At 72.1% G+C, this 54,865-nt stretch carries 47 protein-coding genes, 1 pseudogene and 1 riboswitch (1 of these 49 running past the window's edge); of the genes and pseudogenes, 28 read left to right on the top strand and 20 right to left on the bottom strand.

The features are described 5' to 3' along the window. Window positions 1-804, top strand: a pseudogene (locus tag BC793_RS41155) (glycogen debranching enzyme); the annotation flags it as partial. Window position 805: 1 nt separating this feature from the next. Here the strand turns inward: BC793_RS41155 and BC793_RS41150 are convergent. Further along, window positions 806-1,147 carry a VOC family protein gene (locus BC793_RS41150; protein WP_109602041.1) on the bottom strand — a complete coding sequence of 114 codons (342 nt, stop codon included), beginning with the start codon at window positions 1,145-1,147 and terminating at the stop codon, window positions 806-808. Beyond that, entirely contained in the window at window positions 1,144-1,503 is a 360-nt protein-coding gene (locus BC793_RS41145) for a MerR family transcriptional regulator (RefSeq protein WP_109602040.1), read from the bottom strand. Before BC793_RS41145 ends, BC793_RS41150 begins: the two co-directional genes overlap by 4 nt. A gap of 61 nt (window positions 1,504-1,564) precedes the next feature. Between BC793_RS41145 and BC793_RS41140 the strand changes: the two genes are divergently transcribed. From BC793_RS41140 to BC793_RS41100, 9 genes are all read left to right on the top strand, one after another. Further along, window positions 1,565-2,647 carry a glycoside hydrolase family 32 protein gene (locus tag BC793_RS41140; RefSeq protein ID WP_109602039.1) on the top strand — a complete coding sequence of 361 codons (1,083 nt, stop codon included), beginning with the start codon at window positions 1,565-1,567 and terminating at the stop codon, window positions 2,645-2,647. 82 nt (window positions 2,648-2,729) lie between these two features. Continuing rightward, window positions 2,730-2,933 carry a hypothetical protein gene (locus tag BC793_RS41135; protein ID WP_109602038.1) on the top strand — a complete coding sequence of 68 codons (204 nt, stop codon included), beginning with the start codon at window positions 2,730-2,732 and terminating at the stop codon, window positions 2,931-2,933. A gap of 96 nt (window positions 2,934-3,029) precedes the next feature. Beyond that, entirely contained in the window at window positions 3,030-4,949 is a 1,920-nt protein-coding gene (locus tag BC793_RS41130) for a fibronectin type III domain-containing protein (protein WP_109602037.1), read from the top strand. 3 nt (window positions 4,950-4,952) lie between these two features. After that, complete coding sequence (locus BC793_RS41125) at window positions 4,953-7,079, top strand: calcium-binding protein (protein ID WP_109602036.1); 2,127 nt, start codon at window positions 4,953-4,955, stop codon at window positions 7,077-7,079. Next, on the top strand, window positions 7,076-9,400 hold the full coding sequence (locus BC793_RS41120) for a calcium-binding protein (RefSeq protein ID WP_109602035.1): 2,325 nt from the start codon (window positions 7,076-7,078) through the stop codon (window positions 9,398-9,400). The genes BC793_RS41125 and BC793_RS41120 overlap by 4 nt, the downstream gene beginning before the upstream one ends. Window positions 9,401-9,454: 54 nt before the next feature. Next, window positions 9,455-9,850: a ChaB family protein gene (locus BC793_RS41115; RefSeq protein ID WP_109602034.1), complete on the top strand. Its 396-nt coding sequence runs from the start codon at window positions 9,455-9,457 to the stop codon at window positions 9,848-9,850. Further along, on the top strand, window positions 9,843-10,259 hold the full coding sequence (locus BC793_RS41110; protein WP_109602033.1) for a DUF1810 domain-containing protein: 417 nt from the start codon (window positions 9,843-9,845) through the stop codon (window positions 10,257-10,259). Before BC793_RS41115 ends, BC793_RS41110 begins: the two co-directional genes overlap by 8 nt. Before the next feature lie 467 nt (window positions 10,260-10,726). After that, on the top strand, window positions 10,727-12,286 hold the full coding sequence (dacB, locus tag BC793_RS41105) for a D-alanyl-D-alanine carboxypeptidase/D-alanyl-D-alanine endopeptidase (protein WP_109602032.1): 1,560 nt from the start codon (window positions 10,727-10,729) through the stop codon (window positions 12,284-12,286). A gap of 459 nt (window positions 12,287-12,745) precedes the next feature. Then, window positions 12,746-12,862, top strand: a riboswitch (SAM riboswitch). A gap of 14 nt (window positions 12,863-12,876) precedes the next feature. Continuing rightward, entirely contained in the window at window positions 12,877-13,473 is a 597-nt protein-coding gene (locus BC793_RS41100) for a GNAT family N-acetyltransferase (RefSeq protein WP_109602031.1), read from the top strand. A gap of 323 nt (window positions 13,474-13,796) precedes the next feature. On the opposite strand, the gene BC793_RS41095 is transcribed toward BC793_RS41100, so the two are convergent. The 4 genes from BC793_RS41095 to BC793_RS41080 all read right to left on the bottom strand — a co-directional run bounded on the left by BC793_RS41095 (window position 13,797) and on the right by BC793_RS41080 (window position 18,000). After that, entirely contained in the window at window positions 13,797-14,411 is a 615-nt protein-coding gene (locus BC793_RS41095; protein ID WP_239170584.1) for an HNH endonuclease family protein, read from the bottom strand. Between the two features lie 462 nt (window positions 14,412-14,873). Continuing rightward, on the bottom strand, window positions 14,874-16,115 hold the full coding sequence (locus tag BC793_RS41090; RefSeq protein ID WP_109602030.1) for a vanadium-dependent haloperoxidase: 1,242 nt from the start codon (window positions 16,113-16,115) through the stop codon (window positions 14,874-14,876). Next, complete coding sequence (locus BC793_RS41085; RefSeq protein ID WP_109602029.1) at window positions 16,112-16,471, bottom strand: hypothetical protein; 360 nt, start codon at window positions 16,469-16,471, stop codon at window positions 16,112-16,114. The genes BC793_RS41090 and BC793_RS41085 overlap by 4 nt, the downstream gene beginning before the upstream one ends. A gap of 26 nt (window positions 16,472-16,497) precedes the next feature. Continuing rightward, window positions 16,498-18,000: a GGDEF domain-containing protein gene (locus BC793_RS41080; RefSeq protein ID WP_109602028.1), complete on the bottom strand. Its 1,503-nt coding sequence runs from the start codon at window positions 17,998-18,000 to the stop codon at window positions 16,498-16,500. Between the two features lie 105 nt (window positions 18,001-18,105). Here BC793_RS41080 and BC793_RS41075 point away from each other — a divergent pair, with 105 nt between their 5' ends. After that, on the top strand, window positions 18,106-19,287 hold the full coding sequence (locus BC793_RS41075; protein WP_109602027.1) for an acyl-CoA dehydrogenase family protein: 1,182 nt from the start codon (window positions 18,106-18,108) through the stop codon (window positions 19,285-19,287). A gap of 288 nt (window positions 19,288-19,575) precedes the next feature. On the opposite strand, the gene BC793_RS41070 is transcribed toward BC793_RS41075, so the two are convergent. From BC793_RS41070 to BC793_RS41055, 4 genes are all read right to left on the bottom strand, one after another. Beyond that, window positions 19,576-20,241 carry a GNAT family N-acetyltransferase gene (locus tag BC793_RS41070; RefSeq protein ID WP_109602026.1) on the bottom strand — a complete coding sequence of 222 codons (666 nt, stop codon included), beginning with the start codon at window positions 20,239-20,241 and terminating at the stop codon, window positions 19,576-19,578. 81 nt (window positions 20,242-20,322) lie between these two features. Next, window positions 20,323-23,385, bottom strand: coding sequence for a putative bifunctional diguanylate cyclase/phosphodiesterase (locus tag BC793_RS41065; RefSeq protein ID WP_109602025.1), 3,063 nt, complete (start codon window positions 23,383-23,385; stop codon window positions 20,323-20,325). A gap of 103 nt (window positions 23,386-23,488) precedes the next feature. Beyond that, on the bottom strand, window positions 23,489-24,397 hold the full coding sequence (locus BC793_RS41060) for a 5'-3' exonuclease (protein WP_109602024.1): 909 nt from the start codon (window positions 24,395-24,397) through the stop codon (window positions 23,489-23,491). Between the two features lie 20 nt (window positions 24,398-24,417). Next, entirely contained in the window at window positions 24,418-27,528 is a 3,111-nt protein-coding gene (locus BC793_RS41055) for an AfsR/SARP family transcriptional regulator (protein WP_109602023.1), read from the bottom strand. A gap of 83 nt (window positions 27,529-27,611) precedes the next feature. Here BC793_RS41055 and BC793_RS41050 point away from each other — a divergent pair, with 83 nt between their 5' ends. After that, complete coding sequence (locus BC793_RS41050; protein ID WP_109602022.1) at window positions 27,612-27,935, top strand: hypothetical protein; 324 nt, start codon at window positions 27,612-27,614, stop codon at window positions 27,933-27,935. Window positions 27,936-28,192: 257 nt separating this feature from the next. Here the strand turns inward: BC793_RS41050 and BC793_RS41045 are convergent, their stop codons facing one another. Together BC793_RS41045 and BC793_RS41040 are read right to left on the bottom strand one after the other, a co-directional pair. Then, window positions 28,193-30,523: an ABC transporter permease gene (locus tag BC793_RS41045; protein WP_239170581.1), complete on the bottom strand. Its 2,331-nt coding sequence runs from the start codon at window positions 30,521-30,523 to the stop codon at window positions 28,193-28,195. After that, the gene (locus tag BC793_RS41040) at window positions 30,520-31,209 is read right to left on the bottom strand and encodes an ABC transporter ATP-binding protein (RefSeq protein WP_109602021.1); all 690 of its coding nucleotides are present in this window, start codon (window positions 31,207-31,209) and stop codon (window positions 30,520-30,522) included. The genes BC793_RS41045 and BC793_RS41040 overlap by 4 nt, the downstream gene beginning before the upstream one ends. A gap of 152 nt (window positions 31,210-31,361) precedes the next feature. Between BC793_RS41040 and BC793_RS41035 the strand changes: the two genes are divergently transcribed. The 5 genes from BC793_RS41035 to BC793_RS41015 all read left to right on the top strand — a co-directional run bounded on the left by BC793_RS41035 (window position 31,362) and on the right by BC793_RS41015 (window position 35,655). Further along, window positions 31,362-32,174: a sensor histidine kinase gene (locus tag BC793_RS41035; RefSeq protein ID WP_109602052.1), complete on the top strand. Its 813-nt coding sequence runs from the start codon at window positions 31,362-31,364 to the stop codon at window positions 32,172-32,174. Window positions 32,175-32,293: 119 nt separating this feature from the next. Further along, window positions 32,294-32,935 carry a response regulator gene (locus BC793_RS41030; RefSeq protein ID WP_239170580.1) on the top strand — a complete coding sequence of 214 codons (642 nt, stop codon included), beginning with the start codon at window positions 32,294-32,296 and terminating at the stop codon, window positions 32,933-32,935. A gap of 19 nt (window positions 32,936-32,954) precedes the next feature. After that, window positions 32,955-34,097: an acyl-CoA dehydrogenase family protein gene (locus BC793_RS41025; RefSeq protein WP_109602019.1), complete on the top strand. Its 1,143-nt coding sequence runs from the start codon at window positions 32,955-32,957 to the stop codon at window positions 34,095-34,097. A gap of 122 nt (window positions 34,098-34,219) precedes the next feature. Beyond that, the gene (locus BC793_RS41020) at window positions 34,220-34,666 is read left to right on the top strand and encodes an Lrp/AsnC family transcriptional regulator (RefSeq protein ID WP_109602018.1); all 447 of its coding nucleotides are present in this window, start codon (window positions 34,220-34,222) and stop codon (window positions 34,664-34,666) included. Then, the gene (locus BC793_RS41015; RefSeq protein ID WP_109602017.1) at window positions 34,666-35,655 is read left to right on the top strand and encodes a phosphotransferase family protein; all 990 of its coding nucleotides are present in this window, start codon (window positions 34,666-34,668) and stop codon (window positions 35,653-35,655) included. The genes BC793_RS41020 and BC793_RS41015 overlap by 1 nt, the downstream gene beginning before the upstream one ends. A gap of 277 nt (window positions 35,656-35,932) precedes the next feature. Here the strand turns inward: BC793_RS41015 and BC793_RS41010 are convergent, their stop codons facing one another. Then, window positions 35,933-37,396: a hypothetical protein gene (locus BC793_RS41010; protein ID WP_146246695.1), complete on the bottom strand. Its 1,464-nt coding sequence runs from the start codon at window positions 37,394-37,396 to the stop codon at window positions 35,933-35,935. 213 nt (window positions 37,397-37,609) lie between these two features. Next, window positions 37,610-38,887, bottom strand: a complete 1,278-nt coding sequence (locus BC793_RS41000) for a TolB family protein (RefSeq protein WP_146246694.1) — start codon at window positions 38,885-38,887, stop codon at window positions 37,610-37,612. Window positions 38,888-39,075: 188 nt separating this feature from the next. On the opposite strand from BC793_RS41000, the gene BC793_RS50425 reads away from it, so the two are divergent. Continuing rightward, the gene (locus BC793_RS50425) at window positions 39,076-39,246 is read left to right on the top strand and encodes a hypothetical protein (protein WP_170167345.1); all 171 of its coding nucleotides are present in this window, start codon (window positions 39,076-39,078) and stop codon (window positions 39,244-39,246) included. Window positions 39,247-39,261: 15 nt separating this feature from the next. Here the strand turns inward: BC793_RS50425 and BC793_RS40990 are convergent, their stop codons facing one another. Both BC793_RS40990 and BC793_RS40985 read right to left on the bottom strand, forming a co-directional pair. Continuing rightward, window positions 39,262-40,467, bottom strand: a complete 1,206-nt coding sequence (locus tag BC793_RS40990; RefSeq protein WP_109602012.1) for a pyridoxal phosphate-dependent aminotransferase — start codon at window positions 40,465-40,467, stop codon at window positions 39,262-39,264. A gap of 83 nt (window positions 40,468-40,550) precedes the next feature. Further along, on the bottom strand, window positions 40,551-41,114 hold the full coding sequence (locus BC793_RS40985) for a TetR/AcrR family transcriptional regulator (protein WP_109602051.1): 564 nt from the start codon (window positions 41,112-41,114) through the stop codon (window positions 40,551-40,553). A 28-nt stretch (window positions 41,115-41,142) separates the two neighbouring features. On the opposite strand from BC793_RS40985, the gene BC793_RS40980 reads away from it, so the two are divergent. Then, window positions 41,143-41,757, top strand: coding sequence for a maleylpyruvate isomerase N-terminal domain-containing protein (locus BC793_RS40980; RefSeq protein WP_109602011.1), 615 nt, complete (start codon window positions 41,143-41,145; stop codon window positions 41,755-41,757). A 129-nt stretch (window positions 41,758-41,886) separates the two neighbouring features. Here the strand turns inward: BC793_RS40980 and BC793_RS40975 are convergent, their stop codons facing one another. The 3 genes from BC793_RS40975 to BC793_RS40965 form a co-directional block, all read right to left on the bottom strand. Further along, the gene (locus tag BC793_RS40975; RefSeq protein ID WP_109602010.1) at window positions 41,887-42,777 is read right to left on the bottom strand and encodes an NAD(P)/FAD-dependent oxidoreductase; all 891 of its coding nucleotides are present in this window, start codon (window positions 42,775-42,777) and stop codon (window positions 41,887-41,889) included. Window positions 42,778-43,270: 493 nt separating this feature from the next. Beyond that, window positions 43,271-43,564, bottom strand: a complete 294-nt coding sequence (locus BC793_RS40970) for a hypothetical protein (RefSeq protein WP_109602009.1) — start codon at window positions 43,562-43,564, stop codon at window positions 43,271-43,273. A gap of 17 nt (window positions 43,565-43,581) precedes the next feature. Further along, window positions 43,582-44,484, bottom strand: a complete 903-nt coding sequence (locus tag BC793_RS40965) for an aldo/keto reductase family oxidoreductase (RefSeq protein WP_109602008.1) — start codon at window positions 44,482-44,484, stop codon at window positions 43,582-43,584. 136 nt (window positions 44,485-44,620) lie between these two features. Here BC793_RS40965 and BC793_RS40960 point away from each other — a divergent pair, with 136 nt between their 5' ends. Continuing rightward, entirely contained in the window at window positions 44,621-44,983 is a 363-nt protein-coding gene (locus BC793_RS40960) for a winged helix-turn-helix transcriptional regulator (protein ID WP_373871303.1), read from the top strand. Between the two features lie 100 nt (window positions 44,984-45,083). After that, window positions 45,084-45,275, top strand: a complete 192-nt coding sequence (locus BC793_RS40955; protein ID WP_109602006.1) for a CsbD family protein — start codon at window positions 45,084-45,086, stop codon at window positions 45,273-45,275. Window positions 45,276-45,323: 48 nt separating this feature from the next. On the opposite strand, the gene BC793_RS40950 is transcribed toward BC793_RS40955, so the two are convergent. Beyond that, window positions 45,324-46,682, bottom strand: a complete 1,359-nt coding sequence (locus BC793_RS40950; protein WP_239170579.1) for a KamA family radical SAM protein — start codon at window positions 46,680-46,682, stop codon at window positions 45,324-45,326. A 132-nt stretch (window positions 46,683-46,814) separates the two neighbouring features. Here BC793_RS40950 and kdd point away from each other — a divergent pair, with 132 nt between their 5' ends. The 7 genes from kdd to lnt form a co-directional block, all read left to right on the top strand. Continuing rightward, the gene (gene kdd / locus BC793_RS40945) at window positions 46,815-47,855 is read left to right on the top strand and encodes an L-erythro-3,5-diaminohexanoate dehydrogenase (RefSeq protein WP_109602050.1); all 1,041 of its coding nucleotides are present in this window, start codon (window positions 46,815-46,817) and stop codon (window positions 47,853-47,855) included. 5 nt (window positions 47,856-47,860) lie between these two features. Continuing rightward, window positions 47,861-49,399 carry an amidohydrolase gene (locus tag BC793_RS40940; RefSeq protein ID WP_109602004.1) on the top strand — a complete coding sequence of 513 codons (1,539 nt, stop codon included), beginning with the start codon at window positions 47,861-47,863 and terminating at the stop codon, window positions 49,397-49,399. 14 nt (window positions 49,400-49,413) lie between these two features. Next, entirely contained in the window at window positions 49,414-50,952 is a 1,539-nt protein-coding gene (gene kamD, locus BC793_RS40935) for a lysine 5,6-aminomutase subunit alpha (RefSeq protein ID WP_109602003.1), read from the top strand. After that, a complete protein-coding gene (gene kamE / locus BC793_RS40930; protein ID WP_109602002.1) occupies window positions 50,949-51,683 on the top strand; it encodes a lysine 5,6-aminomutase subunit beta in 735 nt (244 codons plus the stop codon). Before kamD ends, kamE begins: the two co-directional genes overlap by 4 nt. Further along, entirely contained in the window at window positions 51,680-52,045 is a 366-nt protein-coding gene (gene kal / locus BC793_RS40925) for a 3-aminobutyryl-CoA ammonia lyase (protein ID WP_109602001.1), read from the top strand. The genes kamE and kal overlap by 4 nt, the downstream gene beginning before the upstream one ends. Beyond that, complete coding sequence (locus BC793_RS40920; RefSeq protein ID WP_109602000.1) at window positions 52,042-53,250, top strand: glutamate mutase L; 1,209 nt, start codon at window positions 52,042-52,044, stop codon at window positions 53,248-53,250. Before kal ends, BC793_RS40920 begins: the two co-directional genes overlap by 4 nt. Window positions 53,251-53,698: 448 nt before the next feature. After that, window positions 53,699-54,865 carry the 5' portion of an apolipoprotein N-acyltransferase gene (gene lnt, locus BC793_RS40915; protein WP_109601999.1) on the top strand. It continues 441 nt past the right edge of the window, so the window shows 1,167 of its 1,608 coding nt (coding positions 1-1,167); it begins with the start codon at window positions 53,699-53,701; its stop codon lies off the right edge, out of view.

Raw genomic sequence — 54,865 nt, 5'->3', positions numbered from 1 at the left:
GACGGGCGGCGTCCGATCGCGTCGATCAATTTCGTGACCGCGCATGACGGGTTCACTCTGCACGATCTGGTGTCGTACAACGAGAAGCACAATGACGCCAACGGGGAGGGCAACCGCGACGGGGAGAGTCACAACCGGTCGTGGAACTGCGGTGTGGAGGGGGAGACCGAGGACGCCGATGTGATCGTGTTGCGGGAGCGGCAGAAACGCAACTTCCTGGCCACCCTGCTGCTGAGTCAGGGCGTGCCGATGATCGCGCACGGTGACGAGCTGGGCCGGACCCAGCGCGGCAACAACAACGTCTACTGCCAGGACAGCGAGATCTCCTGGGTCGACTGGGAGGACGCCCGGCACGAGGACGTGCTCACCGGATTCGTGCGGCGGCTGCTCAAACTCCGGGCCGACCACCCGATCTTCCGGCGGCGGAGGTTCTTCACCGGGCAGCCCGCCGGCGACTCCGCGCTGCCGGACATCGCCTGGCTGCGCCGCGACGGCCAGACGATGACCGAGGCCGACTGGAACGCCCACACCGGCATGACCATGACCGTGTTCCTCAACGGCCACGGCATCCCCGAACGCGACGCCCTCGGCGAAGAGATCAAGGACGACTCGTTCCTGGTGCTGTTCAACCCGCTGGACGACGACGTCGCCTTCACCCTGCCGGGACGCGACTACGGGCGAACCTGGGAGGTCGCCGCCAACACCGCCGACCCGCTGCTGGCCGCCAAGCGCAAGACCGCGCGGGCCGGCACCCAGTTCACCGTGCAGCGGCACACCCTCGTACTGCTGAGGTGCCGTTACTGAGTCACTGCTCGACGCAGAAGACGTTGCCCTCGGGGTCCTCCATGACGGTCAGTTCGCCCGGCGCCACCACGGTGGCGCCGAGCGCCGTCAACCGGGCGACCTCGGCGGGCACGTCGCCGTCCGGCGCGCGCAGGTCGAAGTGCAGCCGGTTCTTCGCCGTCTTCGGCTCGGGCACCCGCTGGAACCACAGGTTCGGCCCGCCCCAGCCGGGCGCCTCCACGAACGCCTTGTCGGCGGTGGCGCCGTCGTCCAGCTCACCCCCCAGCGCGGCCGCCCAGAACCGGGCCACCACTAGGGCGTCGGCGCAGTCGAACGTCAGGCTCTTCACCCACGCGACGGTCATGCCGACACCGACCGGTACCAGGCGATCTTCTCGCGGACCCGCTTCTGCTCCAACCGCAGCCGCTCCACTTTCGTGTCGATCTCGCGATCGTGCTCCTCCAGCAGCGCGGTGCGCTGCTCGGCGCCCTCGTCGCCGAGCTGCAACAGCTCGGCGAAGCGGCGCAGCCGCGCGATCGGCATGCCGGAGTCGCGCAGGCACCGCAGCAACCCCAGCCGGGACAGGTCGTCGTCGGAGAAGATCCGCCGGCCGGCCGAGTTGCGCCGGATCCCGTGCAGCAGACCGATCTTCTCGTAGTAGCGAATGGTGTCGATGCTGACGCCGAGCCGCTCCGCCGTTTCCCCCGGTGTGTAAGGCACCCGATCAGACTAACCATCGGCCCCCACTGGTGCGGGATGGGCGTCGATGCCACGCTGAGGCATGGAACGAGTGCCACGGCCCCGGCTGCACTTCACCCCGCGGGCCGGCCGCGTCGGCGACCTCTTCGGCGTGCTCACCGCCGCCGGGAGCTACCAGGTCTTCTACCAGCACCTGTCCGACGGTGTGCCGGCCTGGGGCCGGGCCACCTCCGACGACCTGATCATCTGGACCGAGCAGGAGGTCAGCCCACCGGCCGGCGACGGGTCGGCCCGCTGCGGCACCGTGGTCGTCGGCCCGGACGGCCCGGTCCTCTTCCACGTCCTCTCCGGCGGCCGGGTCGCCCGCGCGGCCGCGGACCCCGGCCACACCGGATGGCGCAGCGATCCCTCCGGCCCGCTGCTCGGCGGGCCACCGTCCGGCGTCACCGGGATGAGTGATCCGTACGTCTGGTGGGCCGGCGGCAACTGGCGGATGCTGCTGTCCGCCACCCTCCGCGGTGGTACCGCCGGGGTTCTCCAGTACCACTCGGCCGACCTGCTGAACTGGTCCTACGACGGCGTCATCGTCTTCCGTGACCGCACGTCGTGGGGCTGCCCGCGCCTGTTCCCGCTGGACGGCTCGTGGGTGCTGGTGCTCACCTCCGGCGACGAGATCGTCTACGGCATCGGCAACTACGACGGCATGCACTTCACCGCCCGCGCCTGGGGCACGTTCGGGCGCGGCGGCATCGGCGCGATCGTCACCTTCGTCGACGCCGCCGGACGGCGCTGTGCGGTGGCCCGCCTCGGCGCCGAGTGGGGCACGCTCAGCCTTCCGTGGGTGCTCTCGGTCCGCGACGACCGGCTGATCGCCACCCCGCACCCCAACCTCGACCCCTACCTGATCAACGGCGCGGCCGGTCTGACCGCGGCCGGAGGAGAGGTACGCGACCACGGCGACCTGATCCTCACGATGCCCGCCGGCGGCGAGACCACCCTGTTCGCCGACGCCGACATCGTCGAGGTCACCGTCGAGGGCGTGAGCGGCCTCGGTGCCGCCCGCCGGACCGGCCCGACGTCCCCCGGTGTGCGGTTCGCCCGGTTCGGCGCGGCTCCGGAGGGCCACTTTGATCTAGGGCGGCAGGAAAGGCCCGACCTTAGCTAAGCGGGCGCAATGTGCTGCCGAACACATTCTCTGTCGTCATCGGCAGACGTGCGGAGCCGCCGACCCGGGTCTGACCCTGACCGTGCGGACCGTCTCCGACGGCTTCGGCGACTGGGTCGACTGGTCGCCGGCCGGGCTGGACGGCGTACCGGCCGCCGTCCGCAACGGCACGGTGCGGCTGACCATCAACACGGGCGGTTTCGTGCCCCGCTACACCGACTCGACCGGGCAGCTCACCGGCACGTCCGCCATTCCGAAGTTCACGCTCCGCACGCCGTCGGTCTGACCGCCGGGGAAAGTTGACGACGGAAACACGCTCAGTTGAGGGTTTGTGGTGCCGATCACGTTCTTGTCGTCAGTGCAGACGTGAACGGAGACCTCGATGCCCAGCCGAACCGCCGCGCTCGCCCTGATGGCGGCGTTGCCGCTGGGCCTCGCCCCGGCGCAGACCCCCGACGACCTGCCGGCCGAGTGGGCGACCACCTGCGCCACCGCGGAATCGGTCTACTGCATCGCCTCGGCCACCATCACCCCGTCCGGCGGGTCACCGCAGACCCTGGACTCGGCCGGCCTGACCGTCTCCGCGGCCACCCTCTCCGACGACTACGGCGACTGGGTGCGCTGGTCGGTCGGCGACTGGGCGGGCAGACCCTCGCCCATCACCGGGGGCACCGTGGAGCTGGTCCTGCGGACCGGGACGTTCGTGCCGCGATTCACCAACGCCACCGCGGCCGGGCTGCGGGTCAGCCGCACCGTCACCGACGGGAGGTATGAGCTCACCATCAGCGGACGGGCCACCCTGACGGCCTGGCGGTCCGACACCGACTGCACGGCCGGCTACTCCTGCGGCGACAGCGACACCACCGCCGACCCGACCACGTACCGGTTCGAGGGCCGTACCCAGGACCTGGAGGGCTCCGCCGGCGTCTACACCACCGGACTCGACGGGGCGTACCTCGCCACCGACGCCCAGGCCCGCGCGGACCTGCTCACCTACGAACCCGGTGGCTCGCCGCCGGTCAGCCTCGGCGTGCTCGGCAACCCGCAGCTCGACGCCACCGGCGAGGCGGTCCGCAACTTCGTCACCCTCTTCCTGCCCGGCCCCTGGCTCGAGGCGGCCGGCATCACCGCCCAGACCGCCGTGGCGACCGGATTCGACCTGGTCACCAGCAGCGACGCGACCGTGCATCAGAGGGTCACCGCTACGGCGACGGACGGAGGGGTACGCCTGGAGGCGCCCGACATCGGACTCGGCGCCGACCTCGCCGCCGCCGCGTTCCACCGCCGTGCCTCGCAGGCGACGAACGCCACCGCCCCCGGCGCCCCGCTCGCCGTGTCCGCCGTCGGAGGGACCGGCACCGCCATGGTGTTCTGGCAGCCGCCGTCGTCCGGCGGCGGGTCGCCCGTCAGCCGCTACCGGGCCCGCGCCTACCCGACGTCCGGCGGTGGGACCGTGGCCGCCTCCTGCGAGACCGCCGACAGCTGGTGCACGATCGACGGACTGGATGCGGGCGGCACCTACCACGTGGCGGTCAGCGCGGTGAACGCCCTCGGCGAAGGTGACCCCGCGGCCCGGGTGCCGGTGCTGGCCACGGCCGTACCCGTGCCTGATCCCGCGCCGTCGGAGTCGCCGTCCCCCTCGCCCTCGCCCTCACCCGCTCCCGCGGACCCGGCGGAACCCTCGCCGTCGACCTCTCCCTCACCGGAACCGACGAGCGACGTGCACGTGCCGTACGCGCCGCAGGATGTCGAACTCACCCCGGGCGCCCGGCGGATCACCGTCGCCTGGGTCGTGCCGGACTCCGACGGCGGCTCGGCGATCACCGCGTACACCGCGCGGGCCTTCCGCACCGCGACCGGCGGCACCCCGGTCGCCTCCTGCCAGGTCCCCGGCAACCGGTACACCTGCGCGATCACCGGCCTGACCGGCGGCCAGAAACACTTCGTCGAGGTCACCGCCACGAACGTGGCCGGAACCGGCCCGGCACCGGCCCGCGCGGCGGCCACCCCGTGGACCGTGCCCGGCGCACCCCGCTCGGTCACCGCCAAGTCGTCGGACCGCAAGGTGACCGCCGGCTGGAAGGCCCCGGCGGGCAACGGCGGCTCGGCGATCACCGGATACCGGGCCGAGCTGAGCGGCAGGTCCGGTGTCGTGGCCCGCTGCACCGCCCCGGCCACGTCGCGTACCTGCACGGTCAAGAAGCTGAAGAAGGGAACCAGCCTGACCCTGCGGGTGCTGGCGGTCAACGCGGCCGGAGTCTCGGCGCCGTCGAAGGCCGTCAAGATCAAGGTGAAGGACTGAGCGATGAGGTCCGCCGGCATCGCCGCCGCCCTGGTGGTGGCCCTCACCGTGAGCCCGGCCCGGGCGGAGGCATCGGACAGACCGGTGTCCGCCACCGGCAAGGCCTGCACCGTCGTCGGGACCGTCGGCAACGACCGGCTCTTCGGCACGCACGGCTACGACGTGATCTGCGGTCTCGGCGGCAACGATGTGATCAAGGGCGGCGGCGGCAGGGACGTCGTCGACGGCGGCCCTGGTGACGACGACCTCGACGGCGAGGACGGGGCCGACACGGTCGTCGGTGGTCCGGGCGACGACACGGTCAAGGGCGGCGCCGGCAACGACCAGGTCAAGGGCGGCGACGACACCGATGTGGTGGACGGCGGCCCGGGGACCGACCTGGCCGACGGCGGCGCCGGTGACGACACCGTCGGCGGCGGCGTGACCGAGCCCGATCCGGTCGCCGGTGGGGACCGGGTGATCGGTGGGGAGGGCGACGACACGCTGACCGGCGGCCCCGGAGCCGACACGCTCAAGGGCGGGACCGGCGACGACGTCGTCAACGGCGGTGACGGCAACGACGTGGCCGGTGGCGACGCCGGCGGCGACACACTCAACGGTGACGAGGGCAGCGACCGGCTCGACGGCGGCGAGGGCGCCGACCAGCTGGCGGGCGGCGGCGGCAGCGACGGTGTCAACGGCGGTGCCGGCAACGACACCGTCGGCGGCGGCGCCGGCGACGACACGGTCCGCGGCGGCGCCGGCGCGGACACCGCGACCGGCGGCGACGGCGACGACCGGATGGACGGCGGGACCGGCGACGACCGGATGGACGGCGGCGGTGGAGACGACGTCGTCGAGGGCGGACCCGGCATGAACGTCTGCGTCAACGACCTCGACGACGAGGCCGGCGACCGGTGCACCGACCGGCGGGCGCCCCGCCTCGACATCGGCTCCCTGCGCTGGGTCACCGACTCGGCCGTCGACAACCGCGCCGACCGGCCGTTGCGGCTACGCGCGCACGTCACCGACGACCGCAGCGGCATGATGTACGTCTCCGTCAAGTTCACCGCCCCCGACCCGGAGACCCCGTCTCTGACCGTCGGCTTCCACGGCGCCGAACTGATCTCCGGGCAGCCCCACGACGGCGAGTTCGCGATGAACGGCGAACTGCCCGCCGACTCGGTCACCGGGGACTGGACGCTGTCCGAGGTCTACCTCCAGGACCAGGTCTTCCGGTACAGCCGGTACACCGTCCAGCCGGACGGGTCGTACACCCTCGCCGACACCGTCGACGGATGGGAACTCGAATCCGGTGTCATCACGCTGCCGCCGATGCGAGTCGGCGGGGTCAGCGACAGCACGGCCCCGGACATCGACGGCACCCGGACTGCCTGGACCACCCCCACCGACCTGGAGAGCGGCGAGGACCGTACGGTCACGCTCAGCGTCCCGGTCACCGACGACCTGAGCGGCGCCACCCGGGTCACCGCGACGGTCGAGGGCGCCGGACTCGACGCGCCGGCCGTCACCCTCGTCGACGGCCGCCTCACCGCCGGCACCGCCACCGACGGCACCTGGGAGATCACCGGCACCGTGCCCGCGCACCTGCCGGCCGGCACCTGGCGGGTCGCCGCGATCACCGTCACCGACCGGACCGGCCGCACCCGTACGGTCACCGGCGACCGCCTGGCCGGCATCCCCGCGCTGACCGTCACCGGTGTCTCCGACCTGGAGCGGCCGACCGTCGACATGAGCTGGGGCGAATACGTCGGCGCCACCTCGGCCGACAACGGCGCGGACCGTACCGTGCGGCTGCGGATCCGCGCCGGTGACGACGTCAGCGGCATCCGCAGCATCTTCGCCGACTTCCGTACCGAAGGCGCGCAGAGCCGGCTCGACCCGATCGCCCCCGCCGGCGAGGACGGGATCTGGGAGCTCTCCGGCCGCCTGCCGCAGGGCACCACCCCGGGCGAGTGGCGGGTCGTCGGCATCTACCTCACCGACAGGATCGGCCGGGACCGCGTCTACTGGGTCCAGGCGGACGGCTCCTGGACCACCCGCGACGGCCTGCTCAGCGGCCAGTCCCACTTCCCGCGTTTCACCCTGCTGCCGGTCGGCGGCGCCCTCAGTCAGGAGCCCCGTTCATGAGAGTCATCGCCACCGCCGCGTTGATCGTGGCGTTCACGGCCGCCCCCGCGCACGCCGGTGGCAAACCCGTGTCCGCCACCGGCAAGGCCTGCACCGTCGTCGGGACCGTCGGCAACGACCGCCTCTTCGGCACCCCCGGCTACGACGTGATCTGCGGTCTCGGCGGCAACGATGTGATCAAGGGCGGCGGTGGCAGGGACGTCGTCGACGGCGGCCCCGGCGACGACGACCTCGACGGCGAGAACGGGGCCGACACGGTCGTCGGCGGGCCCGGCACCGACACGGTCAAAGGCGGCGCCGGCAACGACCAGGTCAAAGGCGGCGACGACACCGATGTGGTGGACGGCGGCCCGGGAACCGACCTCGCCGACGGCGGCGCCGGTGACGACACCGTCGGCGGCGGCGTCACCGAGCCCGACCCGGTCGCCGGTGGGGACCGGGTCATCGGTGGGGAGGGCGACGACACGCTGACCGGCGGCCCCGGAGCCGACATCCTCGCCGGCGACGACGGCGCCGACACCCTCAACGGGGGCGACGGCAACGACGTGGCCGGTGGCGACGTCGGCGACGACACACTCAACGGTGACGAGGGCAGCGACCGGCTCGACGGCGGCGAGGGAACCGACCAGCTGGCGGGCGGCGGCGGCAGCGACGGTGTCAACGGCGGGGCCGGCAACGACACCGTCGGCGGCGGCGCCGGCGACGACACGCTCCGCGGCGGCACCGGCAACGACGTCGCCGCCGGGGGCGACGGCAGCGACAAACTCGTCGGCGGCGCCGGCGACGACACCCTCGACGGAGGTACGGGCGACGACGTCGCGTCCGGCGGCGACGGCGTCGACGAGCTCCTCGGCGGCGACGGCAACGACCAGCTCGACGGCGGTGGCGGCGACGACGTCATCCAGGGCGGCGGCGGCACCGACGCACTGATCGGCGGTGACGGCGCCGACGACATGAACGGCGGCGACGGCGACGACAACATGGACGGCGGCATCGGCGACGACAAGATGGACGGCGGAGGCGGCAACGACGACGTCGAGGGCGGCCCCGGTCTCAACGCGTGCGTGCCGGACCCGGACGACGCCGGTGGCGACAAGTGCACCGACAAGGCCATCCCGCAGGTCGACCTCGCCTCCCTGAAGTGGGAGATCACCCCGACCGTGGCGAACGCCACCGAGCAGCCGATCAAGATCAGCGGGCACCTCACCGACGACCGCAGCGGCATCGTCTACGCCTCGGTGCAGCTGCGCAACCCCGAGCCGGACGGCCCCAGCCTCCACCTCTGGTCCGGCCAGGGCCCCGCGACCGGCCACACCCACGACGGCACCTTCGAGATGACCGGATCCCTGCCCGCACTGTCCCGCTCCGGCGAATGGACCGTCTCCAGCATCTACCTCACCGACCGGGTGCACCGGTGGACGGTCTACAGCGTCGAGCCGGACGGCACCACCACCATGCAGGGCAGCATCCCACCGGCGAACGGCGATGCCGGCACCCTCGCCCTGCCGCCGCTCACCGTCACCGGCGACTACGACGCCGCGGCACCCGTCGCGGACCTCACCGGGGCCGCGTGGCAGACCGAACGGGAACTCGACAACGCCGAGGACCGGACGGCCACCCTGCGCCTGCCCGTCACCGACGACCTCGCCGGCGTCAACTCCATCGGCATCTCCCTGACCCGCGGGGCGGAGCCGAACGGGCCCAGCGCCAACCTCGGCAACAGCCAGCTGTACGAGGGCACCATCGTCGACGGCACCTGGGACATCACCGGCACCATCCCCGCACACCTGCCCGCCGGCGAATGGCGCGTGCAGTCGATCACCCTGTGGGACAAGGCGAACCGCTACCGCAGCCTCTACCGCCCCGATGACGCGCAGGACGGCGTCGACTGGCCGGCCACCCTGACCGTCACCGGAGACGCCACCTCCGACCTGGAACGACCCTCCATCGTGATGAACGGCGCCACGATGATCAGCCCGTCCAGCGGCGACAACAGCGTCGACCGGGAGGTACGGATCAGGATCGACGCCGCCGACGACATGAGCGGCATCCTCGGGTTCTCCGCCCACATCCGTACCGACGGCGCGGAGAGCTGGCTCGGCCACGCCGGCGGCAACCAGGAGGACGGCTGGGAGATCGCCGGCATCCTGCCCGCCACCACCACACCCGGCGAATGGTGGATCGACAGCATCATGGTCCAGGACCGGGTCGGCCGATACCGCAACTACACCATCGCCGCCGACGGCGCCTACCAGACCGACGACGGCCAGAGCGGGCAGTCCAGCCTGCCGAGATACACCCTCACCCCGATCGGCGGATGAGCCCACCGGACAGGGCCCGCGTTTGCCGGGCCCTGTCCCGGGAAACCCGACGGTATGCCTGGACGTGAGGAACTCCCTGACACTCTCAAGCGCTCGCCGAAGAAGGCGCAGGACACGTTCATCAAGACCCACGACTCGGCCGTCGACCAGTACGGCGAGGGAGAACGCGCGCACCGCACCGCGTTCTCCGCCGTCAAGCACTCGTTCGAGAAGGTCGGCGACCACTGGGAGCCCAAGGAGAAGAAGGGCCCCAGCGACGCCAAGGCCGCCAGCGGGCGCGACACCCGGGCCGAGACCGCCGGCGGTGTCGACGCCAACGCCGGCAAGGAACACCTGCTCGACATCGCCCGGCGCCTCGACGTCACCGGCCGGTCGAGGATGACCAAGGCCCAGCTGGTCGAAGCCATCCAGAAGGCCAACGCCCGCGAGACCCGGCGGGCCCGTGGCTGATCTGCACCGCTTCGTGGACGCCCAGGAGGGCGTCCACGAACAGGCCCTCGCCGAGCTGACCGCCGGACACAAACGCGGGCACTGGATGTGGTTCGTCTTCCCCCAGCTCGACGGCCTCGGATCCAGCCCCACCGCCCGGCGGTACGCCATCCACGATCTCGAAGAGGCTCGGGCGTATCTGGCCCATCCGGTCCTCGGCCCGCGCCTCGTACAGTGCGCCGAAGCCCTGCTCCGGCATCAGGGGCGTACCGCCGAGGACATCCTGGGTCATCCGGACGACCTCAAACTCCGTTCGTCGATGACCCTCTTCGCCCGCGCCGCCGATGATCCGGCCCCGTTCGCGGCGGTCCTCGATCACTACTACGACGGCCCTGACCAGCGAACGCTGCAACTGTTGGGCGCTGGCTGAGCCCGTCACCGACTGCTGCTTGGAGCCTCTTGGCTGGTTGGGCACGGGATCAACCCGCACCTGCCCTCGCGGCTGTTCGGCTGCGGGGTGAATCTCCACCTTCTGTGGGCCTTGCCGCTGCTCGAACGCGGAGTAGGGCCCCCACCTTCTGTGGGCCCCTGCCGCTGCCCAGGCGGGGGTGAGCCCGCACCTTCGTAGGCCTCGCCGCTGCTTGGGCGGGGGTAAACCTGCACGTCCTGTGGGCCTCGCCGCTGCCTGGTTCCGGGGTAAAGCCTGCGTTACCGGGAAGAGTCACCCTGGCGCCATCGTGTCCGCACCATCCCGGCGGGCACGATGGCGGGCATGACTGGTCGGATCATCCGAAGGGGGACGGCGGCGGTGGGTCGCGTCGCCGGTGGCCGGGCGTTGCTCGGCGGGCGTGTGACGATCGGGGCGTCCGTGCCCTGCCGCCCGATGAGGACCGACCGATGCGCGCTGTAGCGGTGATCCTCACCGGTCTTCTGCTCGCCCTGCCCGTTCCGGCCGCGGCGGCCACCGTCCCGGCTGATCCGCTCACCGCGGAACTCGACCGGATCTTCGCGGACCGGCGCCTGGCCGGGGCGACGGTGGCGGTGGACGTCCGGGAGGCGTCCGGTGGACGGGTCGTCTACCAGCGCGATCCCGGGCTCCGGGTGCTTCCGGCGTCCAACCAGAAACTGCTCACCGCGGTCGCGGCCCTCGAGGTGCTCGGCGCGGGCCACCGATTCCGGACCACCGTCCACGCCCGCGGGCGGGATCTTCACCTCCGGGGCCAGGGCGATCCCACCTTGACGTACGAGCGGATCGACCAGCTCGCCGCAGCCGTGGCCCGCGGCCGGACGAAGCGGTACACGCGGTTGATCGTCGACGACACCTGGTTCGACCGGGTGCCGCTGGGCCTCGACTGGTCGTGGCAGGACGAGCCGTATGGATTCACGGCACCCCTGTCGGCGCTCACCTTCGCGGCGACCGCGCGTTTCGACACCGCGGCCGTCGAGATCCGCTATCACGGTGTGGCCGGCCGCCCGCCCACGATCCGGATGTGGCCGCCGACCGACACCGTTCAGCTCGTCAACCGGGCCGTCACCCTGGGGCGCGGCGACACCGTCGAGGCGGTGCGGGCACACGGGACGGCGACGGCCACCGTCAGTGGCGCGGTGGGGGCCGGCCGATCGGGGACGGCCCTGGTGTCGGTGCCCGACCCGGCCGCTACCACGGCCGGACTGTTCCGGGCGGCCCTGCGGCGACACGGGGTGACGGTGTCCGGGCGGACCTCCCGGGGGACCGTGCCCACCGACGCCCGGCCGCTGGCCGCCCAGGTCTCGAAGCCGCTCGTCGAGATCCTGCCCCCGTTTCTGAAACTCTCCAACAACGGCATAGCCGAAGCGCTGGTCAAAACGATGTCGCGGGCCGCCGATCCGGCGAGTCCCGGGAGCTGGCCGACCGGTCTCGCCGCCGCGACCCGGGCCCTGGGCCGTCTCGGAGTCGACACCCGGCTGCTCACCATGGGCGACGGTTCGGGTCTGAGCCGCCGCAACTGGCTGACCGCCCGGCAGGTGACCACCGTGCTGGAGAAGGCGCAGGGACGCCCGTGGTTCCCCGCTTTCCGGGCGGCCCTGCCGGTCGCCGGCGACCCGGACCCGATGGTCGGCGGAACGCTGCGCAACCGTATGCGCGGCACCCCGGCGGCCGGCAACGTCCGTGCCAAAACCGGGACACTGTCCGGCGTCAACGCCCTCTCCGGTTACGCGACCGGCCCCGACGGCCGCCACCTGCTGTTCGCCTTACTGGTGAACGCCTCAGTCGACAGCGCCGCCCCCCTGCTGGACGAGGCAGCCGTCGCCCTCACCACCACACCCACGACGGCCTCCACCACACCCACGACGGGCTCCACCACGTCCGCGGCGGTCTCCACCGTGTCCGCGGCGAGGGCTGGCGTGTCCGTGACGCGGTCTTCCGTGTCTGGGGCGGGGCCACTGTGTCTGGGGCGCGGGCTGCCGTGTTCGTGACGAGTCCATCGTGTCCGCGGTGAGATCTAACGTGTCCACGGCGGGGTCCGCGACCCGTCCGCGGCGACAGCAGCCGCTCCGGGTTCGGGAGCCGCTCCGAGAGGCACATGTGACGGCAGTGTCCGGGTTCCGGTGTGTGCGGGTGACCGTGGATCTGTCCGGCTGGTCGTCACCGCTGTCTCAGAGGTCTCAAGACAGCGGTGACGACCAGCCGGAATGCCGAGCTTGCGGGCTCAGGGTCCGGGCCCGCCTCCCGGCGATCTCCTGGACTGCCGGGCACCGGGGGGTTGAAGCCGTCCCGGGTGCTGGTCGCCATGAACTGCTTGACGTTCATCGGGTTGTCGCCCGGCGTGAGCCACCCGCAAAGGACCCCGACGGTGAGAGGGCCGTCGTCGGTGAGTGTCTGCGCGGAGGGAAACCGGAAGCCCACGCGGGACCGACGCTGGTATGTTGCGCGAAGGTCATGAGCGCCAGCGTCAAGCCCCGGCTCGCTGGCCGGCAACCCTCCGCTACGTGGGCGGGGTGCCCCGGGTGATGACCGGGTCCGGTGCGTGCCGCGCCGGGCAAGCCGCGACCCCGAGGGGACCCTCATGACTCGTCTGGATCATCCTGTTCTCCAGGGCCGTCTCGTTCGTCTGGAACCGCTGGCCCCGAGTCACGCCGCCGGCCTGGCCGCGGCCGCCGAGGAGTCGCGGGACTCCTACGAGTGGACGCTGGTACCGACCGCTGCGACCGTCGACGGTTACATCGCCGAACAGATCGCCCGGACCGGCCTCGCGCCGTACGCACAGATCTGTCGGCGGAGCGGCCGGGTGGTCGGTGCGACCGCCTACTGGGATCCGCGGGGTGAGCCGCTCACCGCGATCGACGTCGGGTTCACCTGGCTGGCCGCGTCGGCTCAACGGTCCGGGATCAACCTGGAGGCCAAGTATCTGCTGTTCAAGCAAGCTTTTGAGGGATGGGGCGCGCTGCGGGTGGGATTGAGCACCGACGCCCGCAACGCTCGGTCACGGATCGCGATCGCCGGGGTCGGCGCCCGTTTCGAGGGTGTTCTCCGGAACTGGTCGCGATCCTGGGTTCCGGGCGAGGAGGGGCGGTTGCGGGATTCAGCCTTGTTCTCGGTGGTGGTCGAGGAATGGCCGGAATGTCGCGCCTACCTGGAACATCGACTCTCCGAGACGCGGTAGGCGACCGCATTCGGCGACACCCGGTGGGCCGACAGCATGCGGCAGCCGGGACGGGCGTCGGGAGGGTGCCGGCTCGCGGTTTGCGGAGCGGCCGGCCGGATCGGCGTCGCTGAGCCGCGCTGTGACCGACCACAACGTCGCCATTGTGGACCGCCGTATAGCGGGGTGCCCGGAGGGCGGCGGGAAGGCCACCCTCCGGATCCGGCGTTCTGTTCCGCTTCCGGTGACGGCTTAGCTGGAGCTGCCGGCTCAGCCGGAGCGGAGTCGTCACCCGCGCCGAAAGCGCGGGCTCGGGACCGGGGTGATCAGCTTGGGCTGAGGGATCAGCTGGAGCAGCTGTTGAGCATGGTCTGGAGCGCGGTCTTCTCGGTCGACTGGAGGGTCAGCGAGTAGTGGTACTTCACCGCGATCCACATCTTGGCGTAGGTGCACCGGTACGACGTGATCGACGGCTGCCACGTCGACGGGTCCTGGTCGCTCTTGGACTGGTTGACGTTGTCGGTGACCGCGATCAGCTGCGGGCGGGTCAGGTCGTTGGCGAAGCTCTGCCGGCGGCTGGTGGTCCACGCGCTGGCACCGGATCGCCACGCCTCGGCGAGCGGTACCACGTGGTCGATGTCGACGTCGGAAGCCGCGGTCCAGGTGCCGCCGTCGTAGGGGGAGTACCACGAGCCGGAGGTGGCGGCGCACGCCGAACTGACGGCCACGCTCGTGCCGTCGCGCTTCAGTACCGTCTCGCGGGTGTTGCAGGTTCCGGAGATGGTGATCCAGTGGGGGAACAGGTCACGATCGTAGGTGCTCGCGTTGGCCTCGGCGGCGACGGTCAGCGCGGTGAGGTAGGTCTGGGCCGTGGACTTCGACGGGATCCCGGTGGGGGCGGCCTCGGCCGGGGAAGCCAGTAGACCGATAGTGATCAGGGCGGCGGTGAGGCCGACCATGAAGGGACGGGGGGAGAGGCGCATGAACGGCTCCTTTGCGTCGTCCGATTCGGACCACACAGATCTACGGGAGCCGTACGTCGCTGGATGATGACGTTCATGAATTTCTCGTGTCCGAACAAAAAAGATCAAACCGGGTCGGGAAACACCACCGAAATCTATGTACGGGCTGTGCACCGCATAGGATTCCCGGGTGCGGCGGATAGCGGTGACCGGTGCCGGGATCGTGGTGAGGCCGGCGCCGCAACAAGCATCGCAACCGCAACAAGCATCGCAACCGCAACAAGCATCGCAATCGTGACGAGCGCCGGCGCCTGACGAGCGCGCGTGACGAATACCGGCGTCTGACGAACAAGGGGGCCGTGACGAGTACCGGCGCCTGACGAGCGAGGATCCCCTGACCCGAACGCAAGCCGCAACCCGCGCCGATGCCGTGACCGGCACCGGCGCGACGGTCAACGGTCAGCGGCGACGGAAAGCGTGCAGATAGAGGTAGACACTGGTCTTGGCGCCGATCCCGGCACCGGCGGTGTCGGCGGAGCGGAAGTGGATGCCGCCCCACACCCGGGCGTCGATCAGCTCGTGAAGGGCGTCGGAGAAGCCGGTGAAGTAGCGGGTCGTTCCGGTGTCGGCGCTGGTCGCGTGGAACGGGATGTCGTCGCGGCCGAAGAACAACCGCAGCATCGTCATGTTGGAACCGGTCGCGCACCCGTGCCCGGACGTGTAGTCGGGACTGCCGGGTGTGATGAGCAGCGGCATCCAGGCCGGGTCGCCGGTGGTGTCCGGGTTGCCGTCGGTCTCAGCCAGCTGGATCGCGGTGACCGGCCGCCAGAAGCCCCAGTGCCGCTTCTCGTTGAAGCAGGCGGTGTTGGCGTCCGACGCCGCGATGTTGACCATGGCGAGCAGCCGGGCGGTCTGCACCGTGTCGAGCCGCTGGGTGACGGCGAGCTGCCGGTTGATCTCCCACTGGCCGAGCCGGCGGTCGTGCCACCAGCGGGCGGCGTCGGTCTGGTCGGCGGTACGGGTGGCACTGTTCACCGCACCGATCGCCTTGATCTCGTCGAACTCGCGGGTGTACGCGGCACCGGTCAGCGAGGGCGGCCCGGCGGTCCGGAACAGGTCGGCGCGCGGCAGCACGAACGGCCGCAGGTCGGCCGACCACGCTCCGGCGTTGGCGAACGTGGGCGGGGTGGGCCGCCACCGGCCCGGCTCGGTGCCGACCGGGAACGCCTCGACCCCGAAGACGCCGTCACCCGCGCGTGCGGCGAGCATGGCGTCGGCGGTGCGTTCGCCGACGGCGATGCCGGAACGTTCGGCCCGGCCGTCCGGGATGCCGGTGAGGTAGTCGTCGTACTGGGTCCGTAGCCGGTCGCGCTGGGCCGGGAACAGGGCGGTGAGCACCCGGTGGGCGGCGGCGGCGACCGCGGCGTCGGTCGATTCGCGGCCGGTGGTGCGGGGCGCCGACAGATACGGCTGGTACGGCTGCCCGGCGATGGCGTTGACCGCGTCGTAGACGGCGCCCTGGACCATCGCGAAGCTGCGGCTCTGCACCCACGGGTTCTCGCGGGCGACCTCCCAGATCGCGGTCTGGGCATATGTGTTCCAGGTGATGACGGCGTCGTTCTCGGGGGTGGCCGCCGCGGCCGCCGGGACGGCCAGCGGCGCCAGTACGGCGGACAGCAACAGTGCCAGTGCACGTTTCATCCGCCCATCGGATCCGACGGGTCTGGCATAAACCTGTCAGTCGCCGCGGCGAAGTGGGCGGCCACCCGGTCGCGGGCCACCCTGATCTCCAGTTCGGCGGTGAGTTCGCCGGTACGGGCCAGCTCCCGCAGGTAGTGCACGAGCCGTTCCCAGTCGCTGCTGCCGTCCGGGGCGGCCCGCAGCAGCGGCAGCGACGCGAAGTGCGCGACCAGGTCGGACAGTGCCGCGTACGGTGCCGACGCGGTACACGCCCCGTCCGTACACCCGCGGAAGGTGATCCGTGGCTCCGGACCCGTCTCGATGCGGAAGGCGGACAGGATGCCGTCGCTGCGCCGGGGCACGTCCGGTGTGACCATGCCGCCAACGTAACGAGACGAGGCAATCAGGCCGCGGCCGGAAGTTCGGCGCCGGGTGCCGCCGCGGCGGGTTCCAGGGACTCCTGCCAGATCGCCCAGCGGGTCTCCGGGCCGAGTGACTTGGCCCGGTACATGGCCAGGCCGGCGCGGTGCACGATCTCGTCGTGGGTGAGTTCGCCGGGTCCGCTGACGGCCACGCCGATGCCGGCGGCGAGGGTGATCAGCCGGCCGTCGAGCATGACCGGGCCCAGTGCCGCGGCGATCCGGCCGGCCACCTCGTACGCCTGCTCGGCGCTGTTGATCTCCGGCAGCACGACCCCGAACTCGTCGCCGCCGAGCCGGGCCGGCAGTCCCGGCGCGGGCACGCACTGCCGCAGCACGCCGGCGAACTCGGCCAGCACCCGGTCGCCGGCCTTGTGCCCGAGGGTGTCGTTGATCTCCTTGAACCCGTTCATGTCGATCACCAGGATCGACATCCGGCGGCCGCAGGCCAGGGCCTGGTAGGACGTCTCACGAAACATGGTGCGGTTGGCCAGCCCGGTCAGTGCGTCGGTGAGGGCGCGCTCGTCGCTCTCCCGCTGCACCAGCGTCTGCCGGTAGAGCACCAGCACACTGAGCATCGCCCCGCCCACGGCGAGCCCGCCCCACGGGACGAACCCGCCGTCGCGGGCGGCCTCGATGAGCATCAGCACCGGCGCCACGGCGACCGCGAGGAACGGCAGGTACCGCGCGGGCCCGGGGTCGCGGCGCTCGGCGACGGCCCCGGTCCGCCCCTGCGCCACGGCCGCAGCGGCGAGCAGTGCGTCGGCGGTGATCCAGCAGATGAACTGCCAGGAGCCCATTCGGCCGTCCACAAAGCCGTGCACCGCGTCACCGGTGAACAGGATCAGGGCGCCGGCGGTGAGCAGCCGCAGCGGCCGCTGTGCGGACTCGCCGGCACCGCGCAGCAGGGCCCGGGCCGCGCTGAACAGCAGCGCCAGGTCGGCGAGCGGGTAGACGGCCGCACTGAACAGGACGTCGGCGGAGAAGCCGGAACGCTGCACCAGCGGGCCGATCGCCGTGTACCAGAGCACCACCGAGCCGCCGGCCATCACGGTCAGCGCGTCGACACCGGCCTTGATCCGGTCCCGGCGGTTCGCCGGGGCCAGCGGGAACCGCTGAAGCGCGATCAGCAGCGCCACCACGAACACCACATGGGTGGCGTCGTCCCAGTGCGGGTGGGCGCCCCCGGGGCCGAGGACCATCAGCAGCGGAACCGTCACGACCAGGGTCGCGAAGCAGGCGGCGACCGCACCCCAGGCCTGCCGCAGCCGTGCCGGCAGGTTCGGCATCCGGGCCACCCGCACCGCGGCGACCAGACCGAACAGCCCGAACGCGACCCGGGCGGACTCGGCGGCCGGCTGATACCAGGACAGCGGCGAGAACAGGTCGGCCACGGAGATCACCAGCGCGGCCAGATAGAGGACGCCGAGCCCCAGCGGGACCGGCGGCAGCCCACCGGCCGGGCGGCGGTGCCACCGGAGCGGCATCCGTCGACTCCGAGTGTGCACGGCGCCTCCTCCCAGGATGTGACGCCGGTGCAGATCGGTCCCGCCCGGCGCCACTTGAGGGCCGCCGGTACCTAGGATCGGCTGATGGCCGTACCCCAGACCCACGATGAGGCGGTCACCGCCGCCCACCAGCTCGCCGAGGCCCTGATCCCGGGCGCGATCCAGCGCGACCGCGACGGCGCCGACGTCGTACCGCACGAGGCGGTCGCCGCCCTGGACGCCTCCGGACTGCTCGGCATCACCGTGCCGGCCGCCGACGGCGGGCCCGGCCTCGGGCCGCAGACCCTCGCCGAGGTGACCCGGATCATCGCCGCCGCCGACCCGGCGATCGCCCAGGTCCCGCAGGGCCACTTCCTGATGGTCGACGTCCTCGCGGTGCACGGCGGCCCGGAGGCCCGCAAGCGGATCCTCGGTGACGTGCTGGCCGGCCGGCGGCTCGGCAACGCCCTCGCCGAACGCGGCGGCACGCACGCCCAGGACCTGCGGACCCGGATCACCGGCGGGCTCCTCGACGGCGTCAAGTACTACACGACCGGTGCGCTGACCAGCGCGTGGATCGCGGTCAGCGCCCTCGACGAGAACGACCGGCTGGTGCTGGCGCTGGTCCCGCGCGACGCCGAGGGGGTCCGAGTCGACACCGACTGGGACATGATCGGCCAGCGTGCCACGATCAGTGGCACGGCCACGTTCCGGCAGGTTCCGGTCGAGCCGGGGCTGCGCGTCGACTACGCGCACGCCTACGAGGTGCCGCAGCAGCTCGGCGCGCGGGCGCAGCTGGTGCACACGGCCATCGAGGTGGGCATCGCCGGGGCGGCACTGCGCGACGCCCGCGCCTACCTGCGGGAGAAGGCGCGCCCGTCGACCGAGGCGGTCCGGCACGGCGCGGCGGCCGCCACCGACGACCCGCACGTGCGGCACCGCTACGGACGCCTGGCGACCCGTGTTCTCGCTGCCGAGGCACTGTTGGAGTCGGCCGGCCGTACCCTCGGGGAAGTGGGTTTGATCCCGGCCGACGCGCAGGCCGCGGCGCGCGGCTCCCTCGCGGTGGCCGCTGCGAAGGCGTTCGGCAGCGAAGTGGCGCTGGAGGCCGGTTCGGAGCTGTTCACCCTCTGCGGCACCAGCTCGGCCGCCGCGAAATACGGCCTCGACCGGCACTGGCGCAACGCGCGCACGCACAGCGTGCACGACCCGATCGACTACAAATACACCCACATCGCCGCATACGATCTCGCGGACCAGCTGCCGCCCAACCACGGCCAGATCTAAAGCCCGATTTCGTGCGGTAGGGACAGGGTCCCGTGGCTCCCACGCGACGCAGGCGGCAGTCCCGCCCGACAACGCGACGCACGGGCGTATCCGACGGTCACCAGCTGGCCCCCACCGCTGTCTCACCCGCCGCAAGACAGTGGTGGGAACCAGCCGCGTCGCGGTGGCTGGCCGCCACCGCTGTCTCAAGCGCCGTGAGACAGCGGCGGGAACCAGCCGGGTTGCGGTGGCTGGTCGCCACCGTTGTCTCAGCCGCGCTGAGACAGCGGTGGGCGCCAGCCGGGAAGATCAGTGGGCGCTGTACCTGTACGACGCGAAGATGACGTCGGCGCTGTGGGTGAAGCCGAGACGGCCGTAGAGGCGGATCGCGTTCTCGTTGTCGTGCACCGCGTGCAGGAACGGCAGCTCGCCGCGGGCCAGGATGCCGGCCGCCACCGCGAGCGTGAGCCGGGCGCCGAGCCCCTTGCCGCGGTGCTCCGGGTCGGTGCAGACGGCGCTGACCTCGGTCCATCCGGGCATCCGGAACCGCTCGCCGGCCATCGCGATCAGCCGGCCGTCGGCGTCCCGGATACCGAGGTAGCGGCCCAGGTCGATGGTTCGTTTCAGGAAGGGACCGGGCTCGGCCCGGGCGACCAGGTCGAGTATCTCGGGGACGTCCTTCTCGGTGAGCGGGACGGCATCCGGGTCCTCCACCCCGGACATGCTCTGACCGATCATCTGCACGCCCGGCGTCACCCGGTCGGTCTCCCACCCCGACAGCGGGGTGATCGGCGGGCCGGTGAGCACGGCATAGTCGGTGATCGTGGCCAGGTCGCGCCAGGCCGCCGGATCGGCGGGGTCACTGAGCGCGGCGAACGGGGCGATCTCGGGCTGGTATCGGGCGGCGTTGCCCGCGGCCTCGGCGAAACACGCCTGCGGCCCGGTGAGGGCGGCCCACACGGGGTTGTTCAGCACACCCCCGACCCTGCCCCCTCCCGGGCCGCCGCGCCAGTAGATATCCGTCTAACCACCCACACGTTCGACTGTCGGATGTCGTCACACGACGGCCTGCTGCCGCACCGGGTACGGCTCCGGCTGCACCGCGAGGGCCGGGATCTCCGCTGGCCACAGCGGCCGGGCGAAGTGGTAACCCTGGCCGTACTGGCAGCCCATCGCGTCCAGGGCGGCACGCTGGCCGGCCTCCTCGATGCCCTCGGCCACGACGGCCAGGTCGAGGTTGTGCGACAGGGTGACGATCGCGTCGACGAGCGCGTGCTGCTGACGGCTGTGCAGGATGTCGTCGATGAACGACTTGTCGAGTTTCAGCACGTCCACCGGCATCTGCCGCAGGTAGCTCAGAGACGAGTAGCCCGTACCGAAATCGTCGATCGCGATACGCACACCCATCGCCCGCAGTGCCTTGAGGTCGGCGAGGACCTTGTCGGCGTCCTTCAGCACCAGGCTCTCGGTGATCTCCAGCAGCAGCCACTCGGGCCGCGCACCGGTCTCGGCCAGCGCCGAGCTCACCTGCTCGGCGAAGTCGGCACCCCGGAACTGCCGGGCCGACACGTTCACGCTGACGTAGCGCAGGGTCGTCTCCGGGTTCTCGGTCTTCCACTGCGCGAACTGCCGCAGCGCGTCCCGCAGCACCCAGCCACCGATCCCGACGATCGCGCCGCTCTCCTCGGCCGCCTCCACGAAGTGGTACGGCCCGAGCAGTCCCTTGACCGGGTGCTGCCACCGGACCAGCGCCTCGACGCCGGTGATCCGCTGGTCGACCAGCTCGACGATCGGCTGGAACTGGAGCACGAACTGCTCGTCCTCGATCGCCTCGTGCAGGGCGGTACGCATCTCCAGCCGCTGCATCATCGCGGTGTGCAGGTCGTTCTGGTAGCGCTGCCAGCCGCCCTTGCCGTTGCCCTTGGCCAGGTAGAGCGCCAGGTCGGCGTGCCGCAGCAGCTCGGTGGCGGTCTCCGCGTCCCGGTTGGTGGCGACACCGACGCTGCACTTGGCGCTGATCATGTGGGTGCCGCCGTTGCCGTCGGTCACCTCCACCGGTACCGCGAGGGCCTCGACGAGCGCCGCCGCGACCTGCTCGGCCGCATCGACCGAGTCGCTCTGCTCGACCAGGACGGCGAACTCGTCGCCACCCATCCGGGCCGCGGTGCTGCCCTTGCCGATGTTCGCCGAGATCCGCTGCGCCACCGCGAGCAGCAACTGGTCGCCGATCGCGTGCCCGAGAGTGTCGTTGACCTCCTTGAAGTCGTCCAGGTCGACGAAGAGCACACCGAGGGTGGCGCCGTCGCGTTCGGCCACGCAGAACGCCTGCTCCAGCCGGTCCTTCAGCAGCACCCGGTTGGCCAGCCCGGTCAGCGCGTCGTGGAACGCCTGGTGGGTGAGGTCCTTCTCCAGCCCGCGCCGCTCGGTCACGTCCCGCAGCGTCACCACGAGGCCGGCCACGGTCGGGTCGTTGCGCAGGTCGCGCAGGTCGCACTCGATCTCCACCGGGCGGCCGTCGGCGCGTACCCCGGTCAGTTGAATGTCGTCGAGGTCGCCGACGCCGGACCGGATCCGGAAGAGGATCTCGCGCAGCGCCTCCTGCGAGCCGTCGGCGATGAGCCCGGCCAGCGGCGAGCCGGTCGGGTCGTCGCCGAACAGCGTCTCGGCCGACGGGGTCGCGTACCGGATGGTGCCGTTGGCGTCCAGGATCAGGATGACGTCGGCGGCGCTCTGGATCAGCGTCCGGAACCAGGTCTCGCCCTCCCGGCGGCTCACCTCGGCGGTCAGCTCGATCCGCTCCAGCACCACGGCGATCTGCGAGCTGAGGGTTTCGAACGCCGGCAGCAGCAGATGCAGCACCGGGTCGGACGCCCCGATCACCAGCCGGCCGGTGCGGTGCCCGGACAGCCGCTGCATGGCGTGTACGACGTGGGTGAAGCCGCCGGACGTGAAACCGTCCGGCAGGTCCGCGGCGGCGATCCGGCGGACCGAGGTCTCGCCGGCCAGGCCCTCCGCGGGCGGCAGGAACTGCAGGTGGTACGGCTGGTCGGTGGGCATCAGGCGGGCAACGGCCTCCTTGACCGCCCGCGTCACGTCCTCCTCGGTCGCCGCCGCGAACAGCAGCGACCCGGCCTCACGCAGTGCCCGCTCCCGGCTGCCCGCCTGCCGTTGCGCCTGCGCCAGGTCCGCGACCCGTGCCAGCACCAGCAGGAACATCAGCGCCGCGGCGGCCGCGATCACCGGTGCGTCGACGACACCGCCACGGGCGATCTCCGCCTCCCGGCCCTGCATGTACTGCAGTGCCAGCACGGCCGGGGCGATCAGCGCGGCCGTGCTCAGCCAGAACAGCCGGTGGCTGCCCATGCCCGGGTTGGGCCGCTCGATCGGCTCGGTCAGCGAACCCATCCCCGGCCGCAGCGCGGCGTAGCCCATCGCCGAGTAGAAGACGATCCAGCCCAGGTCGACCGGCCCGCCCAGCGCCCACGCGCTGTTCAGCTGCGACTGGCCGTAGAACACGTCGGAGATCAGCAGCCCGACCATGGCGATGCCGAACGTGGCCACCGAGTCCAGGCGCTTGCCGGAGCCGGTGAACATCCGCAGGATCATGGCCAGCACCAGCACGTCACCGAGCGGGTAACCGATCGAGACCAGCTTCTCCAGCATCGACAGGTGATCGGAGCGGGTGAACGGGGCGATCCAGTACACCCAGGCGAGCAGGCCCAGCCCGACCGTCGGCACCAGAGCGTCCAGCAGCGCCGACCGGTTGGCGTCCCCACTGTTGCGGGTCCTGATCATCATCAGGAGCCCGGCCGTCAACAGCGGATAGAACGCCAGGTAGAAGAAGTCGGCCACCCCCGGGAAGTCCGGTTCCCCGCCCAGTTCGATGATCAGGTTGTAGGCGCTGTCACCGGTGGTGAAGCAGGCGATCGAGGCGCTGATCAGATACCACGGCAGCCTGCGGCGCGGCCGGTTCAGGCGCACCCCCACCAGCACGGCGATCGCGCAGGAGTAGCCGAGCGCGGCCCAGCTGTACAGATGCGCGTCCGGGAAGGCGTAGTAGACGCAGGTCAGGACCAGCGTCCAGGCGCCGAAGCACGCGCGGGCCACTCGCGTCGACATGCGCACTCCGTTCGTCGGGCGGCAGGGTTGCCGACCCGCCGTATCGGGGGCTTCGTCCCCGACCTGAGCGCACGTCTCCGCCCGCACCCGGACGGCAACCTTCCTACCCCGCGAACGCGTCCACCAGCCGCCGGGCGGAGCCGGCGAGGTTCCATCGTTCGGCGAGGGCCAGCAGGGCGTCCGGGTCGCGGGGGGCGGACGGCAGCACCGGGTCGAAGTCGGGCAGCGGCACGTCGGTGGCGACCTTGCACACCGGCAGCGCCCGGGCCAGGTAGTCGCGAGAGGCGTCCAGTTTCGTGCGGACGCCCGGCGCGAACCCGGCGTCCGGGTCGTCGAGGGCGGCCACGATCTGCTCGACCCCGCCGTACCGCTCGATCAGCCGTGCCGCCGTCTTCTCCCCGACCCCGGCGACCCCCGGCAGACCGTCGCTGGGGTCGCCGCGCATCGCCGCGAAGTCCGCGTACCAGCGGGCCGCCACCCCGTACTTGGCGAGCACCAGCGCCTCGTCGGCGTCCTCCAGCTTCGCCACGCCCCGCCCGCAATACAGCAGCCGTGTCCCACGGGCGTCGTCGACCAGCTGGAACAGGTCCCGGTCGCCGGACACCACCTCGACCGGCGCCGGCTGGCCCACGGCGAGCGTCCCGAGGACGTCGTCGGCCTCGTAGCCCTTGACGCCGAAGGCCGGGATCCCGATCGCCGCCAGCGTCTCCAGCAGGATCGGCACCTGCTTCTCCAGGGAGGCGGGGACCTCCTCCACCTCACCGTGGGCGACCCGGTGCTTCTTGTACGACGGCACCAGCTCCACCCGCCACGCCGGCCGCCAGTCCGCGTCCAGTGCGCAGACCAGCCGGTCCGGACGTCGCGTCCGGATCAGCTGGGCCAGCATGTCGAGGAAGCCCCGGATGGCGTTGACCGGCTCGCCGGCCCCGGTCTGCGCCGCTTTCTCCGGGATCCCGTGGAACGCGCGGAAGTAGAGACTGGGGGCGTCAACGGCCAGCAGTGGTCGGCTCACGGGTTCACCCTAGTGTCCGATTACGGCGTGCGGGCGGTACGGGGCCTGCCGGTCTGCCCATCCAGTTCGCCCAGCAGTGCGGCGGTCCCGTCCCGGCCCGGCTGATGGCCGGTCTGCTCGTGGACGCCCAGCGCCTCCTCCGCCGCCTCCCGCGCCTCCGCGTCCCGGCCGAGCCGGCGCAGCGCCTGGGCCAGGATGGTCAGCGCCTGCCCCTCCAGCAGCAGGAACTGCCCTTTGCGGGCGGACTCCACGGCCTCGGCGGCCACCTCGGCCGCCTGCCGCGGATCGTCGCCCAGATAGGCCCCGGCCAGCACGACCAGCAGCTGCGTGGCCGGCTGCTGGAGACCCACCATCGCGCTGACCTGCTCGATCGCGGGCCGTAGCCGCTCGACCGCCTCGGCGGCCCGGCCGGACGCGATCAGCAGCTCGGCGTGCCGCTGGGTCAGCTGCCAGCCGTTGAGCATGTCGATCCGCCCGGCCAGCGCGGTGCGGGAGTCCTCGAGCATCCGCCAGGCCTCCTGGTGACGGCCCTGCCGGTGGACCAGGACCGCCTGGTCGGCGCGGACCAGCGCGACGAGGTGGGTGTTGCCCTCGGCGGTCAGGTGCCCGACCGCCTCGTCCAGGTGGCCGCCCGCCTCGCCGTCCCGGCCCTGGAGGCGGCGTGTCTCGGCCAGGTTGAGCAGGGTGACCGCCCGCCCGAAGCCGGGCGGCTGATGGGCGAGGGTCTGCTCGAAGCAGTCGGCGGCCTCGGCGAGCCGGCCCATCAGCAGCATGATCAGGCCGACCTTGCCGAGAAACTGCGGCGGTACGACACCGCAGGCCATCGAATGATCGAAGGCGAGCCGCGCATGATCGGCGGCGAGACGCAGATCGCCGGCGAACATGTGATGCACGCTCAGCGTGTTGTGCGCGTCCGCCTCGATGTCGTGCCAGCCGGAGTCGCCGGCCAGCTCGAGACAACGCCGGGCGTGTGCCCGGCACCGGTCGTCGTGGGCGTCGGTGGTGTACGCACGGGCCATCACCAGCGCCGCGGCCGCCTGAGCCCGGACGTCACCGGTCCGGTCGGCGGCCTCCACCGCGGCCCGGCCCAGGCTCAGGGCGGTCGGCCCGTCGAGCCGGCCGTTGAAGTGGAACCGGCAGGCGAAGGCCAGCCGCCACACGGCGTCCGGGCAGCCGAGCGCGGTACCGGCCTCGATGACGGCGATGATGTTCCCCAGTTCGGCGGCGAACCACTCCCGGGCCGCCCCGGGATCGTCGAACCCGTGCGGTGCCCCGGAGCCCGGCGCCTGCACGTACCCGGGGTGCAGCACCGCCACCGCCGACTCGACCGTGCCGACCAGCCAGGCGGCCAGCCGTTGCAGTGCGGCGGCCCGTTCCGCGGCATCCGCCCGCCCGGCGGCGTACTCCCTGGTCAAGTCGTGCATGGTGAACCGTCCGGCCCGGTGTTCGACGAGCAGGCTGGCGTCGGCGAGCGCCCGCAGGATCGCCTCCGCCGCACCGGCGTCGTGGCCGGTCAGCGCGGCCGCCGCCGGGACGGCGAGGTCCGCGCCCGGTGCGGTGCCGAGCAGCCGCAGGGCGCGCTGTTCAGCGGCGGTCAGGCTGCGGTAGGACTGGTCGAAGACGGCCCACAGGTTGCTCGCCGGGTCGCCGTCGATCGCCAGCGAATCCAGGCGGGTCCGGGCCACGTATCCGGCGATGCCGTCACCGGGCCGGACGGTCAGATGCGCCGCCGCGATCCGCAGGGCGAGCGGCAGCCGCCCGCAGACGGCGACCAGGTCGGCGGCGGCCTCCGGCTCGGCGGCCACCCGGTCCGCGCCGAGGATCCGGGTGATCAGATCGAGAGCGTCGGCGTACGGCAGCAGGTCCACCTCCAGCCGCCGTGCGCCGTCCCGGGCGATCAGGCCGCCGAGCGCGTCCCGGCTGGTCACCAGCACGAGAGCGGGGGAGGATCCGGGCAGCAGGGGCCGCACCTGCTCGGCGGAGCGGGCGTTGTCGAGCAGCAGGAGCACCCGCTGCCCGGCCAGCGTGTCCCGCAACAGGGCGGACGCGCTGTCGACGTCGGAGGGCACCCGCTGCGGTGCCACCCCGAGCGCGCCGAGCAGCGTGCTCAGCGCCTCGGCCGGGCGCAGCGGGGCGCGTTCCTCGTACCCCCGCAGGTTGAGGTAGAGCTGACCGTCCGGGAAGCGGTGCGCGGCCCGGTGCGCCCAGTGCACGGCCAGCGCCGTCTTGCCGATGCCACCCACGCCGACCGCACCCAGCACCAGCAGGTCGGCGTCGGCGGTCAGCTCGTCCAGCCGGTCCAGTTCGGCGTCGCGGCCGGTGAAATCGGGGATGTCGCGGGGCAGGAAACGCCGCTGCGGCGCGGCCGGCCGCACGGTGCCCGGCGCACGCAGCGACTCGTCGTTGCCGAGAACGCCCTGGTGCAGAGCGGTCAGCTCGGGTCCCGGCTCGACACCGATCTCGTCGACCAGCAGCCGGTGCGTCCGCCGGTAGACGGCCAGCGCCTCGGCCTGCCGCCCGGACCGGTAGAGCGCCAGCATCAGGCATCCGGCGAGCCGTTCCCGCAGCGGTGCGGCGGCCGCGGCGACGGTCAGCTCGGCCAGCACCGCGTCGTGGCCGCCGCGATCCAGCTCCCAGGCGAACACCTGCTCCAGCGCGGTGAGACGGCGGTCGTCCAGCGCCACCCGGGCCGGTTCCACCCAGGCGCCGCTGACCCCGCCGAGAGCCGGGCCGGTCCACAGCGCGAGACCGTCCCGCAGGAGGTGCACCGCCGCATCGAGGTCACCGCGGCCGGCGTGCTCCCGGGCCCCGGTGACCGCCTCGTCGAAGGCCAGCAGGTCGAGCTCCCCGGGGCCGGCGTCCAGCCGGTAACCGCCGTGCACACTCGTCACCGGCTCCGCGCCGGCCGTCCGCAGAGCCCGCCGGACCGCCGAGACGGCGGCGAACACCTGGGTACGGGCGGTGGCCGGTGGACCGGCCTCCCACAGTGCGTCGATCAGCTCGGTCACCGTCACCGTGCGGTTGGCGTTGAGCAGCAGAAACGCGAGAACGGCCCGGCGTTGGGCCCGGGTGATCGGGACCAGCTGACCGTCGGCACTCGCGCCGACCGGACCGAGCACCGTGAACCTCATGTATAGGGAATGTATCAACGTGTGTCGTCATGATTCGCCTCAGTGATCGATCACGACCGGATCGATCAGAAGGAGGAAACAACATGGCGGACACCATTCGTCGTACTGCCAAGGCCCTGGCCGTCGGTGGCCTGGTGACGGCCGGGCTGGTCCTGGCCGCTCCCGGCACCGCGCAGGCCGCGCTCGGCGGCTGCTCGACCAACTACTCCGGCCGGACCGGCACGGCGAAGTGCACGACCGTGACGAACGGCTCCTCGTTCCGCGTCAAGGTGGTCTGTTACAAGATCACCACCGGCTCGATCTCGCGGACCGTCTACGGCGGGTGGAGGACCTCGGCGGGCACGTCCTCGGCGGGCTGCCCGATCGGTGAGGACATCGACGACGTGACCATCCAGAAGGTGGTCTGACCCCGTCTCGCCTGATCCACGGGGACAGGCGAGCCGGCAGCGGTTCGAGGCGGTGACCTGGCGGGTGCCGCGGCCTGCTCCATGCCGCGTTCGCGCCCGACCTGGTGCTGATGCCGCCTCCGCCCTCCCGGCACGCGGACGGCCCGGGCATGACCCCGGGCCGTCCGGTCCGCAGCGGCGGACCGGGGCGGTAACCCCAGCATCCGCCCCGGCCCGTCCGCTGTAGACGAACCGATGCTCAGGCGGGCCGCGGCCCGCTACTCGTTGTGCAGGACCCGGGCGATGCTCAGCTGGGCCGCGGACCGGGCCGGCAACAGCGCGCCGAGGATGGCGATCAACACCCCGCTGAGCACCATCAGCGCCAGCGTCGCCGGGTCCCACACCCGCAGCACGTAGTCGGGCAGGGTCACCTTCGCCGCGTCGGCGGCCAGCGGGATCACCAGCCGGTGCGCCGCCATCCCGAACGGGATACCGAGCAGCCCGCCGGCCACCCCGAGCGCCGCCATCGACGTGACCAGCATGGCGAGCACCTGGCGCGGGGTCATCCCGATCGACTTGAGCATGCCCAGATCCCGGCGGCGGTCCTGGACGTTGAGCGCGACCGTGTTGAGCACCCCGAGCGCCGCCACCGTGGACAGCAACAGCGCCAGCACCGTCGAGATGCCGGTGACGACCACCGTCAGCTCGCCGACGTCGGTGTTGTCCCACAGGGTCAGGCCGGGATCGGCCGCCCGCGCCGACTCCATGAACGCCTGCACGTCCGCCCCCTCGGCCAGCTCGACCTGGAAGTAGAAGTCGGACGGGTCCACCCTCTGCAGCTCCCGCCAGGAGGCGAACAGGCTGTCACCGGGCCCGGGCAGGGACTGCACGGTCTCGCCGACGATCGTGACGGTCGTCCGGACACCCTCCAGCTCCAGGATCAGCGAGTCACCGACCGCCAGCCCGCGCTTGTTGATCAGCTTGGCGGACGCCACCACCTCGTCCGGCCCGGCCAGCCACCGGCCTTTCAGGAGCTGCGCCTCGTAGCCCATCGCGGCGACGTCACCCCGGATGAAGTCGACGTGGACCGGTGAACTCTGGCCGGCCACCGGGACGGTGCGCCCCGCCGACGCCCCCACCTTCGCGACGCCGGGCAGCCCCCGCAGCAGCGCCTCGATCTCCCTGTCGTCGCGCTGGGTCGTCCGCACACCCGCCATGCCGTCCGGCGCCGGGCGGACCCCGACGTCGCCGCCGGCCGCCGCGTCCAGCCGGGACGTCGCGATCAGCGTGTCGGCCAGCCCGGTCGCGAACGTCACCGTGGTCACGCCGAGCAGCAGCGACGCCATGGTCAGGGCGGTCCGGCCCGGCCGGGCGAACGGGAGGCCCAGCCCGAGGCTGATCGAGCGCGGCAGTCGCGTACCCCCGAGGATCCTCTGCACCCGCAGCGCGCGACCGCGTCGTGGGGCGCTGCCCGCGCTGATCGCCTCGGCCGCCGAGAGGCGGCGTGCCCGTGACGCGGGCAGCAGCGCGGCGAGCAGGACCAGCGCCGGCACACCCAGCAGGCCGGCCGCCCAGACCCAGGACTGCACGCCGGTGTCCTGCCCGTAGCCGAGGCCACGGAACGTGTCTTCCAGCAGCGGCCCCGCGCCGAGAGTGCCCAGCACCGTGCCGAGGATCGCGCCGGCCGTCGCCGGGACGGTGACCATGGTCAGGTAGACGGCGACCACCTGGCGCGGGGTGAACCCGAGCGACTTGAGCACGCCGATGTGCCGGAAGCCGGAGACCACCGCGCCGCTCACCACATTGCCCACGATGATCACCGCGACCAGCACCCCGAGCACCCCGAAGGCGCCGAGGAACGGCAGGTAGACGCCGGCGGTCTCGGCCGCCTCCTCCTTGACCACCTGGTAGGGCTCGGCGGCGAGCAGCGCCCCGCCGGGGAGCCCCGTGGTCACCCCGGTCAGTCGCTGCCCCACCGCGTCCCGCGTGGACACGTCGCCGGCGAACCGGTACAGCACCTGAGTCGCGGCCGGTCGCCACGCCGTCATCTGCTCCGGCGTCACCCACCCGTCGGCGGAGTGGCTCACGCTGTACGCCCAGCCGACGACGGTCAGGGCCGTCCCGTTCCCGCTCAGCGACGTCAGGTGGGCCATCGGCCCCCGGGCGAAGCTCGCCTCGTCATCCGGTGGCGCGTTCAGCGTGATCTCACCGGGCGCCGACGGCCACCGGCCCCGCCAGACGTCGAGCCGGTCCACCTCCCCGGCCGGATCGGCCCGGCCGACGACGGTCAGCGGCCCCAGCATCGCACCGATCGGCCCGGCCGCCTCCGTCTCGACGACGGTCTGCCCGAACGGCCCGGCCACCTCGGTCGCGCCGGTGCGCGCGGCGGCCAGCTGCTCCGCGCTCACCCGCGCCGCATCGTAGGTGGCGACCGCGTGCGCGCCCCGCTGCTGAGCGAACACCCGGTCGAACGGCGCCGACGTCGCGTCCAGCAGCGCCAGCGAGACCACCACCGTCGCCGTGCACAGCAGCGCGACCAGCGCGATCACGAACGTCTGCAGCCGGCGGCGGCGGATCGCGGCCCGCGCGGCCGCCCACACGGCGCTCACACCCGGTCCAGGGCGGACTCGGCGGCGACCCGGCCGTCGGCCAGCTCCACGAGGCGGCTGGCGCAGCGGTGCGCGAGCCGCTCGTCGTGGGTGACGATCAGCAGCGTCTGCCCGATCTGGTTGAGGTCGATCAGCAGGTCCATCACCTGCTCGCCGGCCCGGCTGTCGAGGGCGCCGGTGGGCTCGTCGGCCAGCAGCAGCGCCGGCCGGTTCATCAGCGCGCGGGCCACCGCGACCCGCTGCCGTTCGCCGCCGGAAAGCGCGGCCGGGTAGACGTCACGCCGGCCGGCGATGCCCAGCTCGTCGAAGAGCTCCAGGGCCCGGCGGCGGGCGGTGGTCGCCGACGAGCCGGTCAGCTGGGCGGCCAGCGCCACGTTGTCCAGCGCGGACAGGTCGTCCAGCAGGTTGAAGAACTGGAAGATCATGCCGAGGTGGTGGCGGCGGAACAGCGCCAGCCTCGTCTCGTTCATCGCGTCGAGCCGCTCGCCGTGCACCGTCACCTCCCCGGACGTCGGCCGGTCGAGGCCGGCGATCATGTTGAGCAGGGTGGACTTGCCGCAACCGGACGGGCCCATCACGGCGACCGCCTCACCCCGGCGGATCGTCAGCGAGACGCCGTCGAGGGCGGCCGTCTCGCCGTATTCCTTGCGTACATCATCGAGCCGGACCACCGTCTCTGTCGTCATGCCAGGGGACGCTACGGATCGATACCGGGGTATGACATCGGCCGCCGGATGCAATCAGCCCGTGGTCTCATCCCGGGGATGTACGAGGCCGGACCACGGGTTGATGCGGCCCGGTGCGCGGGCGTGCCAAGGTGGTCGGCGTGGGAACGTCGATGCTTGCGGTGGCGCTCGCGGTGGCCGGTTCGGTCGCCGTGGCGCTGGCCGTCGCGCTGCGCCGGGCGAGGTCGCGTCACGAGCACGCGATGGGCGAGCGAGGCTGGCTGCTGGAGCGCGAGCGGGAGACCGCTGCGCGGGCCGCCGTCGGTGAGGAGCGTGCGCGGATCGCCCGCGAGCTGCACGACATCGTCAGCCACAACGTCAGCGTCATGATCGTGCAGGCGGCCGCGGCGCGGGAGGTGCTGGCCACGATGCCGGCCGAGGCGGGGGCGGCGCTCGCCGCGGTGGAGCGCGCCGGGCGCGACACCATGACGGAGCTGCGGCATCTGCTCGGCCTGCTGGCGCCCGACCCGGCCGGGGAGGAGCCCGGCGATCACACGGACCTGGCGCCCCAGCCGACGCTGGCCAGACTGAGCCCGCTCGTCGACCGGATCGCGTTCGCCGGCCTGCCCGTGGAGGTGCGCGTCTCCGGCGAGCCACAGCCGTTGCCGACCGGCATCGACGTCACGGCCTACCGCATCGTGCAGGAGGCGCTGACCAACGCTCTCAAACACGGATCCGGCGGCAGGGCCGAGGTGACCATCCGGTATGCCGATCGCGCCCTGCGCGTGGAGGTGCTGACCGGCGGCCCGAGCGTGCTGACCGGCGACCCGGCCCCACGTGCGGCCCCCGGCAACGGCGACGGCGCGGGCCGCGGCCTGGCCGGGCTGCGCGAGCGGGTGGCCGTCTACGGCGGCGATCTCGACGCCCGTCGCCGGCTCGGCGGCGGTTACCGGGTCCGTGCCCGCCTGCCCCTGGACGCGTCATGACCGACCCCGGCGCCGTTGCCGAGCCTCCCGCGGTCTCCCCGCCTCCCGGGGTGCCGTCGCCCCGCGCGGTGCCGTCGCCCCGCGCGGTCTCCTCGCCCCACGCGGCACCGGAACCGCGCGTGCTGATCGTTGACGATCAGGAGCTGATCAGGACCGGGTTCCGGCTGATTCTCACCGCTCGGGGCATCAACGTGGTGGGGGAGGCCGGCGACGGCGCCGCCGCGGTCGAGGCGGAGCGCCGCCTGCGGCCCGACGTGATCCTGATGGACGTCCGGATGCCGGGCGTGGACGGCATCGAGGCCACGAAACGCATCCTGTCCCGGGCCCCGGCGTGCCGCGTCCTCATGCTGACCACGTTCGATCTGGACCGGTATGTCTACGCGGCGCTCGCCGCCGGGGCCAGCGGATTCCTGCTCAAGGACGTGACCGCCGACCACCTGGCAGCCGCCGTCCGCCTGGTCGGCACCGGTGACGCCCTGCTCGCGCCGTCGATCACCCGCCGGTTGGTGGAGCGGTTCGCCGGCGTCGGCCCGGCACCGGCCGTGCACCGTGACCTCGCCGCCCTGACCCCGCGGGAGCTGGAGGTGCTGGCCCTGCTCGGCCGTGGCCTGTCGAACACCGAGTTGGCCGGGTCGTTGACGTTGAGCGAGGCGACCGTGAAGACTCACGTGGCCCGGATCTTCTCGAAACTCGACCTGCGGGACCGGGCGCAGGCGGTGGTGCTGGCGTACGAGACCGGCTTGGTTACCCCATCCGGTTAACGAGCGTTAAGCTGCTGACATGACCGTGGATCGACTGCTTCCCACCCCTGAAGCGCACGACCTGCTCGACCTCACCACCGACCTCGCCACCCGCGAGCTGGCCGGCAAGGTCGACGACTTCGAGGCGCGCGGCGAGTTCCCCCGCGAGGTCCTGCGCACTCTCGGCAGGTCCGGGCTGCTCGGGCTGCCCTACCCGGAGGCCGTCGGCGGGGCCGCCCAGCCGTACGAGGTGTATGTGCAGGTCCTGGAGATCCTGGCCGGGACGTGGCTGGGCATCGCCGAGGCGGTCAGCGTGCACACCCTGTCGTGTTTCCCGGTCGCCGAGTTCGGCACCGGGAAGCAGCAGGCGATGCTGCCGGAGATGGTCGGCGGGGAGCTGCTCGGGGCGTATGCCCTGTCCGAGCCGCAGGGCGGCAGTGACGCCGCCGGCCTGACCACCCGTGCCGTGGCCGACGGTGACGACTTCCTGGTCACCGGCACCAAGGCGTGGATCACGCACGCCGGCCGTGCCGACTTCTACAACATCTTCTGCCGCACCGGCGGTCCCGGCCCGCGCGGCATCTCGTGCCTGCTCGCCGACGCCGACACGCCCGGCCTGATGCCGCAGGCGACGGAGAAGCTGATGGGCCTGCGCTCGTCGGCGCCCGCCCAGATCGTTCTCGAGAACGCCCGCATCCCCCGGGAGCGTCTCGTCGGCGAGGAGAACCAGGGGTTCACCATCGCGATGCGCGCCCTGGACGCCGGCCGGCTCGGCATCGCCGCCTGCGCGGTCGGTCTCGCCCAGGCCGCCGTCGACTACGCGACCGCCTATGCCAAGGAGCGCGAGCAGTTCGGCAAGCCGATCGCGTCGTTCCAGGGCATCGGGTTCATGCTCGCCGACATGGCCACCCAGGTGTCCGCGGCCCGCGCGCTGCTGCTGTCGGCGGCCCGCCTCAAGGATGCCGGCCGCCCGTTCTCCATCGAGGCGGCCAAGGCGAAACTGTTCGCCACCGACATGGCCATGAAGGTCACCACCGACGCGGTCCAGGTGCTCGGCGGTGCCGGTTATGTCTCCGACCACCCGGTGGAGCGCTGGTTCCGGGAGGCGAAGGTGCTCCAGATCGTCGAGGGCACCAACCAGATCCAGCGCCTGGTCATCGCGAGGTCCATGACCGGCAGCTGACCGACCCGGCTGAAGCGGGCGCCGGCCGGACCACCCCCGAGAGCGAACCGCCGGCGCGCCGCGGGAGCGACGATCGCCCGGTCGATGGCGGAACCGGCCGCCACGGCCAGTAGGGTGACGCCGTGGAAGAGATCGACCGGGCGATCGTGTCGGCCCTGACCGTGGACGGCCGGTTGTCGTATACCGACCTGGCCGAGCGTGTGGGCCTCAGCGTCTCCGCCGTGCACCAGCGTGTCCGCCGGCTCGAGCAGCGCGGTGTCATCAACGGCTGGACCGCCAAGGTCTCGTTCGAAGCCCTGGACCTGCCGTTGACCGCGTTCGTGGCGATCCGGCCGTTCGACCCGTCCCAGCCCGATGACGCCCCGGACCGTCTGGCGCACCTCGCCGAGATCGACTCCTGCTATTCGGTGGCCGGCGAGGACTTCTACATGCTTCTGGTACGGGTGAAGAGCCCCGCCGACCTGGAACGGCTCCTCCAGGACATCCGGACGGCGGCGAACGTCACCACCCGGACCACGGTGGTGCTGTCCACCCCGTACGAGAATCGTCCCCCGCGCATCGCGCCCTGATGGAGAGCCTGACGAAGAACAGGCAGACTCCGGGCACCCTGCGGGCGATGATCGCGCAGGCGTACGGCCCCGATCAGGTTCCCGACGGCGACGCCGGCTGGTGGACGGAGCTGGGCCACGGGTGGTTCAACGTGGCGTACCGGATCCGCCTGCGCTCCGCCGCCGAGGTCGTTCTGAAGATCGCACCTCCGCCGCACGTCGAGGTGATGACGTACGAGCGCGGCGCGATGGCCACCGAGCTGGCGGCGTTGCGCCTGATCCGTGAGCACACCGACGTCCCGGTCCCGGCCGTGGACCACGCCGACACGAGCCGCACGCTGTGTGACGCCGACTGGTTTGTCATGCCGTACATCGACGCCGACAACCTCGGCATGATCCGTGACAGCCTGACCCCGGCCGATCGTGACGCCTTCCAGGAGGCGCTCGGCGCGGCGACGGCCCGGCTCAACACGATCCGGGGCCCCGCTTTCGGCCCGCTGACCGGTCCCGGCCTCCCGACCTGGCGGGCCGCCTTCACCACCATGATCGAGAGCGTCCTGTCCGACGGCGAACGCCGTGCGGTGAGCCTCGGCCGCCCCTACCTCGAGATCCGCACACTGATCAGCGACAACGCCGGTTGCCTCGACGAGGTGACCGAGCCGCGGTTCGTCGAGTGGGACCTGTGGGACAACAACGCGATGGTCCGCGACGGCCGGATCGTCGCGATCATCGACCACGAGCGGGCCTTCTGGGGCGATCCGCTGATCGAGGCCGGTTTCACCGGCACGGAGCAGCCCGCCTTCGGCGATTCACGATCCTTCATCAAGGGGTACGGCCACCCGCCCCTGACCCACCCGGAGCGCGTCCGCCGCCGCCTGTACAACCTGTACCTGACCTTGATCATGGCCGTGGAGATCCCGTACCGAAACCTCGGCGGAGCCGACCATCACACCTGGGTCCACGCCCGCCTCACCGAGGCCCTGGCCCTGCTCGACGCTTCCGGCCGCTGACCTCACCGGCTACACCGATGCGGGCCGGGCGCCGGGATGCGGTCCTGGGAAGACGATGCAGGCCAGGCGCCCGGATGCGGCCGGGGCCTGGCCTGTGCGCACGGTGACCCGTGGTCGAAACGGGGACGGGGCGGAAGGTCGTGAGCCGCCCGCTCTGCCGGGCCGGAGCCTCCTCCGGCTCTCTGAGCTACCGCCGTGCCACCCCAGCCTCGTCGCCCACCGCGATCACCGCAACGCATTTACCCGCCGGGCGGTGGCGGCGGGCACCGGGAGTCGTCTACCGCACCTGCCCGGAGAAGACGCCGATCTGCCGCAGCATCCCGGCCAGCAACGGCGACGACACGGTCACCCCGTGGACCAGGTCCCGGGCCGGCGCCGGCAGCTCGGCAGAACCCTGCCGGTACGGCTGCGTCCACCCGGCCGCCTCCGGATCCACGCCGTACCGTAGGCAGGCCGCCCGCACCAGCTCGGCGGAGCAGGTGCCGTCGCCGAGTACCACGTCCCACGGCAGTGGCAGGTCGGCCCACACCCGCACGTCGGTGTGCTGGTCGCGGCCCTCCAGCCGGTGCCAGGCCGCGACGTCCGCCGCCACCAGCGCGGGCACCTTGCCGGGGCAGGTCGCCTCGACGACGTCGTCGTACCCGAGCCCGCGCATCAGGTTGAGCCACCCGGTGCGCGCCTGGTTGAACGCCCGGGTGGCGGTGTTCCACGTCGACGAGTCGTCCCCCATCCGCATGATCATGTCGGTCGGATCGCGCCGCGGGTCATAGGCACTGCGCAGCGCCCGTGCCGACGCGGCGAGCTGCTCGTAGTACAGCCCCATCAGCGTCCCGCACTGCGTGTCGTCGAGCCGGTCCAGCACCGCCCAGCGGGTCAGCACCGACGCCGCCACCCACGGCCGGCAGGTCGGCGCCGCCAGAGCCGCGGCCAGCAACTGCTCGGCCAGCGTGTCCATCGGCCGCGCCTGCCGGCCGGACGTGAACACCGTCCGCATGTTGAGCCGGGCCACGTAGTAGGCGGTGAACGCCGCGGTGGCCGGGCACGCCACGAAGTCCTCCTCGGTGACCAGGTACGCGAGCCGCGCCTTGCCGAACGCCACCGACGCCTCCCGGTCCCGTTCGGCCGCCAGCACCTCGGTGCGCTGTTGCAGGTGCAGCACGGACCGCACCGCCCGCCGGTACGCCCGGACCGGCACCCCGGGCAGCATCTCCCGTCGGGTGACGGCGTCCATCCGGTCCCGTGCGTCGGCGTGCCCACCCCGGTCACCGCGGGCCCCGGCCGGCTTCCGCAGACCGTGGTAGGTGCCGCCCGTCCACGACGTCATCGGCACCGGCCGGCGCGGCCTCGTCGGCCGGGCCGGCCACGGCTGTTCGGCGGACAGCCCGAGCAGGGGCAGGGCCGTGCCGAGCCACCGCCGCAGCGACGCCGGGTCGGCCGGATCCGCGGTGCCCGGCTGCGGCCGGCCGGCGGTCAGCGCGACGGCGGCCACCGCGCTGTGGGCCGCCTCGTAGGCCCGGCCCACCCCGGGATGGCGCTGCCACGCCGCCGGCATCGACGACCCGGTGGACCCCTGACGGGCCCGCTGGTGGCGCATCAGCGCATACAGGTCACGGCTGCCCACCGCGCTGAGCCACCGCTGGGCACCGAGGTCCACGATGTCCACCGCCACGTCCTGCGGTGGCCGCCGTTCGCGGAGCCCGCGATACAGGCGATGCAGAATGACCTCTTCCGAACGTTTCACCGAGCCCCCGAACGCCGGCCGTACGGAGACCAGCCGCACAGTATCGGCCCGCCCGGGTGTGGCGGTCGACCGATTTACCGCAGGGTGCTCAGCTCGGTGTCCGGGCCGGCGGTCTCGAGGCCGCATGCGATCTTTTCGCGCACGGCCTCGAATGCCGGAGGGCACCGCCTGGACTGACGGAGGGCCCGGCGTCGAATGCCGGAGGGCACCGCCTCAGGAGCGGGCGGCCCAGTAGATGTCGGCCACTTCGTTGGTGTCGGCGGGCACCAGCGCCTCATTCGAGGTGAACGCGACGTGCCGCCCTCCGGCGCTGATTCCCGGCGCGGCCACCATGTTGTGCGACGTCGGCGCCACTGTCGTGAGCACCCCGGTACGACGGTCTTTCACCTGCACCTGACCGTTGGACAGCAACGCGACCCAGCGTCCGTCGATGCTGATCGACGGGTGTTCGGCCGACAGATCGGTCATCCGGGTGGTGGTGCCCAGGCGGGTGTCCCGGACGAAGACGTCGATGTCGGCGTTGGTGTCGCCCGGCACGAGGTTCGTCGACCGCGACGAGAAGGCGACATACCGGCCGTCACCGCTGAGCGACTGGGTGGTGTGGCCCGTCCCGCTGTCCACGCCGTCGGCCTGTCCGCCTGTCGTGGTCAGGTTGACACGGGTCGTCGTACCGTTCCGGCGGTCGCGCATGAAGACGTCGCGGCCGTCGTTGGTGTCGTTCGCGACCAGGTCGGGCGAATCGGAGATGAAGGAGACGAAGCGGCCGTCCGCGCTGATGACCGACTCGCCGCCGCCGTTGACCCCCTCGGTCTCCCCGCTGGACACACTCACCCGCTCGGTGACCCCGCGGCGGGTGTCGCGGACGAACGCGTCCTGCGTCCCGTTGGTGTCCCCCGGTACCAGCTGGTCGTTGTAGGACATGAAGGAGACGTACCGGCCGTCCGCGCTGATCCCGCCGGCCACCGTGAGCCCTTCACCGGCCTGCTCGCCGGAATTGTTCAGCGACACCTGGCGGGTGGTGCCCGCCCAGCGGTCGCGCAGGTAGACCTCCCAGGCGCCGCGGACGACGCCGGGAACCAGATTGGTCGCGGTGGAGCCGAACGCCACGTACCGGCCGTCGGCGCTGATCACCGGCTGGGTGGAGTAGTCACCGGCCTGCTCGCCGGAGCTGGAGACGTTGACCCGCGTGGTCGCCCCGGTACGCATGTCGCGGACGAAGATGTCGGCCGTGTCGTTGGTGTCGCCGGGTACCAGCGTGTCGGATGCCGAGACGAAGGCCACGAAGCGGCCGTCCGCACTGAGCGCCGGGTCCCAGCTGAGGTCGATGCCCTGGACACCGAGGCTGGACACGCTGACGCGGACGGGGTCCGGATAGGCGACAGCGGCAGCCGCCGGGACCGGGCCGGCCCGCGCCGGGGCGGACGGCGCCACGGCGGCCGTCGTCATCACCCCGGTCACCACCATGGTCGTGAATATTCGTGAGCGGCGCATGGCCACACTCCAGTTGGCGAGTCGGTAAGGGAACCACAGCGTGTCACCGCCGGCCCGCCACGGGCCCCTGAGTCGCCCACCCGACCATGTCGGTTTCCGCAGCACGAGCCACCTCTCGGCCGCCCCCGACGGGGATGATCGCCTCGGCCCACGCTGCGCCGACCGCGCCGGTGCCCGATGATGGGATCATGAGCCAGCCGGAGATGAACCCCGAGGACTATCCGCCGATCGACCCGCGTGAGCCGGTCCCGGACGACCCGGGCGAGTTGCTCCCGGACGCGCCGGAGGAGCTGCCGCCGGCCCCCGTCGAGCCGATGCCGGACGACGGGGACGAGGGCGGTGTACGCGAGCCGGCCTAGCCGCTACCGGTGACGCTACTGACGGTAGGTGGAGAGGAAACCGCGCAGCCGGCCGATCGCGTCGTCGAGCACGTCGACCGGAGCCAGGAAGACGATCCGCAGATGGTCCGGGGTGTCGATGTTGAAACCGGTGCCGTGTGACAGCAGCAGCTGCTTCGACTCCAGCAGGTCGATGATCAGTCGCTCATCGTCGTGGATCTTGTGGACCGCCGGGTCGAGGCGGGCGAAGAGGTAGAGCGCCCCCTCCGGCTTGAAACACTCCACGCCGGGGATCGCGGTGAGCGACCGCCAGGCGTGCTCGCGCTGCTCGTAGAGCCGGCCACCGGGGGTGACCAGGGCGTTGATGCTCTGGTATCCACCGAGCGCGGTCTGGATGGCGTGCTGCGCGGGCACGTTAGGGCACAGCCGCATGTTGGCCAGCAGCTGCAGGCCCTCGAGATAGTCGGTGTCCTGGGGGCCGAAGCCGGTGATCGCCAGCCACCCGGACCGGAATCCGGCGGCCCGGTGCGTCTTCGACAACCCGCCCATGCTGATCATCGGCACGTCGGGGGCGAGCGCCGCCGCGGTGTGGTGCACCGCCCGGTCGTAGATGATCTGGTCGTAGATCTCGTCGGCGAACACCAGCAGGCCGTGCCGGCGGGCGATGTCGAGCATCCCCTCCAGCACCTCCCGCGAGTAGACCGCGCCGGTCGGGTTGTTCGGGTTGATGATCACCATGGCGCGGGTGTCCGGGGTGACCTGGGCCGCGAGTTGCTCCAGGTCGGGCTGCCAGCCGTTGCTCTCGTCGCAGCGGTAGTGCACCGCCCGGCCGCCGCAGAGTGACACCGCGCCCGTCCACAGCGGGTAGTCGGGGCTCGGCACCAGCACCTCGTCACCGGTGTCGAGCAGCGCCTGGAGGCACATCACGATCAGCTCGGAGACGCCGTTGCCCAGCATCACGTCCTCCGGCTGGACGTCGATGGCACCCTGGATCTGATACTTGTGGGCGACCGCGACCCGCGCCGAGTAGATCCCGCGGGCGTCGCTGTAGCCCGTCGCGGATCCGAGGTTGTGCACCACGTCGGCCATGATCGGCTCGGGTGTGGCCAGACCCCACGGCGCCGGGTTGCCGATGTTCAGCTTGATGATCTGATGTCCGGCGTCCTCGAGCTGCTGTGCGCGGCGCAGCACCGGCCCGCGAATGTCGTACCGGACCGCCTTGAGCCGTTGCGCCTGCTTCACCGGAACACTCTCCCACCGGGTCGACCGTCGTGTCCGGGCAGCCTGTCACATCCCGGCCGGGCGGGGGACGGCCAATTCCCGGACTATGGCATGCCGAACAGCAGATCCAACTGCGCGTCGAGCGCCGCACGGGCCTCGTCGGGCGTGGTCTGCCCGCCGAGGAGATAGACCCCGAGACCCTCCATCAGGGCGAGAAGACCAAGAGCCTGCTCCGGTACGGGCAACAGGCTCCCGATGAAGCCGACCAGTTGCGCCGTCTCCTCCCGGAGCGCGGCCGACGCCGTGGGCCGCACCGCCGTGTACGCCAGGAACGCCAGCGCCACCCGCCCGTCGGCCCGGCTCTCGTCCTCCAGCGGCAGCAGCGTCGCGATGATGGTCCGCAGCAGGTCGCGCGGCGCCGGGGAGTCACCCAGTGCGGTGATCGCCTCGGTGACCCGGGCCTCGTTGCGCTCGCGGACCACCTCCATGGCGAACGTCATCATCTCGTCCCTGGTACGGAACCAGTGCTGCACCATCCCCGCCGACACGCCCGCCTCGGCGGCCACGTGCCGCAGACTGACCGCCTCCAGTCCCTGCTCGGCCGCCACCCGCATCAGTGCGTCAGCGATCAGGGTGCGGCGCTCCCGTTGGTCCACCTTCTTGGGCATGCCGTCCATGATGAGGCACGTGGATACGATGAATGCGGACGACCTCGACGCGGCCGTGGCGGAGATGCTGCGGCTGCTGGTTCCGCTCCAGGACCGCGACTGGACGGTGCGCGCCGGAGCCCTCGACTGGGACTGCCGCGCGACGGCGGCGCACGTGGCGCACGACCTGACCGCCTACGCCACCCAGCTGACCGCCCGCCCCGGCGGTCACCTGCCGCCCGCCCTCGGCGTGCGGATCTCCCGGGCCGACGGCGCCTACCTGCCGCTCGACCTCGAGGTGCGGCCGGACGCCCCGCCGCGCGTGGTGCTACAGATCGTCGCGGCCTGCGCCGGCCTGCTCTCCCTCGCGTTGCGCGCCGCCGGCCCCACCGCGCGTGCCTGGCACTGGGGACCGACCGACCCGTCGGGTTTCGCCGCCATGGGTGTCAACGAGACCCTGATGCACACCTGGGACATCGCCCAGGGCCTGAACCTCGGCTGGACCCCGCCGCCGGCCCTGTCCGCCCGAGTCCTGGCCCGCCTGTTCCCGGACGCCCCGGAGGGCGACCCGGCAGCCGTGCACCTCTGGTGCACTGGCCGCATCGCCCTGCCCGACCACCCCCGCCGCACGGACTGGAGCATGAAGGCCGCCCTCCCCGAATAGCACCCCCGCCCAGCCGAGCCGAACCGTTGCTGCCGCCCGGGTGAGCCGGGCGGCTCTGCATAGCCGAGTAGGTCCTTGGTCACCGCGTGCCCGGAGTGCCAGGTGGTCCGCTCGGCCGGGAGGGTCTGCTCAGTCGAGCAGGGCCCTGGCCACCGCGCGGCCGGAGAGCCAGGCGGTCTGCACCCGGGGTTTGCCGAAGGCGTCCCCGCACAGCCAGACCCGGCCGTCGACGGCGTGGTCGGCGTCGCCCGGGTCCGGCTGCGCGTAGGTCCACCGGTGTACCCGCACCTCGGGTTCAGCGGTGAGGCCGAGTAGTTCCCCGACGGCACCGGCCAGCACCGGCCCGGCGGCGGCCGGATCGTCCAGGTGGTGTGCGGCCAGCGCGGCCGTCGAATGGGCCACCAGCACCGGAGCGCCGTCGCCGCGCCGGTCGCCGTCGTCGCAGACGGTGGACAGGACGGGATGCTCGTTGACGAAGGCGCCGCGCAGGTCACCCCACTCCCGGGCGGGGTAGGTGAGCACGGCCGCGATCACCGGGTGCCAGGTCTGTGCCCGGGCCGCGGCGGCGACGGCCTCCGGCGGCGCCAGCCGCAGAGCCTGTGGTCCCGGCATGGCGAGCACGACGGCGTCGGCGTCGGCCGGGATGGACGAGAGGGGACTCTCCCGCTGTACGTCGAGCCCGTCGGCGAGATCAACGGCGAGGGTACGCAGCCCGCCCGGTGCCGCCCAGCGCATCGGCCCGACCGCATCCCCGCCACCCGGATGGACACGGAGCGTGTCGGTCCACGGCCGGGCCAGGCCGCGCGCCTCCCAGGACGCGACCTGCGCCACGAAGTCCGGATGATCGGCCACCAGGTAGGCGGCGCCGATGTCGACATACCGCCCGTCGAACCGTTTGCTGGCCAGCCGCCCGCCGACGACCCGCCCACGTTCGGCGACCCGGACCCGGGCACCCCCGTCCACGAGCGCCCGCGCACAGGCCAGCCCGGCGATCCCCGCTCCCACCACGACGACGTCCATGATCGCGACCCTAACCCGCCGACCGTGCCCCGTCCCGGCTCAACCGACGACGGCCGCAGCGGGACCCGCGCAGCCCGGCGACCCAGGACGACGGCCTGTACCCCCACCACGCCGTCCACATCACATCAACCTGCATCGACGCGCTGACCGACACCCACGACCGACGACTGACACATCTCAGGGGACTGGACACTCACGGCCGACGACGACCAGCGCACACGATCGCCGATCGTGTGCGCTGACCGTCGTCATCACAGCGACGGGATCCCACGGTCCTGCTTTCGTGAGCGCTGATCCTCCCCATCGCGATGACCAGCGCTCACGATCGCGCTGTGTGTGCTCCCACCCCCCCGCTGACAACAGCCCACCGGCCGGAAGAACCGGACCGCCTGCTGGCACCGAACGCTCGGTAGGCAGCTTCCGGCGTCGGGGTCTGCGAGCTGGTGGAGTCCCGAGATCCCATCGGGCATGAACCCCGTCCGCGGACGGGTCTCTAGCCGACGGCGTGGCGGATCTCCAGGTTGCGGAAGTGTGGCCCGTCGGTGCAGAGGGCGGCCATCTTCCGCGCGAACGCGTCGGTGTCCGGGTGGGCGCTGGTCTGCATGGCCTCCTCGTAGGAGGGGAATTCCACGATCGTCACGTACCGGCTGGGGTTGTCCCGGTCCTGGGTGATGGTGAGCCGGAAGCCGGGCGGGGTGTCGCCCAGACCGCCGATGTGCTGCTCACCGAGCGCCCACATCTCATCGGGCCGGTCGGTTTCGTACTCGACGATCTGAATGAAGGCCATGGACGGAAATTAGCAGCTCAACCGGGGTCCACTGTGGATTCGCCGGCCGATCCAGCCCATCGGATGACGCCCAGTTCGGCGAGGTCGGCGGGGGAGAGGGCGAGGGCCGCGTTGGCCACGTTCTCGCGGAGGTGGGCCACCGACGAGGTGCCGGGGATCAGCAGGATGTTCGGCGACCGGTGCAGGAGCCAGGCCAGGGCCACCGACATCGGCGTCGTCCCGAGGCGGGCGGCGACCGCGGACAGGGCCGACGACTGCAACGGGCTGAAGCCGCCGAGCGGGAAGAACGGCACGTAGGCGATGCCGTCGGCGGCGAGCTTGTCGATCAGGTCGTCGTCGTGGCGGTGGGCGAGGTTGTACATGTTCTGCACGCAGACGATCGGCGCGATGCTCCGGGCCTCGGCGACCTGTTCGGCGGTGGCGTTACTCACTCCCAGATGCCGGATGAGTCCCTGCCGCTGGAGGTCGGCGAGGGTTCCGAACGCTTCGGCGACCGATGCGGGCTGCGGGCCGTCGGCGTCGCCGAGCCGCAGGTTGACCAGGTCGAGCACGTCCAGGCCGAGATTCTCCAGGTTGTCGTGCACGGCCCGGCGCAGGCTCGCCGGATCGCGGGCGGGCGGCCAGCCGCCCCGGTCGTCGCGGGTCGCGCCGACCTTGGTCACGACATGCAGGGTGTCGCGGTACGGGTGGAGCGCCTCGCGGATGAGCCGGTTGGTGACATGCGGCCCGTACGCGTCGGCGGTGTCGATGTGGGTGATGCCGAGGTCGACGGCCTCGCGCAGGACGGCGAGCGCGCCCTGATGGTCGGCGGGCGGGCCCATCACCCAGGGGCCGGCGAGCTGCATCGCGCCGTATCCGAAACGGGTGACGGTGAGATCCCCCAGCGTCCAGGTGCCGCCGGGAAGTGACGTGGAAACCATGAGGACAACTGTGGGGGAGTAACTTCCTTCCGGGAAGTACGCACTCTCAGGTGCGTCACGTACTCGGAGGTGGGTCATAGCGACGACGACGGCGGCCCGGCAACGGGCCGAGGCGAAGGCGGAGTACGACGCGTTCATGGCGGCCTGCCCGAGCCGGCGACTGCTCGACACGATCTCCGACAAGTGGGTCGTCATGATCCTGGCCGCGCTGGGCAGCGGCCCCGACTGCACCGGCGGGCCGCGCCCGATGCGCTACTCGGAGCTGTCCCGGCTGCTGGCCGGGGTGAGCCAGAAGATGCTGACCCAGACGCTGCGCACGCTGGAACGCGACGGCCTGGTCAGCCGCACCGTGACACCCACCGTGCCGGTCACGGTCCACTACGCGCTGACCGGGCTCGGGCTGTCGCTGCACGAGATGATGCGGGGTTTGAAATCGTGGGCCGAGACGCATATGGACGAGGTGCTGGCCCACCGCGCGGAGCGGTCCGGGACGCCCTAGCCCGGCGTGGCCCCCCACACGAAGTGTTTCAAAGCAGCGCGCACCGGGCACCAATCGTTCGTCAGCAAGCGCGACACGGACCTAACGGAGGGCGGACATAATGAGCTTCACCGACAAGGTCAAGAACAAGGCCGAGGAACTGACCGGCAAGACGAAGCAGGGCATCGGCGAGGCGACCGACAACGAGCGCCTCTACGCCGAGGGTCAGGCGCAGGAGACGGCCGCGCACGCCAAGCAGGCGGGCGAGCACGTCAAGGACGCCGGTCGCGACGTTCGCAACGCCTTCGAGTAAACCGCACTGACAGTATGAGGGGGAGGCGCCCGGCGCCTCCCCCTCAGGTCATTCCGCGGCCTGCTGCTTGCGCCACCACGCCTGGCCGGTCTCCGGCAGCGTGTCGATCGGGTCGTAGTAGGCGTACGGCTTGGAGAGGGCCTCGCTGTCGTTCGCCTCGATCGAGGTGCGGTAGTTCTTGGTCCAGTAGGAGATGCCGTGCTCCCGGTCGTACTCGGCGACCATGTGCACCCAGCGCTTGCCGACGAACGGCACGTCGCAGACGATGCGCGGGGTGGCGTACCCGGGCAGGTATCCCATCAGGTCGTGCTGCAACTGCTGGGCGTGCCAGACCGGCACCCGCCAGTGCTCGGCGTTGGGGATCATGTCGCACATGTAGAAGTAGTACGGCAGGATGCCGGTCTCGCCCTGGAGCGCGAAGCAGAGGTCGAGCAGGTCACCGACGGTGGCGTTGACCCCGCGCATCAGCACGCCCTGGTTGCGCACGTCGCGGACGCCGACCTCGAGGAGGGTGCGGACCGCCTTCGCCACCAGCGGCGTCAGCGAGTTGACGTGGTTGACGTGGGTGTGCACGGCCAGGTTGACGCCGCGCCGTTCGGCGGTGACGGCGACCCGGTGCATCCCCTCGACCACGTCGTCCTGGAGCCAGTGCTGCGGCAGCCCCATCAGCGCCTTGGTGGCGAGCCGGATGTCCCGGACGGTCGGGACCGACAACAGCCCCATCAGGTACGCCTCGAGCTGCTTCCACGGCACGTTGGCGACGTCCCCGCCGGAGACGACCACGTCGCGTACCCCCGGGTGGGCCTTGAGGTAGGCGAGGTGTGCCTCGTAGCGGTCGACCGGCTTCTGCAGCAGTTTGAGCTTGGCCACCGTCGGAGTGCTGTTGCCGACCAGGTCCATCCGGGTGCAGTGCCCGCAGTACTGCGGGCAGGTGGACAGCAGCTCGGCGAGGACCTTGGTGGGGTAGCGGTGGGTGAGCCCCTCGGCGACCCACATGTCGTGCTCGTGCAGGGAGTCGCGGGCGGCGTGCGGGTGTGACGGCCAGTCCTGCCGGCGGTCGCTCGCGACCGGGATCATGTAGTTGCGGACCGGGTCGGCGTAGAACGACGCGGTGTCCGGCACCCGGTCCGGGACCATCGTGTTGATCATCTGGGGCGGGATGAGCATCGACATCGTGGCGTGCTCCTGCTGGTCGGTCTCGAGGTCGGCGTAGAACGTCTCGTCGACCAGGTCGCCGAGGACCGTACGCAGCTGCTTGATGTTCTTGACGCAGTTGACCCGCTGCCATTGCGAGGACTGCCACTGGGCCGCCGTCACGTCGCGCCAGCCGGGGAACCGGGTCCAGTCCGGCTCGATCAGCTCGCGCCGCTGGTATTCGTACGGCTGGCCTGCCAGGTCGTCCGCCACCGGAAGATCCTCCCTCGTTGGATTCGGATCAAGGTACCGGAGAATCTCCGGTCTAGTAACCATGTATACGCAGGATTTACGGTGAAGGCTGCTCTGTGAGAGTGTTTTTAACGCGTGAAGATCGTGAGGAGCATGAGCATGGTGGGGTTGCGGCGGGTAGTGGAACCGGCCGGCGTACTGCCGCAGGCCGCCTGGCGGCTTGATGCGTCGCCGGAGATCGGGCCGGACGAGACCCGGATCCGGGTGCAGCGGCTCAACCTCGACGCCGCCAGTTATCGGCAGCTGGCCGAGAAGCATGCGCACAACGGCGACGCGATCCGCGCCGAGGTGCTCGACATCGTCGCGACGCGCGGCAAGATGCACAATCCGGTCACCGGGTCGGGCGGCATGCTGATCGGCGTGGTCGAGGAGGTCGGGCCGGAGTCGCCGCTGGCGGTCGAACCGGGGGACCGGGTCGCCACCCTGGTGTCGCTGACCCTCACGCCGCTACGGATCACCGACGGCCTGGCCGGGTGGGACGGGCTCAGCGAGCAGGTGCCGGCCGAGGGCACGGCGATCCTGTTCGGCCGATCGATCGTCGGGGTGCTGCCCGACGACCTGCCGCCGGAGCTGGCGCTGGCCGTCTACGACGTGTGCGGGGCGCCGGCGCTGACCGACCGGGTGGTCCGCGGCCACCACAAGTCGGCCGGGCAGGCGGGTGCGGACCGGGTGACCGTGGCGGTTCTGGGTGGCGCCGGCAAGAGCGGGTCGCTCACTCTCGCGGCGGCACGGCGGGCGGGTGCCCGTACCGTCGCGGTGGTCGTGAACGAGGCGGAGCGCGACGCGCTCACGAAGGCCGGACTCGCCGACCACGTCGCGATCGCCGACGCCCGCGATCCCGTCGCGGTCGCCGAGGCCGTGGGCGAGCCCGCGGACGTGACCGTCGTCTGCGTGGACGTGCCCGGCTGCGAGCACGGCGCGATCCTGGCGACCGCGAACGGCGGCACGGTGATCTTCTTCTCGATGGCGACCAGCTTCCCGGCCGCCGCGCTGGGTGCCGAGGGCCTGGCGGCGGACGTGACGATGCTCATCGGTAACGGTTACGTGCCTGGTCACGCCGAGTTCGCCGTCGACCTGCTGCGTCAGGTTCCCGCGGTGCGGGCGCTGTTCGAGGCGCGGATCGCGGCAGACTGACCGGCATGACGAACACTCCCTCGGTCCGCTACGTCAACGGCCGCTTCTACTCGGCCGCGGAACCCCGCGCCACCGCCATGGTCACCCGGGGCGACACGATCGCCTGGCTGGGCGACTCCGCCGACGCCCCGTCCGCCGACGTCACCGTCGACCTGGGCGGTGCCCTGGTCACGCCGGCGTTCGTGGACGCGCACCTGCACGCCACCGACACCGGTCTGGCGTTCGACGGGCTGGACCTGTCGGCGGTGCGGTCACCGGGGGAGCTGCTGGAGAGGGTGGCGGCGTTCGCGGCGACCCGTCCGGCCGACGGCGTGGTGCACGGGCACGGGTGGGACGAGTCGACGTGGTCCGACCAGACGCCGCCGACCGCGGCCGAGCTGGACCGGGCGGCGGCGGGCCGGCGGGTGTATCTGTCCCAGGCGTCGGTGCATTCGGCGCTGGCGTCGTCGTCGCTGCTGCCGGCCGCGCTGGGGGTGGACGGCTACGACGGGTCGGGCTGGGTGCGCGAGGCCGCGCACCACGCGGTTCGGGCGATCGCGCTGGGCTCGCTGACGGCGGCGCAGCGGACCGCGGCGCAGACGACCGCGCTGTCGAAGGCCGCGTCGATGGGGATCGCGGCGGTGCACGAGTGCGCCGGCCCGGGCACGTCCAGTGAGGCCGACTTCGCGTCGGTGCTGGCACTGTCCGGGCAGGGGCTGCCGCAGGTGTTCGGTTTCTGGGGCGAGCTGGGCGGCGCCGAGCGGGCCAGGGAACTGGGTGCGCACGGCGCGGCCGGTGACCTGTACGCCGACGGCGCCCTGGGCTCGCGGACGGCGTCGGTGCGTGCGCCCTACCACGACGGCGACCACGGGTGCGGTGAGGCGTTCCTGACCGCCGAGCAGGCGGCGGACCACCTGCTGGACTGCGTCCGGGTCGGGTTCCAGGGCGGCTTCCACGCGATCGGTGACGCCGCCATCGCGACGGTGCTGGAGGGTTTCGCGATCGCGGCGAAGTCGGTCGGCGTCGACCGGCTGCGCGAGGGCCACCACCGGATCGAGCACGTCGAACTGATCGACAAGGCGATGATCGCCCGGATGGTGGAGTTCGGGGTGATCGCCTCGGTGCAGCCGGTGTTCGACGCGCTGTGGGGCGGAACCGACCGGATGTACGCGCAGCGCCTCGGTGTGGAGCGAGCGCTGGCCAGCAACCCGATCGGTGCGATGCACGCGACCGGGGTGGCGCTGGCGTTCGGTTCGGATTCCCCGGTGACGGCGCTGGACCCGTGGGCGATCGTGGTGGCGGCCGCCGCCCCGCGCAACCCGAAGTTCCGGATGAGTGTGCGCTCGGCGTTCGCGGCGAGTACCGCGGGCGGCTGGCGGGCGGCCGCGGTGAGCGGTGCGGGCGTGCTGAAGCCGGGCGCGCCGGCGACCTTCGCGGCCTGGGACACCCCGGGCGGCGTGGACGGCGGACTGCCGGCGCTGCTGCCGGACGTGGACGGCACCGAACCGGAGCGGCCGGTCTGCCTGCGGACGGTGCTGCACGGCGAGACGATTTTCGAGAGGTAACGGAGGCGTTTTCTTTGGCCGGGAAGCTGGATCTGGATGCTGCCGTGGTGGCGCGGGCGAGGGCACTCGCCGCACGCGCCGGGCAGCCGGTGGTCGACCTGGCGCGGTCGCACACCACCGTGTCGGTGGAGCGCGCGGTATTGCGGCTGGCCGGGGTGACCGGCGCCGACCCGGACGGCATCCCCTGGGTGAACCGGCTGGTCGACGCGGTGCGTGCGGACGTCGGGCTCGGCCACGGGGTGGCCGTCCCGGTGTTCCACGCCATGGAGACCGCCGGGGTGGAGGACGTGACGGTCCTGGCGCAGAAGGCGGCGGCGGGCTCGGTGCGGTTCACCATGCCCGCTCGTCCCGCGAAGGCCCGCCAGCGGGCCCGGCGCGCCACCGCGGCCGGTCTCAAGACCATCGACCGGCGGCGGGCCGAACGGGACCGGCTGATCAAACGGTTCGGGGACCCGAAACAGCGGCCGTGGATCTACCTGATCGTCGCGACCGGGGACATCTACGAGGACATCCCGCAGGCACAGGCGGCGGCCCGGGCCGGGGCGGACGTGATCGCGGTGATCCGCTCGACCGGCCAGTCGCTGCTGGACTACGTGCCGGAGGGCGCGACCCGGGAGGGGTTCGCCGGCACGTACGCCACGCAGGAGAACTTCCGGCTGATGCGGGCGGCGCTGGACGAGACGTCGAAGGAGGTGGGCCGGTACGTGCGGCTCACCAACTACGCGTCCGGCCTGTGCATGCCGGAGATCGCCACGCTGGCCGGGTTGCAGCGGCTCGACATGATGCTCAACGACTCGATGTACGGGATCCTGTTCCGCGACATCAACCCGATCCGCACCTTCGTCGACCAGCGGTTCTCCCGGCAGATCCACGCGCGGGCCGGAATCATCATCAACACCGGCGAGGACAACTACCTCACCACCGCCGACGCGGTCGACGCGGCGCACACGGTGACGGTGTCGCAGCTGATGAACGAGTACTTCGCCCACGAGGCCGGGCTGGCGGACTGGCAGCTCGGCCTCGGCCACGCCTTCGAGATCAACCCGGACCTGCCGGACTCCTTCCGGATGGAGCTCGCGCACGCGCTGCTCGCCCGGGAGCTCTTCCCGGACGCCCCGCTCAAGTGGATGCCGCCGACCAAGCACATGACCGGCGACGTCTTCCGCGGCAACCTGCTCGACGGCTTCTTCAACCTGGCCGGCGCCCTGACCGGCCAGGGCATCCTGCTGGTCGGCATGATGACCGAGGCCGTCGTCACGCCGTGGATCTCCGACCGGGACATCGCCCTCCAGAACGTCCGCTACGTCCTCAACGGGGCGGGCAACCTGCACGAGGACTTCACCCCCGGACCGTTCATCCGCGGCCGCGCCAACCAGGTCCTGAGCGAGGCCATCGACCTGCTGGAACGCATCGTCGACGACGGCATGCTCAACGCCATCGCCGACGGCACCTTCGGGATCATGAAGCGGCCCGCCGACCGCGGCAAGGGCCTCGACGGCGTCGCCCGGCAGGACGAGGACTACTACAACCCGGTCACGGAGGGCCTCGCATGAGCATCGTCCGCCCGTACGGCGACACCACCGGCGACGGCATGGTGCAGCTCTCCTTCACCCTGCCGATCCCGCACGACAAACGGGCCGAGGGCGCCGCGATCCAGCTGGCGAACAAGATGGGCATGGACCCGGCGATGCTCGTGCACGCCAAGCCGATGGGCGACGGCTTCACCTTCTTCGTCGTCTACGGCAAGGTCGCCCACCTCGTCGACACCGACAAGGTGCAGGTCGTCGAACGTGACTTCCCGCTGCTGAGCGCCAAGGAGGTCAACGCCGCCATCAAACGCGGGCTGCGCCGGCGGCTCAACGTGGTCGGGGCGTGCATCGGCACCGACGCGCACACCGTCGGCATCGACGCCATCCTCAACCTCAAGGGCATCGCCGGCGAGAAGGGCCTGGAGTACTACTCCGAACTGTCGGTCACCAACATGGGCGCCCAGGTGTCGGTGCCCGACCTGGTGGAGACCGCCCGCGAGCGCAAGGCCGACGCGGTCCTGGTCTCCCAGGTGGTCACCCAGCGCGACGCGCACCTGCAGAACACCCGGGCCATGTCGGCGGCCTTCCGGGAGGCGCTGCCGGCCGGGAAACGGCCGCTGCTGATCGTCGGTGGCCCCCGCTTCGACGAACTGATGGCGCCCGAACTGGGCGTCGACCGGATCTTCAGCCGCGGCACCACCCCGCGTGAGGTCGCCTCCTATCTCGTCCACGCCCTCGCCGGAGGTTCGAAGTGATCACCGTGACCCATCGCCGCTACGTGCCCTACGCCCACGCCCACTACGCCGGGAACCTGGTCGACGGCGCCTACTCGCTAGGCCTGTTCGGCGACGTGGCCACCGAGATCTGCATCCGGCTCGACGGCGACGAGGGACTGTTCGCCTCCTACGACGACGTGCAGTTCAAGGCGCCGGTGCGGGCCGGGGACGTACTGGAGATCATCGGGACGGTGACGAAGGCGGGCACCCGCTCCCGGAAGATCGCCTTCGAGGTCCGGGTGGTCTGCCGGGGCACGTCCGGGTCGGCGGCCGAGGTACTCGAGGAACCGATCGTGGCCACCACCGCGGTCGGGACGGTCGTGGTGCCGCCGAAGCCGTGACGACCGCCGTTTGTGTCGACGTCGGGTCCACGTACACCAAAGCCGCCAAGATCGATCTGGACGGCGCGGAACTGATCCGCCGCGCCGAGGTGCCGACCACCGCCTCCTCGGACGTCCTGGAGGGCCTGGACGCCGCGGTCGCCGCCGTGGGCGGCGGCGACCGGCTCTATGTCTGCTCGTCGGCCGGCGGCGGCCTGCGCCTGGCCGTCATCGGCTACGAGCAGCTGGTCACCGCCGAGGCCGGGCACCGCGTCGGCTTGTCCGCCGGCGCCCAGGTGGTCCACGTCGCCGCCGGGCCGATGACCGGCCCGGACCTGGCGCGGCTGCGTGCCGCCCGCCCGGACGTACTGCTGCTCGCCGGCGGCACCGACGGCGGCGACGCCGAGACCCTTCTCCACAATGCGAGGCGGCTCGCCGCGGCCCGGATCCGGATTCCGGTGGTCCTGGCCGGCAACGCGGACGTACGCGACGAGGCGCGCGACCTGATGACCGGACGCGGTGTCCCCGTCACCGCTACCGCGAACGTGTTGCCGCGCATCGGTGTCCTCGACCCACTGCCGGCCCGCGCCGCGATCCGTGACGTGTTCCTGCGGCACGTGATCGGCGGTAAACGGCTGTCGAAGGGCCGCCGGTTCGCCCAGCTGGTGCGGGCCGCCACCCCGGACGCCGTGCTGGCCGGCGTGGAGGCGCTGGCCGACCTCACCGGCTACGGCATCCTGGTCGTCGACGTCGGCGGCGCCACCACCGACGTCTACTCGGCGCTCGTCCCCGACGCCGAGGCGGAGACCGGCCCGCGCCGGGACGTCGCCGGCACCCTGTGGCGGGCCCGCACCGTCGAGGGCGACCTGGGAGTGGCGGTCGGCGCCGAGGGCACCCGTGCGGCCGCGGTGGCCGAGAAGCTGCCCGCCCCCGACGGCGACCGGCGACTCGCCGCGACGGCGGCGGTGATCGCGTTGCGCCGGCACGCCCGCGGGCGCCCCGGCCTACGTGACGTACGTCTCGTCATAGGCTCCGGCGGGGTCCTGCGGCACGGCGGCGGCGACGCGGTGCTGCGGGCCGTCCTGGCCGACGTCGGCGGCGGCTGGGCACCCCCCGAACGGGCTCGTGCGCTGGTCGATGAACAGTACATATTGGCCGCTGCGGGTCTGCTCGCCGCCGAACATCCGGACGTCGCCGTGCGACTTCTGGGTAACTCGATCCGGTAATCCGGATGACACGCCGATGAATGAGACACGCCGCGACACGAGGACGACGGTTGACAGACGGCCGGGTCCGGGACGTACCGTCTTCAGGTCCTGTTCCACGTTTCGTCGTCCACTGGCCGCAGTCCCCGCAGGGGTCGCGCGTTCTGCCAGGTCCAGGGGATTACGAGACGCAGGCGGCACGAGACGGGCCACGCACGGGTGGCCCTCCGGGGGCCGGGATCATGGCCAGTAGACAACGGCACGACGCGCGCAGCCGGCACGCGGTGGGTCGGTCCGAAGGTCATGACGAGGTCACCGGATTTCGTCTGCCGCACGCCGGGTCTCCCGGCCGCGCGCCGGTGTTTCACCGGCCGCAAACAGGTGTGGAGCACCCGAGGGGCGTGGTCGAACCGTGACCGCGCCCCTCCGTCGTGCCTGCATATCGGCGGGTAGCCTGCCTGGCGTGGAAATGACACTGCCCCCACCGGCGCTCACCGAGCCGGGCCCCGCGGCCGACGCGCCCGGGCCCCCGCTGCGGCTGCCGGTGGCCGCGGCGCTGGCCGTCGCCTCGGGCGCGGCCCTGCTGCTCGCCCTGCCTCCGTACGACCTGTGGTGGCTCGCCCCGGTGGGGGTGGCGCTGCTCGCCGCGGCGGTGCACCGCAGGCGCCTGCGGGCCGGGTTCGGGCTCGGCTACCTCGCCGGGCTGGTGCTGTTCGTGCCGCTGCTGGAGTGGACCACCATCGGCGGCGGCTGGCTGCCGTGGATCATCCTGAGCCTGGCGCAGGCCGCCTACCTCGGGCTGGCCGGGCTGGCCGGGGCGTGGACGTCGCCGCTGGCCGACCGGTGGCGGGCCCTGTGGCCACTGCTCACCGGGCTGATCTGGGGCGGGCAGGAGTTCCTGCGCGACCGCACCCCCTTCGGCGGCTTCCCGTGGGGACGGCTCGCGTTCAGCCAGGGCGACGCCCCCACGCTGCGCCTGGCCGCCTACGGCGGGGCACCCCTGGTCACGTTCGTGGTCGCGGTCGCCGGTGGCGCCCTGCTCGCGCTGGCCTGGCGGCGCTCCGGGATCCCGGCCGCCGCCGGATTCGCCGTCACCGCGGCCGTCCTGCTCGGCGGGCCCGCCGCCCTGCCGCTGGAGACCCCCGCCGGCCCCACCACCGCCGTCGCCATCGTCCAGGGCAACGTGCCCCGCCTCGGCCTGGACTTCAACGCCCAGCGGCGGGCCGTGCTCGACAACCACGTCAACGCCACCATCGCGCTGGCCGCCGACGTCGCCGCCGGCCGGCAGAAACAGCCCGCCCTGGTCGTCTGGCCGGAGAACTCCAGCGACATCGACCCGCTGCGCAACGACGACGCCGCCGCGCTCATCCAGTCCGCCGCCGACGCGATCAAGGCGCCCATCCTGGTCGGCACCCTGCAGCGCACCGACGTGCCCGGCGACATCTACAACGTCGGCATCCTGTGGCGTCCCGGCGGCGCCGGCCCCGACCTCGACCAGCAGTACGAGAAACGCCACCCGGTGCCGTTCGCCGAGTACATGCCGCTGCGCTCGATCGCCCGGCTGGTCACCGACAAGGTCGACCTGGTCCGCAACATGCTCGGCGGCGACCACCCCGGCGTCATCGACACCGGTGCG

It is taken from the genome of Actinoplanes xinjiangensis, assembly GCF_003148685.1.
Taxonomy (GTDB): Bacteria; Actinomycetota; Actinomycetes; order Mycobacteriales; family Micromonosporaceae; genus Actinoplanes; species Actinoplanes xinjiangensis.
Note: the sequence above shows the minus strand (reverse complement) of the source record. Positions and strands in the feature narration are given on the sequence as shown.

Excerpts from the sequence above, each read along its gene's own strand:
- BC793_RS41035 (WP_109602052.1), top strand. The coding sequence starts at position 31,362 with ATGCTTGCGGTGGCGCTCGCGGTGGCCGGTTCGGTCGCCGTGGCGCTG.
- BC793_RS40955 (WP_109602006.1), top strand. The coding sequence starts at position 45,084 with ATGAGCTTCACCGACAAGGTCAAGAACAAGGCCGAGGAACTGACCGGC.
- BC793_RS41125 (WP_109602036.1), top strand. The coding sequence starts at position 4,953 with ATGAGGTCCGCCGGCATCGCCGCCGCCCTGGTGGTGGCCCTCACCGTG.
- BC793_RS41055 (WP_109602023.1), bottom strand. The coding sequence starts at position 27,528 with ATGAGGTTCACGGTGCTCGGTCCGGTCGGCGCGAGTGCCGACGGTCAG.
- BC793_RS40940 (WP_109602004.1), top strand. The coding sequence starts at position 47,861 with ATGACGAACACTCCCTCGGTCCGCTACGTCAACGGCCGCTTCTACTCG.
- dacB (WP_109602032.1), top strand. The coding sequence starts at position 10,727 with ATGCGCGCTGTAGCGGTGATCCTCACCGGTCTTCTGCTCGCCCTGCCC.
- BC793_RS41140 (WP_109602039.1), top strand. The coding sequence starts at position 1,565 with ATGGAACGAGTGCCACGGCCCCGGCTGCACTTCACCCCGCGGGCCGGC.
- BC793_RS40970 (WP_109602009.1), bottom strand. The coding sequence starts at position 43,564 with ATGGCCTTCATTCAGATCGTCGAGTACGAAACCGACCGGCCCGATGAG.
- BC793_RS41075 (WP_109602027.1), top strand. The coding sequence starts at position 18,106 with ATGGCCGTACCCCAGACCCACGATGAGGCGGTCACCGCCGCCCACCAG.
- BC793_RS41100 (WP_109602031.1), top strand. The coding sequence starts at position 12,877 with ATGACTCGTCTGGATCATCCTGTTCTCCAGGGCCGTCTCGTTCGTCTG.
- BC793_RS41000 (WP_146246694.1), bottom strand. The coding sequence starts at position 38,887 with ATGCGCCGCTCACGAATATTCACGACCATGGTGGTGACCGGGGTGATG.
- BC793_RS41040 (WP_109602021.1), bottom strand. The coding sequence starts at position 31,209 with ATGACGACAGAGACGGTGGTCCGGCTCGATGATGTACGCAAGGAATAC.
- BC793_RS41080 (WP_109602028.1), bottom strand. The coding sequence starts at position 18,000 with ATGCCGCTCCGGTGGCACCGCCGCCCGGCCGGTGGGCTGCCGCCGGTC.
- BC793_RS41085 (WP_109602029.1), bottom strand. The coding sequence starts at position 16,471 with ATGGTCACACCGGACGTGCCCCGGCGCAGCGACGGCATCCTGTCCGCC.
- BC793_RS40985 (WP_109602051.1), bottom strand. The coding sequence starts at position 41,114 with ATGCCCAAGAAGGTGGACCAACGGGAGCGCCGCACCCTGATCGCTGAC.
- BC793_RS41025 (WP_109602019.1), top strand. The coding sequence starts at position 32,955 with ATGACCGTGGATCGACTGCTTCCCACCCCTGAAGCGCACGACCTGCTC.
- BC793_RS41095 (WP_239170584.1), bottom strand. The coding sequence starts at position 14,411 with ATGGTCGGCCTCACCGCCGCCCTGATCACTATCGGTCTACTGGCTTCC.
- BC793_RS41120 (WP_109602035.1), top strand. The coding sequence starts at position 7,076 with ATGAGAGTCATCGCCACCGCCGCGTTGATCGTGGCGTTCACGGCCGCC.
- BC793_RS41050 (WP_109602022.1), top strand. The coding sequence starts at position 27,612 with ATGGCGGACACCATTCGTCGTACTGCCAAGGCCCTGGCCGTCGGTGGC.
- BC793_RS41065 (WP_109602025.1), bottom strand. The coding sequence starts at position 23,385 with ATGTCGACGCGAGTGGCCCGCGCGTGCTTCGGCGCCTGGACGCTGGTC.
- kamE (WP_109602002.1), top strand. The coding sequence starts at position 50,949 with ATGAGCATCGTCCGCCCGTACGGCGACACCACCGGCGACGGCATGGTG.
- BC793_RS40980 (WP_109602011.1), top strand. The coding sequence starts at position 41,143 with ATGAATGCGGACGACCTCGACGCGGCCGTGGCGGAGATGCTGCGGCTG.
- BC793_RS40960 (WP_373871303.1), top strand. The coding sequence starts at position 44,621 with ATGGCGGCCTGCCCGAGCCGGCGACTGCTCGACACGATCTCCGACAAG.
- BC793_RS50425 (WP_170167345.1), top strand. The coding sequence starts at position 39,076 with ATGAGCCAGCCGGAGATGAACCCCGAGGACTATCCGCCGATCGACCCG.
- BC793_RS41130 (WP_109602037.1), top strand. The coding sequence starts at position 3,030 with ATGCCCAGCCGAACCGCCGCGCTCGCCCTGATGGCGGCGTTGCCGCTG.
- BC793_RS41090 (WP_109602030.1), bottom strand. The coding sequence starts at position 16,115 with ATGAAACGTGCACTGGCACTGTTGCTGTCCGCCGTACTGGCGCCGCTG.
- BC793_RS41015 (WP_109602017.1), top strand. The coding sequence starts at position 34,666 with ATGGAGAGCCTGACGAAGAACAGGCAGACTCCGGGCACCCTGCGGGCG.
- kdd (WP_109602050.1), top strand. The coding sequence starts at position 46,815 with ATGAGCATGGTGGGGTTGCGGCGGGTAGTGGAACCGGCCGGCGTACTG.
- BC793_RS41115 (WP_109602034.1), top strand. The coding sequence starts at position 9,455 with ATGCCTGGACGTGAGGAACTCCCTGACACTCTCAAGCGCTCGCCGAAG.
- BC793_RS40965 (WP_109602008.1), bottom strand. The coding sequence starts at position 44,484 with ATGGTTTCCACGTCACTTCCCGGCGGCACCTGGACGCTGGGGGATCTC.
- BC793_RS41150 (WP_109602041.1), bottom strand. The coding sequence starts at position 1,147 with ATGACCGTCGCGTGGGTGAAGAGCCTGACGTTCGACTGCGCCGACGCC.
- BC793_RS40975 (WP_109602010.1), bottom strand. The coding sequence starts at position 42,777 with ATGGACGTCGTCGTGGTGGGAGCGGGGATCGCCGGGCTGGCCTGTGCG.